Origin of the sequence: Acidaminobacter sp. (assembly GCF_030247605.1) — a bacterium.
Taxonomy (GTDB): domain Bacteria; phylum Bacillota; class Clostridia; order Peptostreptococcales; family Acidaminobacteraceae; genus Acidaminobacter.
On sequence record NZ_JAOTSB010000010.1, the window covers coordinates 1 to 57,671 of the forward strand.

Genomic DNA, 57,671 nt, shown 5'->3' on the forward strand with positions numbered 1-57,671 from the left:
CTCGCACAACCGACGTGCACCTCGCTCCGCCCACAGCCACACTCCGTGTGGCCGCAGGCTGCGCTTCGGTATCGGGCTGCGCCCTATACAAAGAAAAGTGGTCCCACCCTTCAGCGAGCAAGCTCTCTTCCATGGGCTGTTCCTCTGTTCTGTATTTTACTGCCTCGCACAACCGACGTGCACCTCGCTCCGCCCACAGCCACACTCCGTGTGGCCGCAGGCTGCGCTTCGGTATCGGGCTGCGCCCTATACAAAGAAAAGTGGTCCCACCCTTCAGCGAGCAAGCTCTCCGCCGGATGGAACCACTTTTCTTTGTGCACGTCACAAGCTTCACATAATTTCTCCATGCGTCTCATGATCCGTGATTTCACTGATAGCATTCTTGTCGTTAACAAAGACAACAGAAGGCTTAAAAGTCTTCGCTTCCTCTGCGTCAATCCAGCAATAAGCAATTATGATAACATTATCGCCTACATGGACGTGTCTTGCAGCGGCACCATTCAGACAAATGACACCGGAGCCCGCCTCGCCCTCTATGACATAAGTCTCCAGGCGTGCGCCGTTATTGTTATTGACAATTTGAACCCGCTCACCGGGCAAAATACCGGAAGCGTCGAGCAGCAGCTTATCTATGGTGATACTGCCAACATAATTCAGGTTGGCCTCCGTGACCGTTGCCCTGTGAATTTTTGCTTTGAACATATTGAGCATCATCTTAATTCACCTCAATCTGAAGGTTGTCAATCAACCTTGGTTTTCCTACCTTGACCGCCAGTGCAATCAGGATTTTCCCGGACAAGACCTCTAGCGGCGCCAAGGTCATAGCATCCACAATCTCGATATAGTCGATCACAGCAGAAGACACAGTCCCTATGCGATTCGCTATTGCCCTGCGAACAGCCTCAGCACTTCGTTCTCCCGCCCCAATCAAATCCTTGGCCATGAAGAGGCTTTGAGACAGCACCAGCGCGTCCGTCCGTTCAGACTCGGTCAGGTAGACATTTCGGGAGCTGAGCGCAAGTCCATCGGCTTCTCTCACGATTGGGCACGCCACAATTTCAAGATCGAAATTGAGGTCCAGTCCCATGCGACGGATGACCGCGACTTGCTGGGCATCCTTGATTCCAAAATAAGCGCGATCCGGCGCGACTATATTAAACAATTTGCTGACCACCGTCGCGACGCCGCGAAAATGTCCCGGTCTGCTGGCGCCGCAGAGCCTGCCGGTCAATTCGCCCTCCACATCCACGTAGGTGGCATAGCCGGCCGGATACATGTCTTCCGCCTCAGGCGCGAAGATAAAATCCACACCTTCATGGTCCAGCAGCGCCGAATCCCGCTCAAAGTCACGGGGATAGCTGGCCAGATCCTCATTAGGTCCAAATTGTGTCGGATTCACAAAAATGCTGACGACAACGATGTCATTATTCCGGCGCGCCTCCCGCACCAGGGACAAATGACCTTCGTGCAGGTAGCCCATAGTAGGCACCAGCCCTACAGATTTACCTTCTTTTTTCAGCGCTTTCAGCGTTTGCGTCAAGGCGCGGGGGTTTTTAACCACTTCCATGTTGGCATTCCTCCAATTTACAAGGCCCATCAGACCTGGATTTCAACTTGCTTCAACTTTTGAGAACCGCTGCCATCGGCTAAAAGCCTTTGGCTTTGTTAGTAAAGCTTCTCAAGCACTTCGTCGTCAATGCCGAAGGTGTGCTCCGGCCCCGGAAACGCGCCGCTGTTGATCTCGCGGATATAGGTTTCGGCCGCCGCCTCAATCTGCTCGCCGACGCTGGCGAACTGCTTCACAAACTTCGGCGTAAAGGTCTTGAACATCCCGATCATGTCCTGGATGACCAGCACCTGACCGTCGCAGTCCGGGCCGGCGCCAATGCCAATCGTTGGAATTTCAAGCTTTTCACTGATCACCTTCGCCAGCTTCGCCGGGATGCATTCAAGCACAATTGCGCACGCCCCGGCTTCCTGTACCGCCAGCGCGTCCTCAATCAGCTTTTTCGCCTGATCCAGGCTCTTGCCCTGGACCTTGAACCCGCCAAAGACGTTCACCGACTGCGGCGTCAGACCAATATGCGCGACGACCGGAATCTGCGCCCTGACAATAGCCTTGATGGTCTCCGCCATCTCGACGCCGCCCTCGACCTTCACCGCGTCCGTGAGCGCCTCCCGAACAAAGCGCCCGGCATTCCGGACCGCCTCTTCAATTGTGATGTGATACGAGAGAAACGGCATGTCCGCAATGAGAAAGGCATTTTTCGTCCCTCTCCGCACGGCCTTGGTGTGATGGATCATGTCCTCCATGGTCACCTGCAGCGTATTTTCATAGCCCAGCATGGTCATGCCCAGGGAGTCCCCGACCAGCAAGCTGTCTACGCCGGCATCATCCAGCAGTTTGGCCATGCTGTAATCATAGGCCGTCAGCATGGCGATTTTCTCGCCGCGGGCTTTAAACGCTTTGAAATCTCGGACTGTAAATTTTTTATCTTTCATGCTTAGCGTCCTCCTTTGCGAGCAAGGCCTTAAGCTCGGCCGCTGCCCCAGGATCCTTGGTCAGTTTGTATCTCATTGCCAGTGAGAGCGTTGCCCCGGAAAGGGACTTATAGAGCGCCGCCGCTTCAGGCAAGGCTCCGCTGTCCAGGTCTTCTAGGGCCTCCAAGGCCTCCAGCGCCTCCAGATGCTTAGCCACCGTGGCGACATCCCCTCTGGCGACAGGCCCCGTCAGTGCCTTCTCCGCGCCTGAGCGCGCCACATTGTCCACACTACCGTACACCAGCGGCATCAGCCCTCGTCTGGCCTCTTCCTCAGAGAATCCAACCTGTTCAAACAGCTGAATCGCCGCATCCAACACCGTCACGACAAAATTTGAGGCAAATACCGCCCCGACGTGGTACAGCGCTTTGTTTTCCGCCTCAATCCTTACAAAGCTTATGCCGATGGTCGCCAGCCAACCCTCAAAGCCGCCTCCCAGCATCATTTCCACTGTAAACAATGTGTCGCCAAAAGCATTTCTGGCCTGCTCAATTTCAGACACCGACTGCAGCGGATGCAGAGACGCCGTTTCAAAACCGGCAGCCGCAAGCGGTTCAAGGGCCAAGATACTGTGGGCACCGCTCATATGAACGAAGATAGGATGGCGTTGATCCCCAGGATCGGGCCGCGGGATGTTTTCGGCAAGTTTTGACGCCAGCACCGCTGCCAGGGGCTCTATTTGATCGTCCACGACCGTGAGAAAAATGAGCTCCGAGTTCCGGATTAGTTCTAATGGATCCTGGAAAGCTTTGCTGCCCGTAAGCGCAGCGGCTTCGCAGGCAGAGTCGTAAGTTCTGCTGACATAGCCTGTGATGGTCTCACCCCGGTCCTTCAAAAAAAGACCGAAGGACGTTCCAACCTTGCCTGCGCCTATAATTCCGATCCTCATGAGGACTCTCATCCTTTCTTAAAGTCGAAACTGGGGGTCGATAGGCCAAAAGCCGCTGACACCGAGTTTTTTCTTTGAATCATTCTTACCCAAAAACACAAAAATGACCCGCCCCAGAACAGGACGAGCCGCACGCCAAAAAAGGCGATTGAATCACGATGTCTGTCTCTGGCCGCGCTGGCTCTGAGCAGTTTTGAGGTCTTTCCGGCATTTCTGGTCATTCACAAAGGGTATGGCGCACGAGGGCTGCCATCCAAGGAAATTTTATCACAGAAATTTCGAATGTAAAGTTTTTTCTAAGTCGACGTTTACCTCTTAAACGACTGCTGCAAGGACAACTTTCGACTTAAAGCGCGTTTCTTCTGTTCTTCTCAGGGCTGAACCACACGTAAAACCCTATCATGAGCAACGCTGACAGCAGTGCCATACCTGCACCAAAATAAAACGGCGCCTGATTGTCCACGCGGTCATAGAGAAGACCCGCGATCAGACTGGCCGGCAGCAGCGTGATCCCAACCAGACTGTTGTAAAGTCCCAGACCAGTCCCGCGTACGTCTTGTCTGACAAGATCTGAGACCAGCGCCTTTTGTGTCCCATCCGTTAAGGCGCTATACAGTCCATAGAGCGCAAAAAGCATTACGACCGAAGGAAGTTTGACCACCTGGCCAAATCCAAAATAAATCCCCGCATAAAGCAAATAACCGGCAATAATCAAACGCTCTCTGCCGATCCGGTCTGAGAGCATCCCGGCCGGTACCGAAAAGAGCACCGATACGCTGTTAAAGACGAGATAGAGCATTGGGATCCACGCCGCCCGCACACCCAGATCGCCCGCTTTGACGAGAAGCAGAGCATCCGTTGAATTTCCAAGAGTGAATAGGAACACAATTCCCAAAAACGCGTAATAGCGACCCGAAAAATCCCGAAGTTGGATCTTTCCCAGCGTATGCGCTTCCGTCTGCTTTCTCTCCTTGACGAAGACCAGAATAGAGACAACGCCAAAGGCCGCTGGAATTGCGGCGAATATGAAGACTTTACGATAATCCCCTGGAAACAGAAGCAGCACCCCTGCCGCAAGAAGCGGACCAAGGATCGCGCCGCTGTTGTCCATGGCTTTGTGAAAGCCGAAGCCCTTTCCCCTCCCGCCTTCTTCTGTTGAGGCTGCGATCAGACTATCTCTCGGGGCAGTGCGAATGCCCTTGCCAACACGTTCGGCAAAGCGGATGCCAAGCACTTGAACAGGTGAGGCTGCAAAGGCGAAAAGCGGGGATAAGATCGCAGTCAGCAAATAACCCACAAACATAAAGGGTTTGTTTTTTCTGATTTTGTCACTCCACCAGCCTGACAGCGCTTTCAGGACAGACGCAGTGCTCTCTGCGATCCCTTCAATAAGCGACAATTCGGTTTTGGTGGCGCCCAAGGACAGCAAGAACAGCGGCATGACCGCATAGATCATCTTGGTTGTCGTATCCGTAAGAAAGCTGGTGAGTCCAATAAAAAAGATGTTTCTTTCAAGACCAAAGATGCGCTTTTGCTTCGGTGAGGGATTGGGAACCATCGGCCAAACCGCCTTTCTTGAAATGACTTGTGCTGTTAACTGACTATTGCATCCGCTAAACCAATCATGACATAATGGGGTTAACGCAGTGGTGTTTGGAGTCTGCCATGCGGGCCTTCCGGATGTCGATCTGATAACTACAGTTTATCACACTTCGAACCCTGGTACATACTGGCGCAGCGCCTCAAACAAAGCAGCTCAGAAGTTTCAAAAGAGGCGGCGCTAAAACACGAACATATTAAAAAATTTTCTGAGGAGGTGCCCGCTTTGGAACGTTATGAAATTAATGAGTTGCTTCTTTTTGCTTCTTTGGCGGGTCGAGTCCTGCTTGAGAACGGTGCGGAGACCTACCGGGCTGAAAGTACCGTTGAACATATTCTCAGCTCTCGGGGGGTCAGCAATGTACAGGCATTCGTGATTCCTACGGCCATCTTTTTATCGATCGAATATGAGAATGAGCTTTATAGCCACATAGAAAGAAATAAGCGCATCGGGATTGACCTGATGAGAATCACCAGGGTGAATGAGTTAAGCCGGGAGTTCTCAGCCAGCGACATGACAGTTGCCGAAGCTAAGATCAAGCTGAACGACATTAAAAAATCCTCACAGTATAATTTGTGGACCAGACTTTTGTTCGCTGGAGTAGGCAGCAGCTTCTTCACTCTGATGTATAATGGCGGGCTGATCGAGTTTGGAGGCGCTATGATCGCTTCTGTCATCACAACCGCGGTCACGGAGTTCCTTTTCGCCCTCGACGCGAGCCTGTTTATGCGCAATATCTTCGGCGGTGTAGTTGCAGCGGCCGCGTCTATCGCGTTTTCGGTGTTATGCGTCCTTCTGGGGATTCAGGTGGATATGAACATCATAATCATTGGCGCCATCATGACCATGGTTCCGGGTGTCGCCATCACGAACGCCGTCAGAGATTCCATTTCCGGTGACTACGTTTCAGGGATGTCGCGAACCTCCGAGGCCATTGTCATTTCGGTCGCTCTGGTCCTGGGTGTCGCCGTCACGCTGAACGCAGCGAGATTACTGCTTGGGGGGTTGATGCCATGACACTGTTCACCAGCGGTTTGACTTCCTTCCTGGCCACCTTGGGCTTCGCGGTCATCTTCAACATTCCGAGGCGGCATCTCATCACAGCCAGCTTAAACGGGGCGCTGGGCTGGATGCTTTATACGCTCATCATGCAGCTCGGCGGCACCACCATTATCGCAAACTTTGCGGGCGCAGTCACTGTTGGTCTGATTGGTGAACTCCTCGCAAACCATTTCCGGAAACCCGCCACCATCTTCATCATTCCGGGCATCATCCCTTTCGTGCCCGGGTATGGGATTTTCTACACTATGGAGTCGATCATGCTGCAGAATTTCACCGAAGCAGTTTCCAAAGGCTCAGAGTCGTTCATGATTGCGGTCGCTATCGCCAGTGGGCTTATTGTCTCCTCCACATTGGGTAAATATGTCAGAACTTATGCACGCCGGAGAAAAACATCATGAAGCTCCAGAAAAATGTGGCCGGATCACCCGTGGAAACCTTGATCATTAAAGGTTCCCACGGGTTTTATTTTCCGATTTATTACCAGATACTAATATCTATCATTGACTTTTAGCGACTTTTATCCTATATTTAGAGTTGGAAACTGAAATCGTCTACATGTAGGGTCGGCAACCGCTGGTCCTTTTTTTATAAGGAGTGTGATTGTATTGAATCTGCCAACCCTGAAAATTGGGGATCTCGAAGCACGCCTGCCTGTAATTCAGGGCGGTATGGGCATTGGCGTTTCCATGTCCAGACTGGCGGCTGCCGTCGCGAACGCAGGAGGCGTCGGTGTTATTTCCGGTGCGCAGCCCGGGTTCAAAGAGCCTGATTTTTGGACTAACCCTTTGGAAGCTAACCTAAGAGGGATTCGCAACGAAATCAGAAAAGCAAGAGAACTGAGCCCACACGGGATCATCGGCATCAACTTCCTGACAGCAACACGAGAGTATACAGATTTTGTAAAGGAAGCCGTCAAAGAAGGCATTGATCTCGTTATTTCCGGCGCGGGCCTGCCTAAGAACCTCCCTGAGTTTGTTCAGGGCACAAAAACCAAGTTTGCGCCCATTGTCTCCTCCGGCAAAGCCGCAGAGACGCTGCTCAAACTTTGGGACAGACGCTATCAGGTCGTTCCGGACGCCATCATCGTGGAAGGCCCTCTCGCAGGCGGTCACCTCGGCTTCTCCCGGGAAGAACTGGAAGGCACTGCCAAAGACCTCTACACTCTGGTTGATGAAGTAATGGCAGCCGTTAAATCCTTTGCGGACCGTTATCAAAAACCAATTCCGGTCATCGCCGCAGGCGGCATTTTCAGTGGCGCCGACATTAAAAAGGCCTTGGATATTGGCGCTGCCGGCGTTCAGATTTCCACGCGATTCGTCGCCACGGAAGAATGTGACGCAGACGACGCCTTTAAGCAGATGTACTTGGACGCTACTGAAGAAGACGTGGTCATTATTCAGAGCCCCGTAGGACTCCCCGGCCGCGCGATCCGCAACGACATGACACGCAGCCTTGAAGCCGGACGCATTCCTGTCACAGCCTGCACCCGCTGCCTCAGTCACTGCGATCCCGGCACTACGCCATTCTGCATCACCAAAAAACTGATTGAAGCCGTCACAGGCGAAGTCGATAAAGGGCTGGTCTTCGCAGGACACAACGCCTTCATGCTGGATAAGATCTCGACGGTTCAGACCGTCATGGATGAGCTCGTCTCAGAGTATGAAGAGGCTTGTCAGGCATAGCACCCAGTGTCAAACAACAGATAATCCAAACCTCTATGCTAACAAAGAGAAGGAGAAATGGTTCACAATACCATTTTCCTTCTCTTTTTTCATTCGTTTTCTGGTATGATGGTTGAGATAAAACAGCCTGACCTCGTTGGCACCGGCGTCATCTGGGCGTTATACAACTTCCTCGCCCGAAACATCGTCAGAAATTCACTTTCAGCAACACAAAAAGCGTTCTCTTCCCGGCCAACACACCCGCCGAAAAGAGAACGCTTTATTTATTGATTTAATTCTTTCCAGCCGCCCGGGCTACTAAAGTCGTGATACGTAGTCCTCGAACCCAAAGGTCCTGTGAACCCTGATCCCGTCAGTCTCATTGTAAGACGCAATGGACGGCAGGTTGACGCCATTAAACGTGTTGTTCTTGACCATGGTGTAATGCGCCATGTCCATAAAGACCAGCCTGTCTCCAGGTTTCAGCGGCGCATCAAAAGAATAATCCCCAATCACGTCGCCGGACAGGCAGGTATTGCCGCCCAAACGGTACGTGAAAGGCTTCTCCCCCGGTTTACCCGCGCCAATGATATTCGGGCGATACGGCATCTCAAGAACATCCGGCATATGGCACGCTGCCGAAGCATCGAGAATGGCCAAATCCATACCGTTCTTGGTGACGTCCAGCACCGTGGAGACCAGATAGCCCGTATTGAGGGCAATGGCCTCTCCAGGCTCAAGATAAATCTTGAGGTTGTATTTGTTTTTCATAAACAGGATAGACTCCACCAGGGACTCAATGTCGTAGTCCTCGCGGGTGATGTGATGCCCCCCGCCAAAATTGAGCCATTTCATCTGCGACAGGTAAGGCCCGAACTTCTCATCCACAACTGGAATAGTTCTGGCGAGGGCGTCCGAATTTTGCTCGCAAAGCGTATGGAAATGAAGCCCATCAATGCCTTCCAGCATCTCAGGATGGAAATTGTCTAGAGTAATGCCCATCCGGGAGTTTGGCGCGCACGGATTGTAAAGCTCTACTTCAATTTCAGAGTACTCCGGGTTGACGCGAAGACCACATTCAATCTTCTTGCCAGGGTAGGCTTTCACTCTGTCCCGGTATTTCTCCCATTGAACGAAGGAGTTGAAGACCAGATGGTCGCAATACCCCATCAGTTCTTCGAATTCATGTTCAATGAAAGCCGGCGCATAAGCGTGGACTTCCTTGCCCATGTACTCATGGCCAAGGCGCGCTTCATGAAGCGAGCTGGCTGTGATCCCTGCCAAGTATTCCCCGACAACGGGCAGCATGGACGCCATGGAGAAGCCTTTCAGCGCCAGAAGAATTGAAGCGCCAGTGCGCTTTTGCACTGAATCCAGAATCTCCAGATTTCTTCTGAGAAGCCGCTCATCCACCACGTAACACGGACTTGGAACGCTGTTAAAATCAATATTTTTCAATCTCTGCACCTCTGTCAGTCTGTCAAGATCAGTCGAGCAGGACCGGCTCAAAGCTTTCATGCCATGGCAGCCCCTGCTTATTGAGCTCTTCCATGAACGGATCCGGATCGAACTCTTCGACGTTGTAGACGCCCGGCTTCTTCCAAAGCCCTTTCAGAATCATCATGGCACCGATCATGGCAGGAACGCCTGTTGTATAGGAAATGGCCTGTGAGCCGACTTCCTTGTAAGCTTCCTGGTGGTCGCACATGTTGTAGACATAGTACGTACGCGGCTGACCATCTTTGACGCCTTGAATGACGCAGCCGATGTTCGTCTTGCCCTTCGTTCTTGGTCCAAGGGACGCAGGGTCCGGAAGGAGCGCCTTCAGGAATTGAAGCGGCACAATCTCTCTGCCTTCATACATCATAGGCTCAATAGACGTCATGCCGACATTTTCAAGAACCTTGAGGTGAGTCAGGTAGTTTTGTGAGAACGTCATCCAGAAACGGATCTTCTTGATGCCCTTGATATTGAGTGCAAGGGATTCAAGTTCCTCATGATAAAGGAGATAGATGTCCTTTTCCCCAATGCCGTCAAAGTTGTAAACCTTCTTGACGGAGAGCGGCGGCGTCTCGATGAACTCGCCCTTCTCCCAATAACGCCCATTCGCTGTGATTTCGCGGATATTGATCTCCGGATTGAAGTTCGTGGCAAATGGATAGCCGTGGTCTCCGCCGTTTGCATCCAGAATATCAATAGTATGAATCTCGTCAAAGTAATGCTTCTGAGCGTAAGCGCAGAAGACGCCGGAAACGCCCGGATCAAAGCCGCTGCCGAGCAGTGCAGTGATTCCAGCCTTTTCAAAACGCTCTCTGTAAGCCCACTGCCATTTATATTCGAATTTCGCCGTATCGAGCGGCTCATAGTTCGCTGTATCCAGGTAGTCGACGCCCGTAGCGAGACATGCGTCCATGATGGTCAGATCCTGGTACGGCAGTGCAACGTTGATAACAATATCCGGACCGAACTGTTTAATAAGCTCAATCACTTCTTCAGTTTTATCCGCGTCAACTTGAGCCGTCTGGATTTTGGTCTTTCCGCCGTCGAGCTTCTCTTTTAAAGCGTCGCATTTCGACTTCGTTCTGCTTGCTATGCAGATTTCCTCGAATACGTCAGGGTTTTGACAACATTTGTGAACAACGACTTGGGCGACACCACCAGCTCCGATGATAAGGGCCTTGGCCATTTTTCAACCTCCTTTGAATAGTTAATCTTCCGGGACAATTATAGTAAAAACTTCACTATAAGTCGAGTGTTTTTGCTTTTTATTAAACGACTTGAAGTGAAAAAATTTACACCCGACCGCTGCCTATGCCAGAAATCAGCAATAACAGTGACAAAGACGGACGCATAGTTGATTATACCCCGTATAAACCCAATTAAATCGCGAATGCTCAAGTCCCCTCCTGTAAGCGCTCACCGCCAGGGACAGCTCATTGCCCGATACAGCCGTATTTGTGGCTTTCTTACAGAAGGTCAGGGATCAGAAATCCCCGAAGATTCTCATCAGCGCATCCATTCAGACCTTCATGCGTTGGTTGTGATAAGATTAGAGGAAAGATCTCTCGCATTCCCAAAGGAGGCATATCATGTTCACCCTTTTTGACCCCAGCCGCCAAAAACTTCCAATAAAAGTCTGGCTCGAAAATGCCGCAGAATTGGAACCCGTCTGTCTGGAACAGGCCAGAAATCTTTCAAACCTGCCCTTTGCCCACGGCTGGATAGCCCTAATGCCTGATACCCACAGCGGCTATGGCATGCCTATTGGCGGCGTACTGGCAACGCAGGAGGTCATCCTTCCGAATGCGGTCGGCGTCGATATAGGCTGTGGTGTAGTATTTGAACAAACCTCCGTCAAAGTTGCCGAGGTTTTTAAGGACACCGCAGGCACTCGTCTTTTGGAAGTCATCGTCAACGAAATCCTGCGGGCGATCCCTACAGGCTTTGAACATCATAAGCAAAAACAACCTTGTCAGGCTGCGAACCGATTTGAGAAAATCCTCTCAGGTATTAAACTCCAAGTATTTGAGCAGGCTTTAGTTCAGGAGCTGGAGCGGGCATGTTTTCAGGTCGGGACTTTAGGCGGAGGCAACCACTTTATTGAGCTTCAGGAAGATGATGAGGGCTATCTTTGCCTAATGGTTCATTCGGGTTCCAGAAATGTGGGACATACGTTATGTACCCATTTCAACACACTGGCAAAATCCCTGAGCGGCCGCTTGCAGCCGTCGATCCCCTCAAAGTGGGATCTGGCCTATCTCCCTGTTGACAGTCCGGAAGGTCAGGCTTACATCCGCTGGATGCAGTTTGCCCTGGACTTCGCCCACGAAAACCGCGAAGTCATGATGGAACGGGTCAGAAGCATTGTCAGCCAGGCACTGGCAACCCGAATGGAGGGGAATGCTCCGGAGATTCTGGCACACCATCATTGTCATCATAATTACGCCAGTTATGAACGCCATGATGATCAAATGCTCTGGGTTCACCGGAAAGGTGCTATTCGAGTTATGAAGGATGAAACAGGCATAATCCCCGGTGCCATGGGCAGCTTTTCCTATCTGGTGCGCGGAAAAGGAAGCATGGAAAGCTTTAACTCATGTTCTCACGGCGCCGGACGCAAGATGAGCCGTCATGAAGCCAAGAAGCGATATTCTCTACAGGAGACGCTGAAAGATTTAGAGCACCAAAAAGTTGTCCTCGGAAAAATCAAAAAAGGGGATCTCAGCGAAGAGTCCAGACTGGCTTACAAAGACATAACCGTAGTGATCAGCAACGAACTCGATCTGATCGAACCCGTCAAGAGAATGAAAACCCTGGCCGTAATCAAAGGCTAATCTTTTTCAAAAAACACTAAACGCCTTTGTCATGTTAAGTGACAAAGGCGTTTAACTTCTGGGGCCGGATTGGCTCATTTTAGTTTTCCATCTCCTTATAACCGTAGAGACCAGCATAATCGTTGTCGATGTCGTGATCGCATGAGTCACAAACACCAAAACGGTTGACTTTCTTTTCATCTCCACAGCGCTTGCAAGTTTCTACTTTCCATTGATCTTTGCTGATGTACTTCTCCATATTGTTTTCCTCCCTTATTGAATAATTGTATACAATTATTCTCTTTGTGATTATTATATGTGGTAATCTTTCATTTTTCAACCCCTTTTTTAGGCAAAAGCTCAATTTTTCTATGTTTTTTTGCAAATACATAACGTTAAACTTGCATTTTTTATCCTAAAAAGAATCTTGTTTTGCAGGAGATACATTTTATAAAATAAAAAAATGCGCCCCGGTCGACTTTTATTTCGACGAGGGCGCTCAGTTTCTGGGCTCAGGCTGAATCATCTTAGTTTTCCATCTCCTTGTAACCGTAGAGACCAGCATAATCATTATCGATTTCGTGCTCACATGAATCACAAACTCCAAAACGATTGACTTTCTTCTCATCTCCGCAGCGCTTGCAGGTTTCTACTGTCCATTGATCTTTGCTTATATACTTCTCCATAATATTTTCCTCCTAATTATTAATTATGATCTCTTAGTTTTCCATCTCTTTGTAGCCGTAGATCCCTGCATAATCGTTATCTATTTCATGATCGCACGTTTCGCATACACCGAAGCGGTTTACTTTCTTTTCATCTCCACAGCGTTTGCATACTTCCACATTCCATTGATCTTTGCTTAAGTATTTGTCCATAATATCCTCCTTAAGTTTTTTATGTATCGCTTAACCTCTTGTGATTATTATAAGAGATGATCTTTCATTTTGCAATACCTTTTTTCATATCTTTTTATATTTTTTATCTTTTTCTGCAAGTTTTCATTTTGTAACTTTCATTTTATAAAAATAAATGAAATATATTTTTCTATTATCTAAACAAAGATTGCCGACAAGTCATTCTTGATTAAGTTTTATTATTCACAATTATGACTGTTTATACTCACCCTGTTTTCCTGCGTCTCTTAAACCCTTGCATTCACCGGCTTACAAGCCATTCGTCCCTTTATGGCGAACCGCTTCTTTTCGAAATCAAATCAATTCAGACTTGAATCCATTTCCGGATATGAATCCCAACCTGCATATTCCTGCAAACCAAGCTATTTTTTAGCTGACCGTCCTGCAGCCGCTTTATAAATCTCATTAATAAATTCCGAGCTATTAATGAATATTATAGTCACCCAACTTTCATTTTACAACCCCTTTTTTCTCTATTTTAGCCATTTTGTAATGTTTTTTTACAAGTACAAAACCGAAATCCTGCATTTTCATTTCATTTTTGCAAGTTCGCAACCCACGACATATATTTTATAAAATAAAACGCCGCCTTCGAAACCGAAGGCGGCAACTGCATAACTTGTATAGTTATTTAATTCTATCACTTTCAGCCCAATTTCATCGAGTTGCAACAGCGACTATGGCAGGACTCTCTAAGGTGTACTCCGATCCGTCAAAACTGCCAAAGAGTTTGATACTCCTGAATCCAGCCGCTTCGAGGGCGCGAACAAGATCCTTTGAGACAATCGGCAGCAGAATCGTCGAGGCTTCAAGTTTTCCTTCACCTTCAATTTCCAGCCGCCCGTTAAAGACAATACGCGAGTCTTTAATTTCATAAGACCTGTGGAATCGCATGCGGCCTTCCTGGCGGTCAATCAACGGCAGCGAGAGTTCATTGCGATCGAGTACGCGATCATAATTGACCGTTTGAATGACAATAGAGCCCCCGTCATTCAATTTTTCGTAGCAATCCTTCATCAGTTGACCGACCTCGTCCAACGTATCCAGATGAACTATTGTGTTTCCTATAGAATAAATCAAGTCAAAAGCACCGACATTCAGACCCGACAAGCGTCGCATATCATAAACCAACGCTCTGGGAGGCTTATCATCATTTTCCGTTTTCGAGACCAGCTGCTCGACCATAGGCGAGTCGGTGTCAAACGCACAGACATCATATCCAAGTCTTGAGAGGGGAATCGCATAAGTACCCGTTGCACAGCCCACATCCAGCACCCGGCCACGCTCAGGCAGCATGCTTTTTAGGTAAGTTAAATGCTTCTCATTGGTAGGGAAGATCACATCATAATATCGTCCAAGCATCTCATAAAAGTCCACAGGATCACCTCATCCAATTCTTCATCAGGGCGTCAGCCCAGTCGTCGTTCATTACTGCCGTGATTTCAGTCGCGTGTCGTTGACCTTCTTATTATACCCTTCATCGGCTTTTAATAATCTCCCATACCTCTTCACTTGCAAAATCCACAGACCAAAAACCCAGCCCCGGAAGATTGTATTGTTCCATTAAATCAAGCCTCATCCTCAAAGAGGTTTCATCTTCCAGCCAAACTTTAAATTTTGATGAGCCATCGAGATATTCCACTACGTTCTGACCCGTCTTCGGATCATACACCGGCGTTAAATTTTTATCCTTCAGCCAGTCCTCCGACCTCAGGTAACTCAAGGTTGAAGAGCTCACCTTCTTCGAAGTGCCCGCCTCTTCCCAAACACGGGTGTACAGCGGCATGCCCAGGATCAGCTTCTCCCGCGGGATCAGCGCCAGACTTTTTTCAATGCCCGTCACGACCCAGTCGCGGGAAGCCACAGAACCCGCCTTTGAGCTGGACGCCCAGTGTTCGTCGTAAGCCATCAAGAACATATAATCGACCACGCCGGACAGCGCCTCGCGGTCGTAGACCTTGGACCATTGGTCGCTCCCTTCCGGTACAGTGACGTCAACGGAAACCCACTTCCCTACCCGCTTGAGTGCATCAGACAGTTTTTCCACATAGGCCGTGAAATGGTCCTGATCCTTCAGATACATATTTTCAAAGTCAATGTTGATCCCATCCAGCCCGAATGCCACCGAATAGGCTACCACATGCGCAATGGTCCGATCCGTCAAAGCTTCACTCCGCATCATTTCAGACGTCCACGCCGGACTGAAATGATTGGCATACAGTCCCCAGACCTGCCAGCCCGCCTCTTGGGCACTGAGAACATAAGCCATATCTGACAGATTCAGCACAATGCCGTCGACATTCAGGTCGAACCAGGTCGGCATGATCACATTGCCGACACCGGAACCATCGGCCGCATTGAAGTTGAAATTGTGGTCATAGCGGTGTACCTGGTCCCAGGCCGCAACGATTCTTTCAGGCATCGTTCGGTCACCTGGCGGCACCACCTGTGGCAGAACATTCGCCTCCATAACGCTCGCTGCCATAGCGGCATCGACAAGCCCAATTCGTCCGTCCGGATGAAACACACTTAAACGCCCGTCATCAGACTTCACAGCGGTCAGGTACTTGTCCGACGTAAGTTCAAAGGTTTTCACGCCATCCAGAGTCGCAAAGGTTTTCTTCGCCATCTTCACATTTACCACTTCAGCGCGATGAGTCACAATGTTGATAATCCCCGTTTCGAGATTGCGGGTCCAGTACATCCGGAACAGCCGCGACAACGCTTCGAGCTCGACGTAGTTCTGATCTTCCACCGCATAGATTGGAAGACTCAGTGTCTCCAGGGATTTGCCCAGAAAAATGTCCGTCGCCGGATCCCCCGACTTGAACCCGAGCGCGTCAAATTTCATGTAAAGGCGTTCGCCGGAGGGGCTGACATAAGCACCCTCATCCAGCCAGCCCTGCACGATTCTAATATCCAGGAACAGCCGTCCCTCATGCTCCAAGTAGGTCATGCCGCTCGGAATGACTTGATCGTCCACCGTCACAAGGGAACGATAGAACGTCTCCGCATAGCGTCCGGAAAGCTCATTGTATTTGAAATACCAGTAACCCGCTGCCGAGGATGACACCAAGAGCAGCAAGATCATAATCACCATCACCCAACGTTTCATACACCACGCCTCCAACACTTAGCCCATCAGTCCGTAAAACACGGCCCCGAGCAGCCCTGAAATGCCCATCACCCACGTGACTTTGACCTTCAAACGAGTCAACAGCAGAAAAGCTATTACGCCGATGGTCACAGAACGCCAATCCCAGTCCACCGTCATTCCCGTTGAAACCGCCGCGCTGAGAATCAGCGCGATCACAATGGGCCGAAGGGCGCCGAAAACACTTCGAATCAGGCGGTGCTCTCTGTAGGGATAGAGCCGCCCTGCCAGCAGAACCGACAAGGTGATGCAGGCTACGACCACCGAAATGGTTGCGGCCACGGATCCAGGCAGGCCGCCCATTTTATAGCCGACATAAGTCGAGGTATTGATGGCGACCGGCCCCGGTGTGACCTGTGAGATGGATAAAATATTAAGAAATTCACGATCTGTCAGCCAGTGGTGGATTCCGACTACCTCATGCCGGATCACAGGCAGGATGGCGTATCCACCGCCAAAGCTGAAGGCGCCAATTTTTAAAAAAGTCAGCGTCATTTGCAAAATCAGAGGCAGGTTCATTTGCTGTCCCCCCTGTCTTCAACACCCAGGACACCGCCATGGCTTTCGGCAGTGCTTACAACAGCAGGCGCGCTGTCAAAAGGCTGAAATATGCGGTTGAAAAACAGTCCCACAGCTATCCCGCCGGCGATGACGAGAATTGGATGAACGCCGACAACAATCAGCAAAACGGCAGCAAGACCGAATATAACCTTGTTCTGCTTTGTCCACCATACCTTTTTTCCAAGCCGGTAGGCCGAGATCAGGATCATAACCGCTATGGCAGGCATCAGCCCGCTGAAGATCGGTTCGATCTTGTCAGCGATGTTCGCTTTAATCAACAAGTGCGCTATGATCACAATGATCAGAAAAGACGGCAGAATAACGCCCAGGGAGGCCATGAGCGCGCCACGCAGATTTCTGAGTCTGTATCCAATAAAAGCAGCCATATTGACGGCGATTGGACCCGGAAGGCTCTGAGCGACACTGATGATATCCAGAATCTCTTCATCTGTCATCCATGCCTTTTTCCGGACGATTTCCTCCTCGATCAGGGGGATCATGGCATAACCGCCGCCAAAGGTGAATAATCCAATTTTAAAAAATGTCGTCAGCAGCGATTTATACATTTTGACCCTCCGAAAGACACGCTATGAACAATCTTAAATCTTATTGTATCATATCCAACCATCGGCGTGGGCTGGAAGTTGAAACCCAGCGAAGTGGAAATTGGTGTCAGGCACCTTCTTCCATCTATTTTCACCAGCTATTTCCACAATAAACCAAAAACGGATGCCCCGTTAACCAGAGCATCCGTCATATGATTCGTTACCGCGTGACAAAATTTACTTCAAATTCTCAGGATTCAGCACTTCCAAATCCGCTGCAATGAAACGGCCATCTTTGCGAACCAGCTCGCCGTCGAAATACATTTCCCCGCCGCCATATTCAGGGGTTTGAATGCAGACCAAATCCCAGTGAATGGCGGAGGCATTGCCGTTGGAGGCGTCCTCATAAGCCCTGCCCGGTGTAAAGTGGAAGCTGCCCATGATCTTTTCGTCAAACAGCGTATCTTTCATAGGTTTGAGGATATACGGATTGACCCCGATCGCGAATTCTCCCACATAGCGGGCGCCTTCATCCGTATCGAAGACCTGATTGATTTTTTCGGTGTCGTTGGCGGTCGCCTCGACAATTTTCCCGTTTTCAAATCTTAGGACAATGTTTTCATAAGTGAAGCCGTTGTACACCGCAGGACAATTGTAGGATATGACGCCGTTGACTGAGTCTTTTACAGGTGCCGTAAAGACCTCGCCGTCCGGAATGTTATTTTCGCCGGCACATTTGATAACAGGGATTTCGCCTATAGAAAATGACAAATCCGTCCCCTGCCCTGCAATTCTGATCTCACGGGTCTTATCAAGCCGTTCAACCAAAGCATCCATCGCTTTAGACATCTTCCCATAATCGAGATTGCAGACGTCGAAATAAAATGCTTCGAATTGCTCCAGGCTCGTTGAGGCGAGTTGGGCCATTGAGCTGTTCGGATAACGCAGTACGACCCATTTGGTATTATTGACGCGTTCATTGGTCAGATTTGAGAGATATTTTTCCATATAGAGGCGCATTTTCGCACTCGGCACATCTGCCATTTCATTCACGTTGTCCGAGCCGGAGATCCCAATATAGGCATCCATCTGGCGCATTTTATAGAGATCGACCTCTTCCCAAAGTTTGTAGAGCGTTTCGTCGCCCTGCATGACTATCTCACGGGTGAGCACAGGATCCTTGAGTTCCACAAAAGGATGTCCGCCTGCTGCGTAAACCTCTCGAACCAAGGCTCTGACCAAAGGCTTTGGACTTTCTCCTACGCTTTGGATCATCACCTTTTCTCCAGGTTGTACCTTGCAGGAATACTGCACAAGATTTTTGGCCAGTTGATCAATTCTGGGATCCATAATATCCTCCTCATAGTTCATACGTTTAATGCGGACGACCATCGCTTATTTTCGCTTTCATTATATACAAATAATTTATACGTCGCAATAATTTTATACGGCTCTAAATATTGATTTTTTGTAATCTGAGTCTACCCTTCACCCACCAGATTGATCAACGCTTCACGCAGCCCAGCAGCACTTTCCATTCTCGACACTGACTCGATTCGTGTGCACCGGCGCATCACGTCATAGAACCCAGGGCTGAAGCTGTGAGGCTCAAGCGCCGCGATCTCCAAAAACATCCGCCCGAAACTATATAGATCCACCGCAGCATCACAGCTTGCCGGAAACAGCTTTGCTTCAGGCGGAGCATAGCCTTTGGTGCCTTTAATCGCAGTGCGTTCGCCTACCCTGTCTGCATCCGCTTTTAGAGCCGGGCCCTTTTGCCCTCCCGTTACCAATGGCCTGGCTGAGTCGAAATCAATCAGTACAGCGTCTTCAAAGAGGTCAATGATAACGTTCTCAGGTTTGAGATCATGGTGAATAAAACCATAAACCCCATGAAGACGGCTTAGGGTTGTCGCGAGCTGAATCGACCACTTCATGGCATTCAGCACAGCCTTGTGAGGTGTCGCGGACATAAGCATCCTCAGGGTCATGCCCTCAATCCACTCCTCTTCAACCAGGAGTTCCTCCCTGAGATGTCCCGAAACCGACCAATGAAAGACTACCGGCACATTCATACCTCTTGGCGCCCGCATCAAATCCAGCAATTTGAGATAAGCCTCACTCACCGGCTTTTCATACCGTTTAATGCAGCGCTTGCCGCGCCCTTCCAGGCTGCGTACGCAGTATACGCTGCAGCTGCTTCCTTTCGCGATATCTTCCGGGATAGGCGCAGGTTGGTTCACCGGGAAAGAATCCTTATTTTTTTTCAAACAGCGGCACCTCCAATACACAATGCGCGCAGGCCTCGTAACCTTGAAGCTCTGCCTCGTCTTGCAGTATTTCACGACTGGACTTTCTGAGATGAAAGCAGTCTGCTTTATGGTATTTCGATCCGGTGTTGGTGACAAAGACCACCGAAGATTCCTTAACGCCATTTTCACCCTCACCCGGACTGTCATTCGCCCTGTAAATTGAACGCCCCGTCTTTTCAAAGCTGGTCACCACACAGCCAATAATCGGAACCCTGCGGACCCAATAGAGCTTAGCCACAAAATTCCCGTTGTCATCCTCGCGAAGGTAAAGATATTGAATGTCCACTTTGCGATCCTCAACCGCCACCAGGTTGGCGGCCATGGCCAGACTCGTTCCCACTGGCGAATGCAGCGTCGCCGGATCCTGAACTGAAATCTGCAGGCAGGTGTTATGAAACGCCTGCCGCGTAACCTCCACCGCTCTGAGGTGTCCCAAATACTGGGCGAGTCCCAAACCCATCATCAGCAGCAGGGGGATCGCAATGGCGGCTTCAACCGTCAGCACACCTCTGCGGTTAAGTCCGCGGTTAACCCAACAGTCTGACCTCCGGTCACGCCAGCCCTTAATCCAATCCATAGCCATCTTCCCATATCACCCCCGGAAGCCCGCCATCCGGTTCAACATGAATGGCAAACCTCGTCGCCCTGCGACTGAGGTCGATCCCTTCCTCACCATCCCCAATCGAAATCAAGTCCATAACGCGCAGTACATGACTCGTTGTTGCTCTTGCCGCAAGCAGAGCGATTAAGTGGTCCCCATAGTCCGCCATGGTCAGGTCATCTCGCTTCAGCGCGTCATGAGTGGCAGCCGCCGCCTCGTCGCCGCCATCACCAAATCCGGTGCGCCAAGCTTCATCCGTGAAATGCACCCAGGGCAGCGCTTCGCCGTTTAGCAGCCGCTTTAAATCACTCCTGCTCTCTGCCGCGCCCCAGGTCAGAACGAGTGCCGATGAGGTAATCGGAGCCGGAACACCCGTGACAGCATTAACCGCCCCCGCCACAGCTCCGATTAATTCCTGCTTTTCTCTGCAGGCAGAGACGTGGGACATATTACCCGCGAGACGCATTAAAAAAACCTCTGAAAATGCTCTGGCCTTATTGAAGGCCTCTTCATCATAACCATATAGGATATACTCCAGCTCAGCCTTGAAGTATGACGGCTGGGGCGTTGCGATGTAAAAGGCAGCCCGGCTGTCAGCCACCCAATGTCTGAAGTGGCGCGCGACATAGAAAAGGAACGGCACACGGTCTGAAGGCGACAAAGCCGCTCTTGGACCAAGGTAAGCGCGGCTGATCAGCTTAGCCTGTACTTCCGTCTCCAGGGTTTTGTCCTGGGCCTGGGCCTGAGCCTGATCTCGATCCCGGTCATGATCATAAGGATCTTGAGTCCCTCCGGTTTCTACAGTCTTTCCAATTTGCCGGATCCACTGGATCCCTTTAGCTGCGAGTTCTCGATCCTCCTGCGTCGCTTCCGTCAAATCCGCTGCCCCATTGGACTCTTCTGCCTGATCACCGTCAACAGTTTCGGGTCTCTCCTCCCTTGCGCCACTCAAATGCGCCTCAAATAAGGCACCTGAAGCATTTTTCTCCACAGGCCCCTCGTCGCCGTTTCCCAACACCGGAACCGCCGAAAGTCCTCCAGCAAATCTGTTCAGCACCTCATCCGCAACCCCCGCTGCAACCGCCTGCCTGACTGCCTCCATAAAATACGCAGGCTGATCAAGGCTGCGGCGCGGCTCAAATTCCCACGTTCTCTCCGGCCGTTTCCAGCTCAGGTTCGGTCCGGAAGGCCCAGAGAAGTAGGCCGATGGTTCCACAAATTCAAGATCCACCGCCAACAAACTGTAGGCCTCCAATAGACGCCGGTCGTAGGTATGAAGAATCGACTGTCCCGCCAGCTCCAGCGTCCTGAGCATTTCCGCATGCCTCGTCTGTTTAGTCCCAAAGGAAACCAATGCTGCGAAAAGCATGATGAGGGTCATAGTCATCAGCAGCACAAACAATGTCACGGATCCATTATCCCCTAATGAAATAGCTGGAACGCAGCGCTGCCTGATTTGATAGTTCAGACTCACCTTGTGATTTTGTATTTGAGCGTTGTCCATGCCCTTCCCCCATTTATGCTTGGATGATCAGTTAAACCTATCCGAAATCGCCTCACTCCCCCGAATTCATGTCAGGTTGTAGTTGATACATTGAATAGACCAACAGATTCACCGGAAGTCTGAGGTGAAAAGACCGGCCTTTGATAGGCCTCAGCTTCTTCAGCATGCGTTGATCCGGATCCAAAATTGCATTCAGCTTTAAAGTGCGAATGCCTGCTGCGCCTTTCAATTCAAATGACTGACTCATTTCATAGGATCCAGCTGCTTTAAGTCCGTGCTTCATGTCTAACCGCTGCGTTTCCACCTGATGCATTTCTATTGTCCCGTATTGGTGCATGCCTGCCACCATTAGGATCGACTGGAACTCAAAAAGCATCACCATAATAATCAATATTGACAGCATTAGTGCTGCCGGAACAAGGATCGCCGCCTCAACCGTCAGCATCCCCCTTTGCCCGGAAATTCCGGTCAATATTCTTTTATGTAGAGGATTGATAGAATTGGTCATTAATATCACCTGCTTTCGATGCTTTCGATGGGATGACAATGTCATTGCTTCATTTTAATTTTACATTTTATTCCTTTTTTTATGTAATATTAGATTACCACATTTTAACATTTCGTCAAGATCTTTCTGTGAGGAGAATTTTACAGCCTAAATTCACTGCTCCCATTATTGTCCTCGAGGCTCACTCTTCGGAAGGTTTCTTCAGCGTATCAGTTTGAGGAATTCACTGCCGGCTTTCATGCGTGCCTCCGCGTTCAAAAACGCTTTTTTAAGTCTCATGGTCATTATGCTCACGATCTCACTCTCCCATAACCATGACTCTATACAAGCCATCGGCATGGCACTGTTTCGCTTTATGGCGGCATCCCTTGCTGTTGGACTCACGCTTGGCATTTTCTATCAACCCCGCAGCTGGTGTCAAGTCTGCCCAATGGGACACGCGACCAGCATTATTGCCAATTAACAGAAGAAACTGCCGCCTAACCGCATAGCGGAGGTGGGAGGCGGTGTCTGAGAGACCGCTTCCGCCACACAGCAATAAAGGGACTGTTGAAGAATGACTTATCATTCTCCAGCAGTCCCTTTTCTCATTATAATTATTTATCAGTGGGTTCAAAGCTCAAACTACTTACACCGCAATAGCTTCGTTCAACTGTGCAGCAGGCAGAACAGGCAGCGACCTCAGAGAAACAGGTTGACACTGACCCATTTTCAGGGCGCGTATCAAGTCTCTCTCCGAATGCACTGCTGCATCCACTTGCGTCGCATAAGCGCCTACTTCACCGGGCTTGTGGGCATCGCTGCCGCCCGTGACAGGCATACCGAGCTTAGAGGCCGCTTCAACCGCCAGAGCATTGTGCTTCAAAAAAGTCCGCCCGTTGTAGCCTTCAATGGCCGTTAGTCCGGACAGTTCAAAAATAGCATTTCCCAGCCCCCGGCCGTTATCACGAAACGGATGCGCAGCTATAGTCGCTCCGCCGCGCTCATTGACATAATCAATAAGGAACTGAGGATCCAGTTTGTTGTCTCTATCTGCCTGCGGAAGCTCATCCACGCCAAACACAAGGATATCCCCCCGTGACGTTGATACCTCAACACCGACAAAAATCAACAACTCATGGCGGGCACTCAAAAATCTGGCCTGGGAACGCAGCCCCAGAACATCGTGGTCCGTGACCGCAATGCCATCCAGTCCCTGCGCCTTTGCTTCCCGAACGATTTGCTCGAGATCAAGCCGACTGTCCTTACTATGCTTTGATTCATGTATATGCAAGTCGAATTTCATACAATGCTCACCCCTGCTAAAAAGAAAACGTCCGGCACCAATGCCGGACGCCTGTTAACAGTATAACCCGGAACTCGTGATTTCCGGCATTGAAAATTCTTATCCATTCTTATAAACGATTATGATTTTTAATCATGGCCCCCAGCGAAAAGAACAAATGTCCCCGTACAAAGGCGTCCATGTGCAAAAATCAGTTATTCTCCTGGGGGAAGGACACCCGCGACCACAATCAGGATAAACCCTGCGCCAAAGCCAAACGTCAGCAGCGCAAGACGAACATAGCCGGACAACCCCAGTCTGGATGTGACAACTGCAACGAGGATCGTCAGCAGGATCAGGATGAACCCCGCCTTCTTGAAGGCTCTCGGATTCAGCATCAATAAACCGCCTCGCTCCCAATCGCCGCAATATTTTCGTGGACATATTCCCGAAGCCAGCGCACCACATCTATGTTGTCCAGAGGCACGTCATCCCCCAGCATCCGTCTGATCTCTCTGGTGCTGAGCGAAAATTTCTGGTCATCCACGTAATGGGTCAGAATGAGGTCCGTCTTCGGACTTCCGAGAGCTATGGTGACTATGGTGTCCGTCAGGTTGCCCAATGGGACCCGGTCAATGTGGCTGAGCCTGAAGTTTGCGATCAGCTCAGTGCCGACACCCAGCTCAGATTTCAACTCAAAAGAACCGTCACAGCCTTCCGCACTCAGTTTAAACATAGGAATTCCAAGGCCAACCTTGCGTGTGGTTCTCGTCGTATAAAACGGATCGACAACCCGGCGGACCGTTTCCTCATCCATCCCCCGGCCATCGTCTTTAATCTTGATGGTCAGCCGGTCCTCTTTTCTCGCCTCAATAATGACAATCCTGAGGGTTGCCGCTTCTGCGACTATTGAGTTTTGCGCGATATCTAAAATGTGCAGCGAAAGCTCTCGCATAAACGTTACTCCTTTTTCATCAGTGGGATTGACAAGGTGTCGATCAGGCAGTCCAAAGTCCGTTCTCGAAGATCAATGGCGTTCTCTCTCTCTGAAAGGTCAATCAGTTGGTGGGCATCCGAATTCCTCAATATTCTATATGCTGCCAGCTCAGGGTGTGCCTCCAGAAATTGATCCCCTTTCGAGCCTGCTGTGATTTCCAGGGTCGTGAAGGCTTCCCCAGGCGGTATAAAACCGAGGTTGGACAACAGACTGTTGGAGCTGCGGTTCACATGAGCCGGGACGGGCACGCCGCCCAAACGTCTGACATGTGCCACGGCGTCGCTGAGGCTGAGCTGACAGGAAGTGATCAAGGTATGGACCACTTCTCCCACCGGCTCATCCTGATCGTCCATGAGCAGCTGATGTCCGAAGCGCTCAGGGCGATTTGGCAATTTCAGCATGGCACCGTCTACGATTTCAAAAAACGCTTCCAAATCCTCCACCCGCCTAAACAGGCAGAGCACATGAACATCTTCCAGAGTCTGGAGCTCCATAGCCGGCACCAGCAGCATGTCGCGCTTAGCAGCGACTGCCATAGCCGAGCGCACGTTGCCACAGTGGTTGTGATCCGCGATTGCCAAAATGTCGAGGCCTTTGATCATGGCCATGTTGACGACGTTGTTCGGCGTCATCTCTTCTTCACCGCACGGCGACAAGCACGTATGCATGTGCAGGTCATAGTACAGCAGCATTATCTTAGACCGGCTTCGTAAAGCACCTGAAAGATGCCGTAAGCATCCAGGTCCGACCCCACAACCGCGATGTTTTCTTCAACAGCTTTGTCGAGCACTGCCTGATCCATGGTCAATCCATCCGGAAGGATAATGCATGAAAATTCAAGCAAAGAAGCCACTGCGAGGACATTCTGATGCGTCTGGACCGTAATCCACGCATTGCCCGCTTTGCCCTTGGCCATAACCCAGCTGAGCAGATCACTGCAATACAGCCCCGTGATCACTTGGGATTCATCACCCACAGCATAGACCCGAAAACCTTCAATTCTTTCAAGTTCTGAGATTTTCAAAAAAGTCACCTCTCCTCTGACAAATTATATTTTCGCTCGTTGTTCTTCCGGACGACACAATCGGCTAAAGTTGCCCTGCCCATAACAATATCTTCTGCGAGCGCCCGGCAAGTCGGCGCGCCGCATGCGCCGCAGTCAATCCCCGGCAGCATGTGATACAGCGCCTCGATGCGCGACAGCTTCTCGAGGGCGGTTTTGAAGTCCGCGTCCAGCTTCATGACCGGGAGCGGTTCAATCTCCTCGTCCCATTCCAGCATGTCTTCCGTGATCTCACCAAATGCTTCCATGGAGACCTCTTGAGGATATTTTGCCGATAGTCTTCTGATCCTGCCCTTCGCTATAAAGGGATTCTCAGGATTCAGAGGCCCGCCGACACAGCCTGTGACACAAGCGTAACCCTCGAAGAAATCGATATCGTTCAGTTTCCCAAGCTCAAGCTGCTCCAGGACTTTAATGACTTCATCTATGCCGTCGACCGCAAGATAGTCCTCTGCACCCATGGCGTAGCTTTGGCCGCCCACCATCCCCCAGCCAATCCCTTTGCCGCTGCACTTCGAAATCTGCTGAACGACTTCAATATCGTCATACATACGCAGGATTTTCGTATAGATGGCTTCCAGGGAAATGGCGCCGTTGATCTGAGACTTTTCTATGCCGATGGGCTTGCGAATACTCGTAATCTTAGCCGGACATTCGGTCAGGTAAAAGACTCCAATGTCCTCCTGGGCAAGACCCGTCATTTCTTCAATTTTCTTTCTGGCGATCCTCGCGGCAACTTCACTTGGCGATTCCAGCTGGCTGATGTGATCGATCAGGGTTGGAAAACGCATTTGAATCAAGCGTATGACAGCCGGACAATAAACGGAAATCAAAGGCTTGACATGCCCTTCCTCTTCGACGCGCTTTTTCTGAATCTGTGTGATCAAGTCCGCGGCGTAGGCCACGTCAAAGACAAAGTCAAAACCGAGCTGATAGAAACCATTCAGTACCTTGTTCATGTCGTATTCCAATCCAAACTGGCCGTAAATCGAAATGGCCGGTAAGGCGACATTGTATTTGAATTTCTTAAGCATCTCAAGCGAGTCGGATTGCGCACCTTTGGCATGGTAAGGACAGACTTTGATACACATGCCGCAGTCTATACAGCGTTCCGTCATGATCTCCGCTTTGCCGTCGCGCACTCGGATCGCCTGAGTGGGGCATCTGTCGAGACAATACGTGCAGCCATTGCAGTAATCCCGCTCTAGTATGACGGAGTGCAAAAACTTCTCCATAATTACCTCCAGCCCTAAAGTCGAATGACCATTTTAATGCGCGTCGACTCGCCTTTTGCCGACTCAATGACGAACTCGTCGCAGCATTTTTTCATGTTCGGAAGTCCCATTCCGGCGCCAAAACCCATTTCGCGGGCAGACGTTTTCGCTGTGGAATAGCCTGCCGTCATGGCAAGTTCCACATCTTCAATCCCCGGGCCTTTGTCCACGGCCCAGATTTCAATGCGGTCACTCATCAGCATCACCGTGATGACGCCACCCTCTGAGTGGATGACAATGTTGATCTCTGCTTCATAGGTCATAACCGCGATGCGGCGGATGATTTCTTTATCCAGGCCTATCTCACGACACTTTTTTTTGATATCACTCGATGCCGAGCCGGCATGGGCAAAATCTTCTTTCATCACATCGTAATCATAGGCCATTACCGCCGAGGCACGGTCCATTTCCAAGGCTTTGCTCATAGCGTCTCACCTCACTGGTTGATGCGCGCTTGTACTGAGTATGTAGAACTACCGGTTTAAAGAGGCACGCCTTCGAGCCCCTGGCCGTACAATATGCCAGATGTAGCGTATAAAGTGTGCGGTGTTGAGATTAAAACCATGTCATTTTCCTCGGCAAGCTCGACCACTTCCATCGGCGGGCACTTGCCTCTGACGAAAACGATTGCGCTTAAATCGAGCATTTCCGCGGTACGTATGACCTGGTTGTTCGTGAGTCCGGTCAGCAGGACACAGTCCTGTGCGTGTTCCGACACAAAGGCGAGCACGTCGCTCATCAAGTCGGAACTGAAGGCGAAATCGATTTTTTTGTCTGAATATTGTTCTCCGACAATGATCTTGCCGCCCAGCAATTCTACCAATGTTCCGATCTGCATAAGAACCTCCTGGTCGTATGTCCTGAAGCGCTGCTTCAACTGCATTGAAGGCGCTGTCAACTATTCGCCTGCCCATTTCGGGATAAGAAAGTTAACTTTTTAACGATCGGTTTAATTATACCATGATTTATTGCTTTTTTCACGAATTCTAATCCTGTTTCATCAAATTGTCCAACAGATTTTTCACGTCTTCGAAAACAGCTTCGACAGGCCTTGAGGCATCCACCTCAACCATCCGCTCTGAATGCTCTGATAACATAATCCTGTAGCCTTCTCGCACCTTGACGTGAAATTCTGCAGCTTCGAGGTCCAGTCGGTTGATCTCCCGGCCGGAGTCGCCGTAGACGCGCTTCAGGCCCTCTGCCGGGTCTATATCCAGATAGATGGTCATGTCCGGCAGAAAATCCTCTGTGGCAAAGCGATTGAGCTCGTAAACCTCGTCCATGCCAATCCCCCGCACATAGCCCTGGTAGACAACGGAGGAGTCCACGAATCTGTCGAAGAGCACCAGGTCACGCCTGCCCAGTTCCGGCAGCACTTTCTGGGTCAAATGCTGGCGCCTGGCTGCTGCGTAGAGCAGCGCTTCGGTCCGCACGTCCATTTCTGTGTGCTCGATGTCGAGGATGATTTCGCGAATCTTTTCAGCGATTCTGACGCCGCCGGGCTCCCTGGTGATCATGACGTCCAGGCCAGTTTTCGTAAAGTAATCCTGGAGCATGGCGAGGAGCGTCGTCTTCCCGGAGCCCTCGCCGCCTTCAAGGCTGACCGTTTTTGTTTTCTTGGCGTCTGGTTGTGACCCCGGGATCCTCAGGACATCATAATAAAGTCTCTCGACTTCCTGAATGCCCACTTGCTCATACCTGGTGGTCTTTCCATTCAGATCCACAACTTCAAGAATTGGCTCTTTGTCACAGTCTCCCATGCAGCTCGTCTGAACGATTTGTATGTGGTTTATACGGTCCTGTGCCATGAGATCCAACAGCCTGGTCAGGGTCTGTCTTGCGCCTGCCGTAATGCCGCAAGTCGCCATGCCAATCCTGACCAGGATTTTTTTGTCATCCCGGGACTGGTCCAGCGCAGCGGCGCGAATTTTCGTCAATTCATCCAGCGATTTCAATTTATAGCCTCCCCCGTCAAGTGTAGGTGACAGGCACCGAGTTAACTTTGGTGCCTGTCACCAATCTCATTTCAGTGCCTGTCACCAATCTCATTTCAGTGCCTGTCACCAAGTTCATTTCTGTACCAGAGCTTCACACAATTAAGACTCAATTCTCTTCGGTTACTTGAGGCTCTGAAGTGCCATGAAAATAGTCATAAACTTTTTCCGCAGTCCGCCGGTTCATGCCGTCGACCTTGGCCAACTCTTCCACTGAGGCTTCGCGAATTTTATCGATGCTCTTAAAATACTGCATCAGCTTCAGTCGCCGCTTTTCGCCAACGCCTTCAATCTCGTCCAGCAATGACTGTGTCATATTTTTGCTCCGCAGCGTCTTATGATACTCCAGCGCGAATCGGTGCACTTCCTCCTGGATCCCTGCCAGGAAGCGATATAGTTCAGGCTGGGTTCGAATCGCGTAAAACTGGCCGCGGTAATAGAGCTGGTCCGTCCTGTGATAATCATCCTTGACGAGGCCGGCAATCTCAAGCTCCAGCCCAAGGGCGTTCATGACCTCCAGCACGGCGGAGACGTGGCCTTTGCCGCCATCGATCAGGATCAGATCCGGGAATTGGGAGAACTTCGCGTTCGCGCTGCTGCCAGCGCCCCATCGGCGTCCTGCCTTGCCTATATAAGTGGCAGGGGACTCTGCTGCTACAATTGCAGCCGCTGCCGCTTCCTCTCCCACTTCAAAGACATCCTCTTCCCCGGTCAACGCACTTCTATCCAGGCCAACGCCGACCACCGATCCCTCCCAGGTGTCGTCCTCCGCCGCAAGTGCTTCCCCAGCATCCTGAGCCTCAACCAGCGCATCGAAGGCAGCCTGCTCCTCAAGACCCCGCCTGAACCTTCGAAACAAAATTTCCTGCATGGAGCCGTAATCATTCGCGCCCTCAATGGTCTTGACCTTAAAGCGCCTGTAATCCCTGGGCTTCTTCTTGCCATCTTCATAAACCACCATGGAGCCCACAGAAAGCACCCCATAAATATTCGATATATCATAGGCTTCGATCCTGCGGATTCGCCCTTTCAGTCCCAGCATCTCCCGCAGAGCCGTTTCGATCTGATCCGACTTCTCGCGCTCGCGCAGGATCCGTTCCTCAAACTTCTCCAGGTACTCCCTGGCATTTTCGCGCACGAGATCCAGAAGTTTAATCTTGTCGCCCCGCTGCGGCGCCGTCAGCTTAATTTTGAAAGAAGCCTTCTTCGCCAGAAACGCCTCCAGCAACTCAAAGTCCTCCGGCAGCCGTTCCACGACGATCTCCTTTGGGAACTCCGTGACGTTGGCGTAGTACTGAAGAATAAAATCATCCAGAAGCGCGTCCGGATCCTGAAGGTATTCCTCTTCAAAGACATACTCCTCTTTGCCAATCATCTTGCCGCCCCGCACGGTGAAAATCATGATGCAGATTCGGTTTTCCGTCGCGAAGCTGCCAATCACGTCCTGGGAGACGTCGGACTCATAGACCACCTTCTGGCGCTCCATCAGCTGATCGATAGCCATAACCTGATTCCTCAGCGCCGCCGCCTTCTCAAACTCCAGCGCCGCCGCGGCCGTCTTCATCTCCGCTGTCAGCTTCTCCTTCAAAAAATCCGTCTTCCCGCCCAGAAACTTGAGAATCTCCTCAATCATAGCCCGGTACTCCGCTTGATGCACGGTGCCCTGACACGGCCCCAGACACTTCCTGATATGAAAATTCAGGCACGGCCGCTCATCCATTTTTTCAAGCCGACGGTTGCACTTCCGAATCGGATAGATCTCCTGCAGCGCCTCGATCGTCCTTCGCACCGCCTCAGCGCTGGTATAAGGCCCAAAATAGCGCGCCTTGTCCCGGGACAGCTGCCGCGTCATGATCAGCCGCGGAAACGGTTCGTCCACCGTCACTTTAATATAGGGATACTGCTTGTCATCCCTCAGCAAAATATTGAATTTGGGCTTATACTGCTTGATCAGCGTCTGTTCGAGGATCAGCGCCTCCATCTCAGAATCCGTGAGAATGTACTCGAACTCCTCGACCACCGCGACCATGCTGCGCACCTTCGGCGCATGGGAATTCAGCGCCCTGAAATAGGAGGACACCCTCTGCTTCAGCCGCTTCGCCTTGCCCACGTAGATCACATTGCCCCATTTATCCTTCATCAGATAGACGCCGGGCGTCTCCGGTACCTTCTTCACTTGCGCCTTGATGGTTTCCATGCGCGTCATAACCAAACTCCGTTTCGTATTTAAAATGACCATCGGCAAAAATAAAAACAAAAACTGGCTGCCGATGGTTCCACATCCCCAATCCTTCTCATTTCCATAAACAATTCTACCATATTTTCTGTTTTGATTGGTGAAAATCGCCGTACGTTGGGTAATAGGTTAACATTACAATAGGAGGTGTTTTCATGAGTCTTTACGATCTTGCCGTCAAAATGGAAATGGACGGTGAACAGTATTACCTCGAACTCGCCAATAACGCTGTGAACCCGGGAATCAAGGCTGTCTTTGAACTGATGGCAGCAGACGAACACAAGCACTATGAAATCGTCAGCAACATTATATCCGGCAGCGTCCGCTTCATGGAAGGGACCAGTCTGGACACTCTCAAAAGTGTCTTTGCCAAGGCCCTCGAAACCAAAGAATCCCTCGAGATGCCGGAGCACGCCTTTGAAGCTTACATGAAAGCCGCCGACATGGAACGCAGCTCAATCGAATTCTATAAAGACGCCTATGAGCGCACAAATTCCGACCACGAGAAAAAAATTCTGATCGAGCTGCAGGAAGAAGAGAATCGTCATCTCATGATCGTCGAAAACCTCGCCGAATACGTCAGACGGCCTGAAGAATGGGTTGAATCTGCGGAATTTAATCACATGATGGAGTACTAAGTCTATACAAAGCAAAAAGGACAATCCGGAAATCGCGTGACGCGAGGCGAATTCCGGATTGTCCTTTATTTTGTGTTTGAAGCCAAAACGAGGAAATTGGTGTCAGCGGCCTTTGGCCTATTACGGCCTTTGGCCTATTGCGACCTTTGGCCTATCGCGGCCTTTGGCCTATCACGGCCTTTGGCCTATCACGGCCTTTGGCCTATTACCCCTTCTTCTGCACTATCCAACGCGGCGAATCAGCTTCGCCTGCTGCAAATAGGCGCACACGGGCTCTGCCAGATTTTCCGGGAGTCTCAGGCACAAGCGGCCGCCCGTTCCCGCGAGCCTCAAAGTAAGGCGTTCGCCGACCAGCGTGAAGGACTCAAACTCCTCGTATTGATAAATGCCGCTCGTCGTCATGGCCTTGCTCGACATGCCATAGTGCTTTCGAAAGTTCAATCCTCTCACCAGGATGATGTCGTGCTGAAAATCAGCCCTGGCAAAGCGGCTGCTGATCAGAAGCAAAGCTTCTGTTATCACAATCCACGTCACAACGCTGGCCACTATGAGACGCGGCTCAATCCGATCGAGCTGAAACAGCGGAACCATCCCTGTCAAAGCCATGCCCGCGACGGTGAGAATTCGGTCATAAAGCGGCGTTTCGGCGGTTTTAAGGGAAAACCTGAATTTATAAAGATCCGCGACCTGTCGACTAAGCGCTTCATTGATGGTCATATAGACCAGCGGCTGAAAGACCAGAAAAGCAAACAAAGCAAAATTCCAGGCTGTCAGCCTGTCATTTTCAAAGGGCTCAGGCACCAGAATAAAGGAGCCAAGCACGAAAAAGAAAGCAGCGATAAAGCTGAAGGTCGCTAAAAAACTACGGCTCAGTCGTCTCATGAAGTCGTCTTCCTCGCTTTTCTCTTAGGCTTCTCGGGTGCGGGTTCTATTGGAGCTTGGGCTATCGGTGCTGCGTCATTCAATTCCGGCTCCGGTGCCGCTGTTTCTTTATCCGCTGCCGTCTTTTTCTCTTTGACTTTTTTAGCTTTTACCTCTTGTCTGGATTCCTCGAGGGTTGCCACGTCCCACAGGTGTTCCTTTTCCAGGATCGGCCGCAAGTACTGACCGGTATAGGACGATTCACAGCGCGCCACCTGTTCAGGTGTACCAACCGCCACGACCCCGCCGCCTTTGTCTCCGCCGTCCGGACCAAGGTCGATCAGATAGTCCGCAGACTTTATGACATCGATATTGTGCTCAATAATGACCACGGTATTTCCGCCCTGAACCAGACGGTCCAGAACTTTGATCAGATGGTGAACATCAGCGATATGAAGACCCGTCGTCGGCTCGTCCAGGATATAAAGGGTCCTGCCCGTACTGACTTTGCTAAGCTCCGTGGCGAGCTTGACCCTCTGGGCTTCACCCCCGGAGAGCTCAGTCGATGGCTGGCCCAGCTTGATATAGTCCAGACCGACCTCGTGGAGCGCTTTAATCTTGCGCTTGATCTTTGGAATGCTGTCAAAAAAGTCGAGGGCCTCCTCGACGTTCATGTCGAGAATATCGGCTATACTCTTGCCCTTGTATTTGACTTCCAGCGTCTCGCGATTATAACGCTTGCCCTTACAGACATCACACTGAACGTAGACGTCCGGCAGAAAGTGCATTTCAATTTTCAGGATGCCGTCCCCGCGGCAGGCTTCGCAGCGGCCGCCCTTGACATTAAAGCTGAAGCGGCCCTTCTGATAGCCTCGGATTTTTGCCTCTGGCACCCGCGCAAAGAGATCCCGGATCGGATCAAAAACACCTGTATAGGTCGCCGGATTAGAGCGCGGCGTGCGCCCGATTGGCGACTGGTCTATGTCGATGATCTTGTCTATTTCTTCGAGACCCTCGATGCCAAGGTGACGACCAGGCTTGACCCTGGTGCCGTTGATGCGCACCGCGGCACTTTTGAAGAGAATCTCATTGATCAGCGTGCTCTTCCCGGAACCGGAAACCCCGGTGATACAGGTCATGACCCCTCTGGGAATTGCGACGTCTATGTTTTGAAGATTGTTTTCAGCCGCCCCCAAAATCCGGATCCACTGACCATTGGGACTTCTTCGGGCTTTTGGCAGTTCTACCTTCTTACGACCGGAAAGGTACTGGCCGGTGAGGGACGTCTCGCTCACCATCAGCTCAGGCACCTTGCCGGAAAAGATAACTTCGCCGCCATGCACCCCTGCGCCCGGACCCATATCAATGACGTGATCCGCCGCCATAATGGTTTCTTCGTCATGCTCGACTACCAGCAGCGTGTTGCCAAGTTCCGTGAGGTTTCTCAAGGTTTTCAGCAGTTTGCTGTTGTCCTTTTGATGGAGACCAATCGACGGTTCATCCAGAATGTACAGCACCCCAACCAGGCCGGACCCAATCTGGGTCGCAAGGCGAATCCGCTGGGACTCGCCGCCGGATAACGTCCCGGCTGTCCTGGATAAAGTTAAATAGTCCAGACCGACATCCTTAAGAAAGTTGAGCCGGCCGGAAATTTCCCTGACAATCGGCTCAGAAATGGCCGTTTTCATGGTATCCAGCTGTACCCGGTTGAAGAAATCTACCAGATCGCGAACGGCCATCTCCGTCATTTGATGAATGTTGACCCCGCCAAAGTGAACGGCCAGAACTTCGTCCTTGAGCCGTGCGCCATGGCATTTTTCACAGGGCTCAAGACTCATGAATTCGCTGAACCACTCCCGCATATTGTCGGACTGGCTCTCGTTATAACGGCGCTGAATGTTGGGAATGATGCCCTCAAAAGTCGCCTGGTATTTCTTGTAGCCCCCAAAGCGGCTGTCGAAATAGATCTCAAATTCCTGAGTCCCCGAGCCATACAGGATGGCTTTCAGGGTTTCCGGCTTCAGCTGATCAATGGGTGTTTCGTCTGAGTCTCCAAAATGATCCAGGATCGCCTTGATCATCTGCGGGAAAAAGGTCTCCTGTCCGCTGTTCGCCACCGGGGCCACCGCGCCGTCCTTAATGGACAGATGCCGGTTTGGAATAATCAGGTCAGGGTCAATTTTTTGCAGGTACCCAATGCCCTTGCAGTGGTCGCAAGCCCCGTAAGGCGCATTGAAGGAGAACATGCGGGGCTCCATTTCCGTAATGCCGAGCCCGTGCTCCGGGCAGGCAAACTGCGTATTGAAGACGAGATCCTCGCCCTCCAGGATATTGACCACCACCAGGTCTCCCGTCAGCTTGAGGGCTGTTTCCACGGAATCTGACAGCCTTTGCTGTATGCCCTCACGCACAATCAGCCGGTCTATGACCACTTCAATCAAGTGTTTTTGAGTCTTGTTCAATATGATGTCCTCAGAAGCCTCCCTGATCTCGCCGTCAATCCGCAGCCGGACAAAGCCTTCTTTGCGGACGGACTCGAGCTCCTTTTTGTGCTCGCCCTTCTTGCCGCGAACGACAGGCGCCAGCACCTGGACCTTAGTCCCTTCGGGCAGTCCCATGACGCGGTCGACTATCTGGTCCACCGTCTGCTGTGAAATTTCGATCCCGCAGACCGGGCAATGAGGCGTTCCGGCCCTGGCGTACAGCAGTCTCAGGTAATCATAGATTTCCGTTACTGTGCCAACTGTAGAACGGGGGTTTCGGCTCGTGGTCTTCTGATCTATGGAAATCGCCGGCGACAAGCCGCTGATGGACTCCACGTTGGGTTTTTCCATTTGGCCGAGAAACTGCCGGGCATACGCAGACAAACTCTCCACATAGCGCCGCTGGCCCTCTGCGTAGATGGTGTCAAAAGCCAGAGAGGACTTTCCTGAGCCGCTCAGCCCGGTGATGACGACCAGTTCGTCCCGGGGTATGTCTATATCGATGTTTTTCAGGTTGTGCTCCTTGGCACCCCTGATTTCAAGTTGATTCTTGCTCACCTGTGTCACCTCAATTTTTTCTTAAGCGCAAGAATTCGATCCCGCAGCACAGCCGCCTTCTCAAATTCCAAATTGGCCGAAGCCACATACATTTCGTTTTCCAGGTCCTCGATCATCCGCTCGAGATCCGCGGAGTCCAGCACCAATGCCGCGATTTCCGGATCCAGGCCCTCCTCGGCAACCTCGGTCGCTTCAATGATCGACCGAATGGATTTCACAATGCCCTTTGGCGTAATGTTGTGCTCCAGGTTGTAGGCATGCTGAATCTCTCTCCTGCGGTTGGTTTCGTCAATAGCCTTCTGCATGGATGCCGTGAAGACATCCGCGTACATGATTACCCGACCGTCAATATTTCTCGCCGCTCTGCCGATAGTCTGGATCAGCGACGTCTCAGACCGCAGGAACCCTTCCTTGTCCGCGTCCAATATGGCGATCAGAGAGACCTCCGGCAGATCCAGGCCCTCTCTGAGGAGGTTGATCCCGATCAGCACATCAAATTCCCCCACCCTGAGTCCGCGAATGATCTTATTCCGATCCAGCGTCTCAACCTCGGAGTGCATGTATCTGACTTTGATATCCATCTTTTTAAAGTAATCCGTCAGGTCCTCTGCCATTTTTTTCGTCAGCGTCGTCACCAGGACCCGCTCCTTGCGGGCGACGCGCACCAGAATTTCAGAGTACAGATCGTCGATCTGGCCTTTGACCGGCCGCACTTCAATATGGGGATCCAAAAGCCCCGTCGGACGTATGATCTGCTGGACCACCTGTCCGCTTCTGTTCAGTTCGTAGGCCGATGGTGTCGCGCTGACATAAAGGATCTTGTCCAGCACTTTCTCAAACTCGTCGAAGCTGAGTGGCCGGTTGTCCAGAGCGGACGGCAGACGAAAGCCGTAATCCACCAGCGTGTGCTTCCTCGACTGGTCCCCGCCGTACATGCCGCGTACCTGGGGCAGGGTTACATGGGATTCGTCTATGACCATCAGAAAATCATCCGGAAAATAGTCAATCAAGGTAAAGGGGCGGCTGCCGGGTGGCCTGCCGGACAAGATCCTCGAATAGTTTTCAATGCCCTGGCAAAATCCCATCTCCCGAAGCATCTCAATGTCGTACCGCGTACGCTGTTCAATACGCTGAGCTTCCAGGAATTTGCCCTCATCCTTGTAGAATTTGAGCCGGTCTTCCAGCTCCTGCTCAATGACGCTGATGGCCGCTTCAATTTTTTCTTTGCTCGTCACATAGTGGGACCTTGGAAAAATAGAGATGTGCTTTCTATAGCCCAAGATCTCGCCTGTCAGGACGTTGACCTCAGCGATCCTCTCAATTTCGTCCCCGAATAGTTCCACCCGGATCGCGCTTTCTTCCGAGGCGGCAGGAAAGATTTCAACGACGTCGCCCCTCACCCTGAAGGTGCCACGGGTAAAGGCAATGTCATTTCTGACATATTGGATTTCGACCAGCTTAGACAAAATTTCTTCACGGGTTTTGACCATTCCGGGACGCAGCGACAGCACCATGCTGTTGTAATCAATAGGGTCACCCAAGCCGTAGATACAGGACACCGACGCAACGATGATCACATCCTCGCGTTCAAACAACGACGCCGTTGCCGAGTGCCGCAGCTTGTCGATTTCGTCATTGATCGATGAGTCCTTTTCAATAAAAGTATCGCTGTGCACCACATAGGCTTCCGGCTGATAGTAATCATAGTAACTGACAAAGTACTCGACAGCATTATTCGGGAAAAACTCCCGAAACTCACTGCACAGCTGAGCTGCCAGTGTCTTATTGTGGGCCAGAACCAGCGTTGGCTTCTGGATCTTCTCGATCAGATTGGCCACGGTAAAAGTCTTGCCCGAGCCGGTTACGCCAAGCAAAACCTGCGCCTTCATTCCGGATGCGTAGCCGCTCACCAGCTTCTCTATTGCCGCAGGCTGATCCCCTGTAGGCTTGAATTCTGATACGACCTGAAAGGTCATGCGATCACCTCTATTCCCCAAACGTTTGTTCCCTATTCATTATACTCTCCTAATCTATACCCCGTCAATCGATGTAAGCAACGCGGACAAGTTTCAAATCAGTGACGCGGACAAGTTTCAATTTGGTACCAGAGCTTGCGATAACGTTTCTCAATACAATCACCTTGATCGTTACTTAAAACAGAAAAAACCCCGGCGCATGCCGGGGTCACATTCTCTAATAGTACATTCCGTAAATAACTGCTCAATAATAAACGAATTATAAGCCTGAATATTGCCAGCAGGTTTTACATTCTTTTGCACAGAAATTTCAAGCACGATATACTAAATCACAATGCCCTTTTCCTCAAGCCTGCGATCCACATGACGCCTGTAATAATTTCTTATGACCGCCGCCGTCGGCACCGCCAGGAACATCCCCAGAAGCCCAAACAGGCCGCCGCCCAGCAAAATCGCCAAGATGATCATGAACGGCTTGACCCCCACTGAATCCCCGAGAATCTTCGGTCCCAGAATGTACCCGTCAAACTGCTGCAGCACAAAAATGAACAGCAGCACCCACAAAGACTGGATCGGGCTGTAGAACAGCGTAATCAGGACCGCCGGCACCGCGCCAATAAATGGTCCAAAATAAGGAATCATGTTCGTCACCCCAACGATCAGCGCAAGCAGAATCGGGTAGCGAATGTCCATGAACACAAAGCCAAAATAGGCAATGATGCCAATAATCAGCGAATCTATAATCTTTCCAATAATAAACTTCGTGAACATCTGGTCACTTTCTGAAACCAATCCGCACAACCCATCTGCCGTCTCCCGGTCAAAGTGCGCATAAGCGGATTTCTTGATGCTGGAAATAAACTTTTCTTTATCCTTCAGCATGTAAATTGAAAGAATCAAGCCAATGGCGAACTTAAAAATGCTGTTGGCAAATCCAAGCACGCCAAAGAACATGGCACTGATTGCCGTGTCCAGATTTTCGCTGATGGTGCCCAGCATATTGTCGAGGCTCCAGCGCTCCAGAAATTTCTCAAGATCAAAAACTTCAAAGCTTTCAATCCGGGCGGAGGCATTCAGCAGAAAATTCCTAAGGGACTCAAGATAAGTCGGTCCATTGTCAATGATGTCTCTTATACTGGCGGCAATGCTCGGCACAATGCCCGTCATCGCCAGATACACCAGCCAGATGGCAAAAGCATAGGTCGCAACTAAACTCAGTGTCCTCGGCAGGCGCAGATATTTCTCCAGAATTTTCATCAGCGGATTCAGAATATAAGCGATGCCAAAGCCCCACACAAACGGCATTAAAAGTCCGACAAGCAGTTTTACGAACGACCAGACGCTGACATAATTCTCAATCACTTTAAAAAGGACCAAGGCAATAAACAGAACTGGCAACCACTCAAGATGCATGACGCGAAGCAAATGTTTTTTCAATTCGAGGCCCCCTGAACCGACGCATTGCCAGACTCTTGAATTGATGCCTTAATAACTTCAACCGCTTTGTCCAGCTGGACATCCAATGTTTCATCCTCTGAAGGTTCAACGATGAGATCCGGAGTGATGCCCACGCTGTGAATGTTGGTGCCATCCGGTGTAAAATATTGGGACGTCGTCAGTTTGAACGCCGTATTGTCGCGAAGTTCGATCACCGACTGGACCAGGCCTTTGCCAAAAGTCTGCGTACCAATAACCACACCTGCCTCTTCATCCTGAACCGCCCCCGTCAATATTTCTGATGCGCTTGCGGAGCCGCCGTCGACGAGCACGACCAGAGGTAAGTCGACCTTATTCTTGTCGGATCTGTAGTACGTTTTTTCACCCGCGCGATCCTCCATGTAAACAATCACTTGTTCCCCCAGCAGGTAGTCCGCGATCTGGGTGCATTCCGTGAGAGATCCGCCTGGATTTCCCCGCAGGTCAAGAATCAAACCCGTAATATTTTGCCGCTGCAGATCGGAGAGTTCGGCTTTGAATTCCTCATAAGCATCCTCATCAAAGGAAGTCAGTCTCAAATAGCCGATCTGATCCTCGAGAATGTCCGTCTTCACGACCTGTACTTTAATTTGTTCTCGGACTATTTCAAATTCCAGGATTTCAGAGACGCCGATCCTGCGAATGGTCAGCTTGACCGCCTCGCCCGGTTTGCCGCGAATCATGCTGACCGCTTCTTCATACATATCCATGTCCACATCTGTGTCATCCACAGTCAGTATGATGTCACCGGATTTGAGCCCCGCCTTCTCGGCAGGCGTGTCCTCGATTGGTGAAACAACTTCTATATAGCCGTTCTCATTCGGACTGACCACGACGCCAATCCCGCCGTATTCGCCTGTCGTCGATATATTGAAGCTCTCATAATCCGACGCATTCATATAAATAGAGTAGGGATCTTCCAGGGATGAAAACAGCCCCTTCAGCAAACCATCCTCAAAATCCACGTCTGCGACATCCTTATAAAAATACTGATCAATGTAACCCTTCAGTTCTTCAACTTTGCTGTAGCGCTGATCCAGCGCCTGGTAGTATTCAAGGTCCGCTTTTGGCAAAATGACCTTGTCCCCAATACGAAGCTGAAACAGGTTGCTCACAAAAAAGGTCCCCACCGCGCTGAGAATCATCATTAACAAACAAAGCAGTGCTGCGTTGCGTTTTTTCAATTGACCACATCCTATGGTTGACTGTTGTTCAAATCTTCACAGGGCTACTTGGACACCCACGGTACCGGATTAACGTATTTCCCGTTCTGCCGCACTTCAAAATGCAAGTGCGCGCCAGTTGAAACGCCAGTAGTTCCAACCTTCGCCACGGTTTGACCCTTGGTGACCTTGGTCCCGGACTTCACAACCAGGGAGGAGCAGTGCGCATAGAGGGTTACAATGCCGCCGCCGTGATCGATCATAATAACTTTGCCATACCCGCCAAACCAATCCGAGTAGATGACCGTCCCATCCAAAGCCGCGACAATTTTGGCCCCGGAAGGTGCCGCAATATCAATGCCCGTATGCATCTTATAAGTCTTGTAAACCGGATGCAGCCGGTTGCCAAAAGGCGACGTGATCCGCGTATACCCCGGCGTTGGGAACATCATCTTGCCGCCGACATACTTCTCATTGGTTTTAAGGCTGGCGATCAAACTGGTAATTTTCTTGGCGTCCTCGTTTAGCCGGTCTTCCTGGGCTTCCAGCGCCTTGATGTCCTTCTTCAAATTCTTCTGTTCGGCATCCAGGCTAACCAGATCGCTGGAGAGTTTGACCTGCTTGCTGGACAAATTGGTTTTCAAGGATACCAGTGATGCTTTCTGTTCCTCGAGAGATTTCTTTTTCTCCTCGACCAAATCCCGCTGCTGCTGCATGTATTCTAGCAGCGTTGTGTCATGCTCATAAATTTTCTGAAGCATATCCATACGGCTCAGCATGTCTTCAAAATTGAACGAACCCAGCAGCACCTCGAGATACCCCACATGGCCGGTTTTATACATGACGCGCAGGCGCTGGTTCAGTGTGTCCTTCTTTTCGACGATCTTCGATTCCGCGTTCGCCAGCTCCATCAAAGTGGTATTCAGAGTGCCTTCCGTCATCTCGATCTGTTCTGCAATGCTCTCCATCTCAGCTTCGACCGAGCGAATGCTGTCCTCGATGCTGCCTATCTTCTTCACCACTGACTTCTGGTTGCTGGTCAGTTTTCGCTGCTGTTCATCAATTCTCTTCATGTCAGACTGAAGCTTTTTAAGCTGCTCCTGATACTTCTTCAGATCCTGGCTGCTTGCCCAGCTCTCCGAGCCCACCGTGCCAACTGCTCCAAATACCAGCGCCACGGCAACCAGGACGGCGATCCACTTCTTCAAAGGGTGACCTCCTTTCAGCGAGAGGATTTTGTGGCCGATGGTCACTTTAACTCACCATCGGCAAAAAAATCCTTTCAGCTCCCATTAAACATCCAGATATTTCTTCATAGACAAAATACTGCCCAATATGCCAATCCCTGAGCCGATCACAACAAACAAAATCAAAATATCTCTCATGACCGATTCAATGCTGACCAGATAAGCGGCAATCAGCACATAGAACTGGCTGCTCAAAATGGTATGCAGATACTGATAAAGCGCATAAATGATGCCCGCAGAAATCAGCGCGCCAATCAGTCCCAGGACGGTTCCCTCCACAAGAAACGGCCACCTGACAAACCAGTTTGTCGCCCCGACGTATTTCATGATGTTGATCTCACGGCGCCGGGCGTTGACTGCCAGCTTAACCGTATTATTGATGATGAACGTACTGAGCGCCACCAGCGTGAACATGACCGCCAGCCCCACCGTTCGAATCATATCCGCGATATTCATCATTCGCTCAATAATTTCCTGGTAGTATTTGACCTCTTCAACGCCCTCTAACTTCTCAACATTCCGCACCACATAATTTGCGAAACCAATATCATTCAGCGTGATGATAAAGCTGTCCGGAAGCGGATTCGACTCGAGACCGTCCAGCAGATAGCCATTTTCCTGCCACTGCTCCTTCATCTTCTCCATGGCGTCTTCCTTGGTCTCATAAGTGACCTCTCTCACGCCTTCCAGTGCAAAGATGTCCTGGCCGATGGTTTCAATCCTGGACGTTTCCAGCCCGTCGACAAGATAGACCTGAACGGTATCGAACTGCTCCTTCGCGCCCTGCGCAAGGGAATTGATGTTGACGATCAGAATAAAAATTATCCCAAGGATCAGAAGTGTCGCGGCCACCGAAGTTAAGGACGCCAGACTCATCATCCGGTTTCTCCACAAGTTTTTCATACTTTCTTTAAGTGTGTAGCGTATCGACCTAATCTTCACAGCCGTAGCAACCTCCCAACTCATCCCTGACGATCACGCCATTGTTAAGCGCTATAACGCGCTGCTGCATGACATCAACGATATTCTTGTCGTGAGTTGCCATGAGGATGGTCGTTCCCCTCTGGTTGATCTGCCTGAGAAGCTTCATGATTTCCCAGGAGGTGTCCGGGTCCAGGTTCCCCGTAGGTTCATCCGCTATCAGTATCGGCGGATTGTTGATCATAGCCCGCGCGATGGAAACACGCTGCTGCTCACCGCCGGACAGCTGATGCGGGTATAACTTGTGCTTGTCCGCCAGCCCCACAATGCTGAGAACCATAGGCACCTGCCTTCGGATATCACGATCTTTAGCCTCTATGATCTCCATGGCAAAGGCGACATTCTCGTATACCGTCTTGTTGGGCAGCAGCCTGAAATCCTGAAACACCACGCCGAGCTGGCGCCTCAGAAAAGGCACCTTCCTCCGGTGCATATTGGAGACTTTTTGCCCGCAAACGTAAATTTTACCGGCGGTCGCGTCATATTCCTTTAGCAATAACTTGATAAATGTCGATTTACCGGCACCTGATGGACCTACGACGAAAATAAACTCTCCCTTTCGGACATCCAGATCAATGTCCTTCAGCGCCTCGTGCCCATTATCAAAACGGACCGTGACACCTTCCAGGCGAATCTGCGGAAGATCTTCCGGCAAGCGATCCGCAAAATGCATGGTTCATCACTCCTCATAGACTCGTAGACGCCACTGGCATTACGTTCAGCGCTCTCATTCACTTTTACATCACTACTATTCTATCTTAATCACAGACATAAGAAAAGCGAACATTCAAAAAAACCATATGAAGCCGAGGTTACAGTTCAATGACACCCTCTTTATGAAAGAGAAAAAAAGTCAACCCTTGCCAATTCACCCGGGAATGCCTATGATGGAGTTAGGTCATTCAATTATACGAGGAGGATTACCATGGATAAACAAACACTGCGCGCGGATATTCTTGCGCGACGAGGCAGTCTTTCTGAAGAAGAGCTTGACGCCAAGAGCGCTCAAATACTCGATCAGCTGATTCACACGCCACTGCTGGACAACGCCAAAACTGTCATGATCTTCATGGATTTCAAAGATGAAGTCCGCACCGCAGGCATAATTGAGCACTTGTGGAAAACCGGCAAAACACCGGTGGTGCCTAGAGTCAACAAAAAGGCGGACCGTTTGGATTTGTATTCAATCAAATCCTTCGACGATTTGGTCCGATCCTCTTTCGGAATTCTTGAGCCCCCAAAAGATCGACTGCCGGACATCGAACCCATAGATCTGGATCTTATCTTGTCCCCGGGTGTCGTTTTTGATGTCATGGGCAACCGGATCGGGTACGGGGCAGGTTATTACGACAAGCTTCTCCCACACGTTCGCACGGAATGTGTTGTCTGCGGCATAGCGTATGATCTGCAGATTGTCCCCAACGGTCTAATCCCTGTTGAACCCCACGACATTCCGCTGGATTATCTGATCACCGAACACAGGATTATTAGGACGCCGAACGCGGATTTGAAAGGCAAATAGAAATGCAAAACAGCCGAAGAAATGGATTAAATACACCCATTTCCTCGGCTGTTTATTTTTGATATCAGCGTTCAAATGCCACGTTCAGGACTTCCAACCTCAATTGACCTGATTTTACTTTAAAGACTTGTCCTCTTCGTCTTCTTCGTCCTCATCTTCCACAGGCTCTTCAATGGGCAGCTGACCAGGAATCGGTCCGGGGTCACCTTCTCCATCTTCATTAATGTCGTCCTTTCCGCTCCCGCTTCCGTTGCCATTGCCATTAACCGGATCACTGTCTTTCCCATTTCCAGCGCCTTCTTTTTCCTCATCCTCAGCTTTAATGGCCTTGGATACCCGAAGGGCTTCAAGTTCCGCCGGCGAAGGCTTGATCAGCTCCTGCAGCTTCCGGTTGACGCGGTCATACACGGAATCCTTGGTGTATGAGCCATCCGGATACATAGTGCCAGCTTGAATGCCCGTCAGGATTTCAATACCTTCATCGATGTTATGAACAGAATAGATATGGAATGTCCCGGCTTTTACCGCATCAATGATTTCTTCTGACAGCATCAGATTTTTTACATTCTGGTGAGGGATGATGACGCCCTGTTCACCATTTAAGCCTTTCAGCTTACACACTTTGAAGTAACCGTGAATTTTCTCGTTAACCCCGCCAATAGGTTGAATTTCCCCGCGCTGGTTGACAGAACCTGTAACGGCTACGGACTGCCGTATAGGAATCTCAGACAAACTGGACAGCAGGGCATACAATTCCGTACTGGAGGCAGAGTCGCCGTCAATGCCCGAATACAGCTGCTCAAAGACTATACTGGCTGTCAGGGCCAAAGGCTTATCCTGAGCGAACTTATGACCCAGGTAGCCCGATATGATCATAACCCCTTTGTCATGGATCGCGCCGCTGGTCCGCGCCTCGCGTTCAATATTGATGATCCCCGCTCTCCCGCGATAAGTTGAAACTGTGATCTTGGTCGGCTTCCCGAACTGATACTGCCCGGAGCCGGTGACCGCCAAACCATTGATCTCGCCAATCTTTTCACCGGAGACATCCAGGAGATAGTCCCCGTTCTCAAACATTTCAAGGACCTTTTCTTCAATTTTATTGTTGCGCTTCTCAATCATTTCCAGCGCAATGTCGACGTGCTTTGACTCGACGATCTCTGCGCCGTCCTCATCTGCCCAACTGTCTGCCTCATAAATTAAGTCTACCAGTTTGTTCAGATGTGAGCTCAGCTTGTTCTGATCATCCGCCAGCCTCGAGCTCTGCTCAATGACCCGTCCTACCGCGCACCTGCTGAAATGCCTTAGTCCGTCTTCATGACAATGCTTAGCGATAAACCGCGCGATTTTGTCAATATTGTCCTCATTTCGGTCCATTTCAATATCAAAATCTGCCATAACCTTAAACAGTTTTCGAAATTCCTCATCATAATAATACAGCAGCTGGTAGGTATACTGATCCCCAATGAGTATGATCTTGACATCCAGCGGTATTGGCTGAGGTTTCAATGTTGTTGAGACAATGGCGCCCATTTGACTACCCAGGGACTCAATGGTGATCTCATCATCCAGAAGCGCTCTCATCAGACCCTTCCAGGCGTATGGCATTGTCAAAATGTCCTTGGCCAGAACGATCAGGTACCCCCCATTCGCTTCGTGCAGCAAGCCCGGTTTGATCATGGTAAAGTCCGTCTTTAATACCCCGAGCTCGTTCTTATATTCAATGCCCCCAAGCAAGTTGTAGTACGTCGGATTCGATGCAAAGACAACCGGAGCGTGCTCCTTACCGTCATTGTTCACAAACTGGTTGATGGCATATCGGTCAAAAAAGGACTCGCTGCTCCTTGGCATAAGTGCCGCCAGAGGGCCCGTTGCCTGTTCCTCGCCGCCATCATTTTTGAATCTTTCCAAATTCTCCACAATATCATCAATCAAAAAATTCAAATACTGCACAATGGCATCGTTGTCGCGATATTTGTCAAACATCTCAGACAGGTGAAAAGTCGCGATCCCTCTCCCTGTCTTGGCGTCGAGGTCCAGCATTTTCTGACGGAACTGCTCTTCCGCGCCTCTCAAACGGTTGAAGAGGTCTGAGGTTTCAATGCTCAGCCTTGCGGACTCGGATTTCAGTTTCTCGAAATCCTCTTCTGTCAGATTTCTATACTCTTCCTCAGTCATAGGCTCATTATTTTTTAACGGGATGCTGATCAGCCCCCGTTCATTTTGCGCAAAGCGAAAACCATATTTCTCTCCGATCTCATTGAGTTCATCAATGATGACCTGAGTATTCTCAGAGTACTCCTGAAGCAATCCCGCGCGGTCATTCTCATAATCTTTTCCAGAAAAAGCGTTAGAGATTTCCTTCTTGAGAAAACTGATTATAAACCCCATGCTCTTAATGAATTCTTTTCCTTCACCCGGCGGCAGACCAATGGCGATTGGCGTCCGTGCCACTTTGAAGTTGTTGACATACAGCCAGTCCTTTGGCGGTGTTCGAAGTTTTGCAGCCGCGTCGGAGAGATGGCGAACAAGGCTGTTCCTCCCGGTGCCCCAGCTTCCTCCCACATAAATGTTATAGCCTTTTCTCTTCATTTTGAGTCCAAATTTAACGGCTTCCACAGCACGGTCCTGACCCATTATAGCTTTTAACGGTTCAAGCTCCTCCGTCGTCTCAAAAGGCAGACAATTCAAATCACAGGCTCTGGTCAATTGATGCGGTTCCAATTCGTATTTTCTCATCACTTGTTCCTCCTCCCTTGACATGGTCGTTTATACCCTGCAAAAAAAGACTATAACCTCGAAAATAAATGAAAAAAGAAGTTGGCTCACCGGAGATCGATTTTTTACGTCCCGGCTGCACCAACTTCCCCGTATTCATTTAACTTCTATTTCAAAAAATCTTTGAATTTGTCGCCGAACAGATCCCCAAGCGTCGAAGTCGCGCTTGGCGCCTCTTCCTCTTCTTCAACATAAGCGGTATATGCATCCTCATCATTGTCCTGAGCGGCTTTAATGCTCAGCGAAATGCGCTGCTGCTCTGCGTCAATGCCAAGTATTTTAACTTTGACCTCTTGTCCAACGGACAGAACATCAGAAGGTTTTTCCACTCTAGCGTCTGAAATCTGAGAAACGTGAACCAGACCTTCAAGTCCATCCGCGAGCTCCACAAAAGCGCCGAATGGCTGAAGTCTTCTAATAACTCCTGTTACGATCTCATCCACATGATAATGCTCATTGACTGAGCTCCACGGATTATTTACATAATCTGCTAATCGAAGCGAAATTCTGTGCTTTTCCGGATCGACATTAAGGACAGTAACTTTGACTCTGTCTCCAACGGACACAACTTCAGAGGCACTCTTAACGCGCTTCCAGGAAAGCTCGCTCAAATGCACGAGGCCGTCCACGCCGCCAATATCAACGAAGGCACCAAAGTCCGCAAGACGTCTGACAACACCCTCTACCGTTTCTCCAGGTTGAAGTGTCTTGTAGATGTCTTCTTCTTTGAGCGCACGCTGAGCTTCGAGGTACTTTCTGCCCGAAACCACAAAGTCTTTCTTGTTTCTTACTTCAATAGCTACGACATCCATGGTCTCACCGACCACTTGATTCAGATCTTCGACGCGTTCCAGGCGAACCTGTGATGCCGGCATGAAGAATCGAACACCTTTAAATTTGCCGACGACGCCGCCCTTCACCACTTCGGTGACCTTTACATGAAGCGGAAGTCCGCTTTCGAGGGACTGGTTGATTTCTTCCCAGACATCGAGCGCCACCGCGCGTTTTCTTGAAAGGACGACATTGCCTTGCCCGTCGTCTTCCTTAAGTACAACGAACTGCATTTTGGTGCCGACCTGGACGCTCTCAATGGACGAACCATCTTCAAAATCCATTTCACTCTTTGGCATCACGCCGTCTGTCATAAGCTCCAGATTGACGACCAGTTCTTCTCCATTGTTGGACATGACTGTGCCCTCAACGCAATCACCCTGGTTCAGACGCGTCATCGATTTATCGATATCGCCCATGAGCTCTTCCATTGTCATCTCATTTTCCGTCATCAGTTCCACCCCTTGTATCATTCAGAATACTCTTATTATACAGGACTTACCCGAATCGGTCAAACGCCCCCGCCGACGTGCAGTCATTTTATTCCATTTTCAAAGCAAAAAGAAAGTGCCGCATTGATGCCGGATTACCCGACACCCTTTGCGGCACCTGACTTGTTGTTTCTTCCATACAATGCTTATTAATTTATCAACCTCAAATTAAAGACTGTCGGCAGGCGGTACCAGGTCCGCTTCTTCCCAGTCTTCTATGGAGTCTGAGATGGACTTGCCGGGAGGGATGATTGGTAGAACATTGATGTTGGTATTCAGTTCAACGACAATCAAATTGGCTGCCGAATCTAAAGCAGCAGCATCCACGGCCTCCGAAAATGCCTCAGGCGTATATACCACTTTTCCCTTTAATCCAAATGCACTGGCCAGTTTCTCAAAATCAATGATGTCCTTAATGTCCGTTTCGCTGTAAACCCCGCTCTGGAACATTTTCTGCCATTGTCGGACCATGCCGAGGGCATTGTTTTTGAAGAGAATGATGTCCACTTTTATGCCATGCTCTGCCAGGGACGCCAGCTCGTTCATGTTCATCCTGAAGCTGCCGTCACCGGTGATCAGATAAACTTTTTTGTGAGGGCAGGCAACTTTAGCGCCTATCGCGGCACCCAGACCGAAGCCCATTGTGCCGAGTCCGCCTGAGGTCACCCAGTTTCTGATGCCCTGAAACTCGAGATACTGGGCTGCCCACATTTGATGCTGACCGACATCTGTCGCAAAGAGCGTATTTTCATCCATGCGCTCATTCAGTGCGCCAAATACGGTTTGAGGCGTCAAAGCGTATTTATTCTTGAATACCGGTTTTTCGTAATTCGAGATTTCCTTCAGCCAGGTTTCATGACGTCGCACGCCCAGTCGTTCTGCGATCTGGCGGATCATGGTTTTGACATCTCCGACCAGCGACAGTGCCACAGGAATATTTTTATCAATTTCAGTCTTGTCGACATCCAGATGAATTATTTTTGCCTGCTGCGCAAACTTGGACGGATCTCCGATCACCCGGTCGCTGAATCTCGCGCCTATGGTCAGGATCACATCTGCTTCATTCATCATCCGGTTGGCGATCTTAGAACCGTGCATACCGGCAAGGCCAAAGGAAAGCAGATGGTTTCTGGGGAAATTTCCAAGGCCCATCAACGTATTGAGCACAGGGGCATCGAGGGATTCCGCCAGCAATTTTAACTCCGGCTCACTGCCGGACAATCTGACACCTCCGCCGGCATAGATCAGCGGACGCTGGGCTTTTTCGAACAATGCGGCAACCTGATCAAGCTGAGCTTCATCCAGGCCGTGCAGTGTTTCATGAGTCTTGCGAAGCTCTCTGGACATTTCCGGTGTCCACTCCGAAAGGAAGAAATCTTTCGGAATATCGACGAGCACCGGACCGGGTCTGCCCGAAACCGCAATTTCCATGGCTTCAATTAAAGTCGGAATCAAATCCTTCATGGAGCGCACCAGCACATTGTGCTTGGTGATGGACATGGTAATACCGGTGATGTCGATCTCCTGGAAGGAATCCAGCCCCAGCAGTCCGCTTGGTACCTGACCTGCGAGAACGACCAACGGAATGGAATCGATAAATGCCGTGGCAATGCCCGTGACGGTATTTGTCGCGCCCGGTCCTGAAGTCACAAAACAGACACCCACATTTCCGGTGGCTCTTGCATAACCATCGGCCGCATGCACGACATGCTGCTCGTGGGTGAGGCGGATATGATGAATTTGATCCTGATATTTATACAGCTCGTGATAGAGCGGTATGACGGCGCCGCCGGGGTAACCGAAGACCGTTCCCACGCCAGCGTCAATGAGAGTTTTGATTATAGCTTCCGCGCCATTCACAAGCGGTTCCTCCTAACGGCAAATCGCGCCCTTGGATGCAGAGGTGACGCTTGCCCTGTATTTTTTGAGATATCCGGTGACCGGTTTTTCCGGAGCAGACCAGTTTGCCTTGCGCGCCTCCCAAACTTCAGGCTCGACGTCGACATTCAAGGTGCCTTTGTCGAGGTCAAAGGAGATGGTATCGCCTTCAGCGACAAAAGCGATTGGACCGCCTTCGTAGGCTTCAGGTGAAATGTGGCCAATAGCGCCGCCACGGGTTGCGCCCGAGAAGCGGCCATCCGTCAGCAATGCCACATGCTCGTCCAGGCCGAGCCCGCTGAGGGTCGAGGTAGGCGCCAGCATTTCGCGCATGCCCGGGCCGCCCTTTGGACCTTCATAGCGGATGACGATTATATCGCCTTTTTCAATCTTGCCTGAAAGCAGTGCCGCTGTAGCGTTTTCCTCGGATTCGAAAACTCTGGCACGCCCTTCAAATTTTCTCATTTTTGGAGAGACTGCCGATTGTTTCACAACTGCGCCTTCCGGCGCAATATTGCCAAACAGGATTTTTATGCCGCCCTGCTCAGAATAAGGAGCATCTGTTTTAGCGATGACCTTCCCATCCGGCAATTTGGCTCTTGCGACTCTCGTTTCAAAGGTCCCGTCCACCGTTTGCTGGGTTAGATCAAAACGGCCAATTGCCCCAAGGGCTTTGATCACCGTGCTGATGCCGCCGGCATCGTGAAGGTCTTCGATATGGTAAGGGCCTGCAGGGCTTAATCTGCAGAGGTTTGGTGTTGTTTTGCTGATCTCGTCCACACGCCGGAGATCAAGAATGAAATCAAATTCAGCCGCTATTGCAGTCAAGTGGAGAATAGTGTTGCTGGAGCCGCCAAGGGCCATATCGACTGCAAGGGCATTTTCAAAGGCTTGCGGTGTCATGATCTGGCTCGGAGTCTTATTCTCCTGGAACAGGTTCATGACTGCTGCGCCAGCCATCTTCGCAAGTCGCGTGCGATCTGCGTAGACTGCCGGAATAGTGCCGTTTCCAGAGAGTCCCATGCCCAGAGCCTCTGTAAGGCAGTTCATGGAGTTCGCGGTGAACATACCCGAGCAAGAGCCGCAAGTCGGGCAGGCGCTGTTTTCGAGATCATCGATCTCCTCGTCGCTCATGCTCCCTTGGGAGTGTCGGCCAACACCTTCGAAAACGGTCGTCAAGTCAGTTACTTTGTCTTTAGTCTTGCCGGCAAGCATCGCGCCGCCGCTGACGATGACAGTTGGGATGTCCAGTCTGGCTGCAGCCATCAGGGCCGCAGGTACCGTCTTGTCGCAGTTTGGAATGATGACGAGAGCATCAAAGGCGTGGGCGATCACCATGGTTTCAATGGAGTCAGCAATCAGTTCACGGCTTGGAAGGCTGTATCTCATGCCTCTGTGTCCCATGGCTATGCCGTCGCATACAGCGATGAAAGGCGCAGCAATAGGCATGCCGCCGTTCATCAGAACGCCTTCTTTGACTGCCAGGACCAGCTTGTCGAGGTGTGTATGTCCAGGAACGATTTCGTTATGGCCATGAAGAATGCCGACGAGCGGACGCTCGATCTGCTCGTTGGTGAGGCCAAGGGCTTTGAGAAGAGAGCGGTGTGGCGCTCTCTCCACACCGCTCTTCATAGCGGAGCTCTTCACTTTATTTCACCTCCGACTGTCTGATCCACGACATCATAGAACGCAGATTCTTGCCTGTTTCGACAATCGGGTGCTCAAGTTCAGCAGCTTTAATTTTATTGAAAATCGGACGGCCTTTTTCGTTTTCTTCGATCCATGCTTTAGCGAATTGGCCGCTTTGGATTTCAGCAAGAACTTTCTTCATTTCAGCGCGAGCTGCATCGTTAATGATGCGCTTGCCAATCATGTAATCGCCATACTCAGCCGTGTCGCTGACGCTGAAACGCATATTTTCAAAGCCGCCCTCATAAAGAAGGTCAACGATGAGCTTGAGTTCATGGAGACACTCGAAGTATGCAATTTCCTTTTGATAACCGGCTTCTACGAGTGTGTCAAATCCAGCTTTGACGAGCTCAGTCGCGCCGCCGCAAAGAACTGCCTGCTCACCAAAGAGGTCTGTTTCAGTTTCTTCTTTGAAAGTCGTCTCAAGAACGCCTGCTCTTGCAGCGCCAATGCCGGCCGCATAAGCAAGGGCTTTGTCGAGGGCTTTGCCGGTTGCATTCTGGTAAACTGCAACAAGCGCAGGAACGCCGCGACCTTCTTCGTAGACTCTTCTGACCAGGTGGCCAGGTCCTTTAGGTGCGATCATGAAAACATCAACATCAGCAGGTGGTACAATTTGTCCAAAGTGGATGCTGAAGCCGTGAGCGAAAACGAGAGATTTCCCGGCTGTGATGTGCTGCGCAATATGCTCGTCATAAACCTTCTTCTGGCGCTCGTCAGGAACGAGAATCATGACAACGTTTGCGACACGTGCTGCTTCTGAAACACTGACAGCTTTGAGCCCATCTGACTCAGCGCGCTTGACGGACGGGCTGCCTTCATAGAGACCAACCACGACATCAAATCCGCTCTCTTTTAGGTTCATGGCGTGAGCGCGGCCTTGGCTGCCATAGCCAATGACGGCGACTGTTTGACCTGCGAGTGCTTCTTTGGAAATTTCGTTTTCGTAATACATCTTTGCCATTTTAATATATCCTCCTTTTTATCGAACCCAGCGGACGTCATGGACGCCATAGAGTTTTCTGACATGTTCCAGCGCACGGTCTGTTGTTTGGTCCGGCGCATCGAGTGTGATCCAAAGAGCACCTTCGTGCTCTTCCATTTCGACGCCGACGACGTCGAACTCTCTTCTTCTCAATGTACTAAGGACGCGAATGAGTCCATCTACACCATGATCGACTTTGGCATGAAGTTTCTTCGTCATTTTAATAACCTCCTGTCTTATTTTCGTCGGCGTGTTCCGGGTATAAAAAAAGACCCTCCACCACCACGAGCTCAATCAGCTCGTAGAGATGGGGGATTCCCCATGGTACCACTCTACTTTACGGTTTTAAACCGCCTCTTCGAATCGGCGCACGACGTCGCGAATTCCAGTCTTTTAACGGGGACAGCCGTACCGGTCTACTGTTAGTTCGAGCCGGAAGCTCCGGAGCGATGTTCCACCGGCGACCCTTACCCGTCTCACACCAAGTGACGGACTCTCTGAAAGGATCTTGCCGCTGAAGCTCTCCTTCAACGCTCTTATCAGGTATTAAATGGATTATACTGAATGAACAATTGATTGTCAACACAAGAAAGACGACTTTTTTACAGAATCGTCATAATTTTTTATAAAATTAGCAAAAAAGTGTGTGAAGATCGCGATAGGCTTAAGGCCGTTGACACCTTCTTCCAAAAAATGATTGCAGCGCCAGGGAAGCAATGCGGTTTCATGTCCCGTTTTCCTCTTCAATTGAGAAGGCGGTGTCGGAGAAGGCGGTGTCAGACGCCTTCCACTTTTCTAAGTGAAAAAGGAGAGAAACGGATTTATTCATCCGCTCCTCTCCTTTTTAATGACTTTATCCGTCCTTACAACTACTTCAAATTTTTCAAAACGACCTCAACGATATGGTCTGAAGTGAGGCCATACTTTTTCATGAGCGCCTCCGGTGTCCCAGATTCCCCAAAGGTATCCATAATGCCAAGCCGAACCACTTTGACCGGGCAGCCTTCAGCTGTCACCTCAGCGACAGCGGATCCAAGCCCGCCAATGATGCTGTGCTCCTCTGCCGTTACAATCAATTGAGTCTCAGCCGCTGCTTTCAGGATCGCCTCAGAATCGACTGGCTTCAGGGTGTGCACATCAATCACCCGGACTGTGATGTTCTTCTCGGCCAAAATTTCCGCAGCCTTCATGGCTTCGTTGACCATAATGCCCGTCGCAATCAAAGCAACGTCGAACCCGTCACGCAGCGTCATTGCCTTGCCAATCTCAAAAGTCGTATCCGCCGGGTAGAGCATTGGCACCGCTGCACGCCCGAGTCGTACATAAACCGGACCCTTGACCTCCAAACTGGCTTCTATCAGTGCCTTTGCAGAAACACCGTCCGATGGTTGGATCACCGTCATATTCGGCAGTGCCCGCATCAGTGCGAGATCTTCAATAGCTTGATGTGACGCCCCGTCTTCGCCGACAGTAATCCCGGCGTGGGTCGCGCAGATGCGCACGTTCAAATTTGGATAACAAATAGAATTGCGAATGATCTCAAAAGCACGTCCCGCCGCAAACATGGCAAACGTACTTGCGAACGGCTTCAGACCGGCGGCCGCCATTCCGGCAGCGACACCCATCATATTCTGCTCCGCTATGCCCATGTCAAAAAAACGGTCCGGAAACTTCTTGGCAAAAACATCTGTTTTTGTAGATTTTGAAAGATCCGCGTCCAGCGCGACAATCTCAGGGTATTTTTCGCCGAGCTCTGCCAAAATTTCTCCATAAGCTTCACGTGTCGCCATTTTTTTCTGTGCTGAAGGATTAGACATGATCAGCACCTCCTAACTCTTCAATTGCGCGTGCTCTTTCCTCTGCGGATGGCGCTTTGCCGTGCCAGCCGACCTGGTTTTCCATAAAAGAGACACCTTTGCCCTTAACCGTCTTCGCCAGAATGACCGTAGGGGCGTTCCCGCAAGTCTTCGCCTCAGCAAAGACGCGCTTCAGATCATCAAAATCGTGGCCGTCAGCGGTCAGCACATTCCATCCAAAACTCTTGAATTTCTGATCCACAGGCGAAACAGCCATGACTTCGTCGTTGGTGCCATCAATTTGAAGGCCGTTGAAATCAAGAATAGCTACGAGGTTGGAAAGTTTATAGTGGGCTCCGGCCATTGCTGCCTCCCAAATCAATCCTTCATTGAGCTCCCCGTCTCCAAGCAGCGCGTAAACGCGGCTCTTGGAACCGGTGACTCTTGTGGACAATGCCATGCCAACGGCAGTTGAAAAACCTTGTCCGAGGGAGCCTGTAGACATTTCGACGCCTGGGATATTCTTCATGTCAGGATGCCCTTGGAGTTTTGAGCCAAGCTGTCTCAGCGTGATGAGTTCTTCAGGATTAAAATAGCCCCGTCTAGCCAGCGCAGCATAGAGAACAGGTGCCGCGTGTCCCTTGGAAAGGACAAACAGATCCCTGTCCGCAAGCTTCGGCTCAGCGGGATCGATTTTCATTTCATCAAAATAGAGCGTCGTCAGGATCTCAACGGCAGATAAAGATCCGCCGGGGTGACCCGATTTGGCGGCATGCGTCATCTCAATTATATCCCTGCGGATCTGACGCGCAGTCGTTTCAAGTGCAATGTTGCGGTGCGACACTTCAGTACCTCCTGTTTTTCAGTTATTGTGTAAATACTATCAGTTGCTGGCGTGTTTATCCGGAGAAGCCGAAACTGAAGCTTCTGAGTTCCCGCCATTGATGCCATCTTCTGCTTTTGGCGCATAATCTTTGCTGAAATCTCTGCTCAACAGAACTTTGAACATGAACTTTGGAAGCGCCATCATCCGGCCAACCCGGCTCGGATTTTTTAACAGACGGTAAAGCCATTCCAAATTGGCCTTTTGGAAAAAGACCGGAGCCCGCTTGGCCGTTCCCGCCCAGACATCCACACTGCCGCCGACGCCCATAGCGACTTTGACATTGAGGATTTTTCTGTGCTTGTAGATCCATTTCTCCTGTTTAGGCGCACCCATGGCAACGAAGAGAATGTCCGGCTTGAGCTCATTAATTCGATCGATGATTTTCAATTCATTCTCCGGCTTAAAATAGCCATCCTGGTATCCCTTTGACTCAATACTCGGGTACACCTTCAGGATCGCCTCCATAGCGCGCTCAGCCACCCCGGGTTTCCCGCCCAGTATGTAGATGGAACGCTTCGTGGTATGACAGTACTTAAGAATACGCTCCATGAGGTCAATCCCTGTCACGCGTTCATCCAATCCAAGGTTATGAAGCTTGGAGGCATAGACCAGGCCTATCCCATCCGGTACAACGAGGTCTGCCTCGCGCAGAATTGATCTCAGCGCCTTATCCTGCTGTGCCATCATGACAATTTCAGTATTGGGCGTAAAAATCATAGACATGGTATGACTGTCCATCAAATGTAAAAACCGGTTATAGGCTTCCACCGGATTGACCTTGTCCACGCGCACCCCAAGAATCTTGATCGATTCACTAGCCATTCTCTTAATTCCCTCCCAGCAATTTCACAAGTTCGCGCTCGTTAATGTCAAGCCTGGACTTCAGGTCCTCAACAGCTGAGATGAGAGTCGCGCGATCTGTTTCTGTGTTTTCAAGCTTTTCCAAGATGCCTCGGGTCAACTGCTCAGGTTCAAAATCTTTCACTGCGCCAAAGGTCGACTGCCCTATTGCTTTCATAAAATAGTCAATTTTAGGATCGTAGGATAATGCAATCAGAGGCGTCCCCGCTACTGCAGAAAATATCAATGCATGGAGCCTGACCCCGACCAGCAGATCCATGGTATGAATCACGCTCAGTATTTCCTGGATGGAATGACGCTCCACCAAGGCATGGATCCGTCCTCCAAACTTCGCCTCCAGGCGCTGAATCACTTCCAGATCCTCTGAAAAATGAAAAGGCAGCAATATTACAGCACATTGTTTTTCCAACAGGGTTTCTACAACACTGCAAAGGGCATTAAAAGCGTGCTGATCCCTGAAATCTTTCGATCTCAAAGCAAAGGCGACGCGCTTCACAGGAGACTGCAAATCGAGACCGGCTTTTTCAAGAATAGTCTCTCCAATACCTGTGCCCGGACAATCCATGTCAATGACGGGATCCGCCGTGACAAAAAGACGATCAGGCCGTATCCCCATTTGAATCAAATCCGTCTTTGAGTTTTCTTCCCTCACAGTGATGACATCCGCTCGATTCAAAATCCATTTTGTCAGAAAGCGATTCAATGGCTTCTGGATCGGACCTATCCCCTGACTATAGACCATGACGCGTTTTCCAAGCAAGCTGGCAGCCAGGAGAATCATAAGATAGTAATGGATGCTCAGTCTGCCTGTAACATCCTGGATCAGGCTCCCGCCGCCACTGATCAGGGTATCACATTTCAAGACGGCATTGAACACCTTCAAAGGATGTGCACGTTTCACAGCTTTTATGCCGTATAAAGTCTGAGTCCGCTCCGGGTTTGCAGACAAGACCGTAATCTGTGCCTCAGGCACCGCATTTTGGATTCTTTTCAGCATAGTATCCAGAATAGCCTCATCACCAATATTTCCAAATCCATAATAACCTGAAATCAGAAGATTATGCCTGGTCATTGTCACGGCCCCTTTGCCACTTTGCATACAACCCTTCCACCAGCCACTTGTCCAGAATCAGAAGAATGACCACTGCCACAACGCCAAGTACGACGCCAAAGCCAAGGGCATAAAGTTCTCTTACTGTGGACAGATAGAGCGGCGACCGCAGATGCGAAAACGTATTGACTACGGAGGAGTAGCCAAGGGACGCGATGAGAACAAGCGGCAAAATCAGAGCTTTGCGTTTCTTGGCTGCCATTGCAGCCACCATCATCACCGCAGGAAATGCCATGAGGAATTCCTTCGTTCTAGGCCGTGCCAGAAGCATTTGTTCCAATGTATTTCTGAAAATCATTTCGAGGGTTGACGGCTGAAGGTCTGTTTCATGGCCGGATCGCGCAATATAAACATAGGCGACGACTGCCGCTGCGCCAAGTATGGCCACATGCTTCATTTTAATGCTGGCATCCAGAAGCCTTAGCAAATCCTTCCAATAAACGGTCCCGCTCTTTTCAACTGCT

The 57,671-nt window shown here is 50.4% G+C and carries 55 protein-coding genes and 1 other annotated feature (1 of these 56 running past the window's edge); of the genes, 6 read left to right on the forward strand and 49 right to left on the reverse strand.

What is annotated here, in order from left to right; all coding sequences use genetic code 11:
• Nucleotides 1-330 precede the first annotated feature (330 nt).
• The 5 genes from panD to OEL90_RS06490 all read right to left on the reverse strand — a co-directional run bounded on the left by panD (nucleotide 331) and on the right by OEL90_RS06490 (nucleotide 4,988).
• Nucleotides 331-714, reverse strand: a complete 384-nt coding sequence (panD, locus tag OEL90_RS06470; RefSeq protein WP_300687604.1) for an aspartate 1-decarboxylase — start codon at nucleotides 712-714, stop codon at nucleotides 331-333.
• 1 nt (nucleotide 715) lies between these two features.
• On the reverse strand, nucleotides 716-1,567 hold the full coding sequence (gene panC / locus OEL90_RS06475) for a pantoate--beta-alanine ligase (RefSeq protein ID WP_300687605.1): 852 nt from the start codon (nucleotides 1,565-1,567) through the stop codon (nucleotides 716-718).
• A gap of 98 nt (nucleotides 1,568-1,665) precedes the next feature.
• On the reverse strand, nucleotides 1,666-2,502 hold the full coding sequence (gene panB / locus OEL90_RS06480) for a 3-methyl-2-oxobutanoate hydroxymethyltransferase (protein WP_291403820.1): 837 nt from the start codon (nucleotides 2,500-2,502) through the stop codon (nucleotides 1,666-1,668).
• The gene (locus OEL90_RS06485) at nucleotides 2,492-3,430 is read right to left on the reverse strand and encodes a Rossmann-like and DUF2520 domain-containing protein (protein WP_291403822.1); all 939 of its coding nucleotides are present in this window, start codon (nucleotides 3,428-3,430) and stop codon (nucleotides 2,492-2,494) included. The genes panB and OEL90_RS06485 overlap by 11 nt, the downstream gene beginning before the upstream one ends.
• 346 nt (nucleotides 3,431-3,776) lie before the next feature.
• Nucleotides 3,777-4,988, reverse strand: a complete 1,212-nt coding sequence (locus OEL90_RS06490; protein ID WP_300687606.1) for an MFS transporter — start codon at nucleotides 4,986-4,988, stop codon at nucleotides 3,777-3,779.
• A gap of 267 nt (nucleotides 4,989-5,255) precedes the next feature.
• Here OEL90_RS06490 and OEL90_RS06495 point away from each other — a divergent pair, with 267 nt between their 5' ends.
• The 3 genes from OEL90_RS06495 to OEL90_RS06505 all read left to right on the forward strand — a co-directional run bounded on the left by OEL90_RS06495 (nucleotide 5,256) and on the right by OEL90_RS06505 (nucleotide 7,774).
• Complete coding sequence (locus tag OEL90_RS06495) at nucleotides 5,256-6,047, forward strand: threonine/serine exporter family protein (RefSeq protein WP_291403825.1); 792 nt, start codon at nucleotides 5,256-5,258, stop codon at nucleotides 6,045-6,047.
• Nucleotides 6,044-6,490 carry a threonine/serine exporter family protein gene (locus tag OEL90_RS06500; RefSeq protein WP_291403827.1) on the forward strand — a complete coding sequence of 149 codons (447 nt, stop codon included), beginning with the start codon at nucleotides 6,044-6,046 and terminating at the stop codon, nucleotides 6,488-6,490. The genes OEL90_RS06495 and OEL90_RS06500 overlap by 4 nt, the downstream gene beginning before the upstream one ends.
• Nucleotides 6,491-6,697: 207 nt before the next feature.
• On the forward strand, nucleotides 6,698-7,774 hold the full coding sequence (locus OEL90_RS06505; RefSeq protein ID WP_300687609.1) for an NAD(P)H-dependent flavin oxidoreductase: 1,077 nt from the start codon (nucleotides 6,698-6,700) through the stop codon (nucleotides 7,772-7,774).
• A gap of 297 nt (nucleotides 7,775-8,071) precedes the next feature.
• Here OEL90_RS06505 and nspC read toward each other — a convergent pair whose 3' ends face one another.
• Complete coding sequence (gene nspC, locus OEL90_RS06510; protein ID WP_300687611.1) at nucleotides 8,072-9,271, reverse strand: carboxynorspermidine decarboxylase; 1,200 nt, start codon at nucleotides 9,269-9,271, stop codon at nucleotides 8,072-8,074.
• Entirely contained in the window at nucleotides 9,240-10,439 is a 1,200-nt protein-coding gene (locus OEL90_RS06515) for a saccharopine dehydrogenase family protein (RefSeq protein WP_291403835.1), read from the reverse strand. The genes nspC and OEL90_RS06515 overlap by 32 nt, the downstream gene beginning before the upstream one ends.
• A gap of 403 nt (nucleotides 10,440-10,842) precedes the next feature.
• Here OEL90_RS06515 and OEL90_RS06520 point away from each other — a divergent pair, with 403 nt between their 5' ends.
• Nucleotides 10,843-12,087 (forward strand): RtcB family protein, encoded by a 1,245-nt coding sequence (locus OEL90_RS06520; protein WP_300687613.1) that lies wholly within the window; start codon nucleotides 10,843-10,845, stop codon nucleotides 12,085-12,087.
• A gap of 79 nt (nucleotides 12,088-12,166) precedes the next feature.
• On the opposite strand, the gene OEL90_RS06525 is transcribed toward OEL90_RS06520, so the two are convergent.
• The 23 genes from OEL90_RS06525 to uvrC form a co-directional block, all read right to left on the reverse strand.
• A complete protein-coding gene (locus tag OEL90_RS06525; RefSeq protein ID WP_291403838.1) occupies nucleotides 12,167-12,325 on the reverse strand; it encodes a hypothetical protein in 159 nt (52 codons plus the stop codon).
• A 268-nt stretch (nucleotides 12,326-12,593) separates the two neighbouring features.
• On the reverse strand, nucleotides 12,594-12,752 hold the full coding sequence (locus tag OEL90_RS06530; protein WP_291403840.1) for a hypothetical protein: 159 nt from the start codon (nucleotides 12,750-12,752) through the stop codon (nucleotides 12,594-12,596).
• 33 nt (nucleotides 12,753-12,785) lie between these two features.
• Nucleotides 12,786-12,944, reverse strand: a complete 159-nt coding sequence (locus tag OEL90_RS06535; RefSeq protein ID WP_291403842.1) for a hypothetical protein — start codon at nucleotides 12,942-12,944, stop codon at nucleotides 12,786-12,788.
• 696 nt (nucleotides 12,945-13,640) lie between these two features.
• Entirely contained in the window at nucleotides 13,641-14,360 is a 720-nt protein-coding gene (locus OEL90_RS06540) for a class I SAM-dependent methyltransferase (protein WP_291403844.1), read from the reverse strand.
• A gap of 100 nt (nucleotides 14,361-14,460) precedes the next feature.
• Entirely contained in the window at nucleotides 14,461-16,098 is a 1,638-nt protein-coding gene (locus OEL90_RS06545; RefSeq protein WP_291403846.1) for a glycosyl hydrolase family 18 protein, read from the reverse strand.
• Between the two features lie 18 nt (nucleotides 16,099-16,116).
• Nucleotides 16,117-16,656: a chromate transporter gene (locus OEL90_RS06550; RefSeq protein ID WP_291403847.1), complete on the reverse strand. Its 540-nt coding sequence runs from the start codon at nucleotides 16,654-16,656 to the stop codon at nucleotides 16,117-16,119.
• Entirely contained in the window at nucleotides 16,653-17,264 is a 612-nt protein-coding gene (locus OEL90_RS06555) for a chromate transporter (RefSeq protein ID WP_300687617.1), read from the reverse strand. Before OEL90_RS06555 ends, OEL90_RS06550 begins: the two co-directional genes overlap by 4 nt.
• Before the next feature lie 216 nt (nucleotides 17,265-17,480).
• Nucleotides 17,481-18,593: an aminopeptidase gene (locus OEL90_RS06560; RefSeq protein ID WP_307730893.1), complete on the reverse strand. Its 1,113-nt coding sequence runs from the start codon at nucleotides 18,591-18,593 to the stop codon at nucleotides 17,481-17,483.
• Between the two features lie 131 nt (nucleotides 18,594-18,724).
• On the reverse strand, nucleotides 18,725-19,513 hold the full coding sequence (locus OEL90_RS06565) for a protein kinase domain-containing protein (protein WP_291403851.1): 789 nt from the start codon (nucleotides 19,511-19,513) through the stop codon (nucleotides 18,725-18,727).
• Nucleotides 19,500-20,132 (reverse strand): hypothetical protein, encoded by a 633-nt coding sequence (locus OEL90_RS06570; RefSeq protein ID WP_291403853.1) that lies wholly within the window; start codon nucleotides 20,130-20,132, stop codon nucleotides 19,500-19,502. The genes OEL90_RS06565 and OEL90_RS06570 overlap by 14 nt, the downstream gene beginning before the upstream one ends.
• Nucleotides 20,119-21,660 (reverse strand): DUF5702 domain-containing protein, encoded by a 1,542-nt coding sequence (locus OEL90_RS06575; RefSeq protein WP_291403855.1) that lies wholly within the window; start codon nucleotides 21,658-21,660, stop codon nucleotides 20,119-20,121. The genes OEL90_RS06570 and OEL90_RS06575 overlap by 14 nt, the downstream gene beginning before the upstream one ends.
• A gap of 52 nt (nucleotides 21,661-21,712) precedes the next feature.
• The gene (locus tag OEL90_RS06580; RefSeq protein WP_291403858.1) at nucleotides 21,713-22,168 is read right to left on the reverse strand and encodes a hypothetical protein; all 456 of its coding nucleotides are present in this window, start codon (nucleotides 22,166-22,168) and stop codon (nucleotides 21,713-21,715) included.
• A gap of 201 nt (nucleotides 22,169-22,369) precedes the next feature.
• The gene (locus tag OEL90_RS06585) at nucleotides 22,370-22,561 is read right to left on the reverse strand and encodes a hypothetical protein (protein WP_291403859.1); all 192 of its coding nucleotides are present in this window, start codon (nucleotides 22,559-22,561) and stop codon (nucleotides 22,370-22,372) included.
• A gap of 235 nt (nucleotides 22,562-22,796) precedes the next feature.
• Complete coding sequence (locus OEL90_RS06590; RefSeq protein WP_291403861.1) at nucleotides 22,797-23,453, reverse strand: PHP domain-containing protein; 657 nt, start codon at nucleotides 23,451-23,453, stop codon at nucleotides 22,797-22,799.
• A 194-nt stretch (nucleotides 23,454-23,647) separates the two neighbouring features.
• On the reverse strand, nucleotides 23,648-23,830 hold the full coding sequence (locus OEL90_RS06595; RefSeq protein WP_291403863.1) for a hypothetical protein: 183 nt from the start codon (nucleotides 23,828-23,830) through the stop codon (nucleotides 23,648-23,650).
• The gene (locus tag OEL90_RS06600) at nucleotides 23,830-24,387 is read right to left on the reverse strand and encodes an ATP-binding protein (RefSeq protein ID WP_291403865.1); all 558 of its coding nucleotides are present in this window, start codon (nucleotides 24,385-24,387) and stop codon (nucleotides 23,830-23,832) included. The genes OEL90_RS06595 and OEL90_RS06600 overlap by 1 nt, the downstream gene beginning before the upstream one ends.
• Before the next feature lie 5 nt (nucleotides 24,388-24,392).
• Entirely contained in the window at nucleotides 24,393-25,121 is a 729-nt protein-coding gene (locus tag OEL90_RS06605; protein ID WP_291403867.1) for a phosphoesterase, read from the reverse strand.
• Entirely contained in the window at nucleotides 25,121-25,453 is a 333-nt protein-coding gene (locus OEL90_RS06610) for an AraC family transcriptional regulator (RefSeq protein WP_291403869.1), read from the reverse strand. The genes OEL90_RS06605 and OEL90_RS06610 overlap by 1 nt, the downstream gene beginning before the upstream one ends.
• 5 nt (nucleotides 25,454-25,458) lie before the next feature.
• Entirely contained in the window at nucleotides 25,459-26,727 is a 1,269-nt protein-coding gene (locus tag OEL90_RS06615; RefSeq protein WP_291403871.1) for a [Fe-Fe] hydrogenase large subunit C-terminal domain-containing protein, read from the reverse strand.
• A gap of 14 nt (nucleotides 26,728-26,741) precedes the next feature.
• Complete coding sequence (locus tag OEL90_RS06620) at nucleotides 26,742-27,191, reverse strand: ATP-binding protein (protein ID WP_291403873.1); 450 nt, start codon at nucleotides 27,189-27,191, stop codon at nucleotides 26,742-26,744.
• Between the two features lie 56 nt (nucleotides 27,192-27,247).
• A complete protein-coding gene (locus tag OEL90_RS06625; RefSeq protein WP_291403875.1) occupies nucleotides 27,248-27,604 on the reverse strand; it encodes a DRTGG domain-containing protein in 357 nt (118 codons plus the stop codon).
• 148 nt (nucleotides 27,605-27,752) lie between these two features.
• Nucleotides 27,753-28,721: a dTMP kinase gene (gene tmk, locus OEL90_RS06630; protein WP_307730894.1), complete on the reverse strand. Its 969-nt coding sequence runs from the start codon at nucleotides 28,719-28,721 to the stop codon at nucleotides 27,753-27,755.
• Between the two features lie 148 nt (nucleotides 28,722-28,869).
• Nucleotides 28,870-30,966 (reverse strand): excinuclease ABC subunit UvrC, encoded by a 2,097-nt coding sequence (gene uvrC, locus OEL90_RS06635; protein WP_291403877.1) that lies wholly within the window; start codon nucleotides 30,964-30,966, stop codon nucleotides 28,870-28,872.
• Nucleotides 30,967-31,151: 185 nt separating this feature from the next.
• Here uvrC and OEL90_RS06640 point away from each other — a divergent pair, with 185 nt between their 5' ends.
• Nucleotides 31,152-31,634 (forward strand): ferritin-like domain-containing protein, encoded by a 483-nt coding sequence (locus OEL90_RS06640; protein WP_291403879.1) that lies wholly within the window; start codon nucleotides 31,152-31,154, stop codon nucleotides 31,632-31,634.
• Nucleotides 31,635-31,856: 222 nt separating this feature from the next.
• Here OEL90_RS06640 and OEL90_RS06645 read toward each other — a convergent pair whose 3' ends face one another.
• The 8 genes from OEL90_RS06645 to ftsE form a co-directional block, all read right to left on the reverse strand.
• Nucleotides 31,857-32,516, reverse strand: a complete 660-nt coding sequence (locus tag OEL90_RS06645) for a hypothetical protein (protein WP_291403881.1) — start codon at nucleotides 32,514-32,516, stop codon at nucleotides 31,857-31,859.
• Complete coding sequence (gene uvrA, locus OEL90_RS06650) at nucleotides 32,513-35,536, reverse strand: excinuclease ABC subunit UvrA (protein WP_291403882.1); 3,024 nt, start codon at nucleotides 35,534-35,536, stop codon at nucleotides 32,513-32,515. Before uvrA ends, OEL90_RS06645 begins: the two co-directional genes overlap by 4 nt.
• Nucleotides 35,537-35,541: 5 nt before the next feature.
• Complete coding sequence (uvrB, locus tag OEL90_RS06655; protein WP_291403884.1) at nucleotides 35,542-37,512, reverse strand: excinuclease ABC subunit UvrB; 1,971 nt, start codon at nucleotides 37,510-37,512, stop codon at nucleotides 35,542-35,544.
• 324 nt (nucleotides 37,513-37,836) lie between these two features.
• The gene (locus OEL90_RS06660; protein ID WP_291403886.1) at nucleotides 37,837-38,949 is read right to left on the reverse strand and encodes an AI-2E family transporter; all 1,113 of its coding nucleotides are present in this window, start codon (nucleotides 38,947-38,949) and stop codon (nucleotides 37,837-37,839) included.
• Nucleotides 38,946-40,172 (reverse strand): S41 family peptidase, encoded by a 1,227-nt coding sequence (locus OEL90_RS06665; protein ID WP_291403889.1) that lies wholly within the window; start codon nucleotides 40,170-40,172, stop codon nucleotides 38,946-38,948. Before OEL90_RS06665 ends, OEL90_RS06660 begins: the two co-directional genes overlap by 4 nt.
• 44 nt (nucleotides 40,173-40,216) lie before the next feature.
• Nucleotides 40,217-41,359, reverse strand: coding sequence for a murein hydrolase activator EnvC family protein (locus tag OEL90_RS06670; protein WP_291403891.1), 1,143 nt, complete (start codon nucleotides 41,357-41,359; stop codon nucleotides 40,217-40,219).
• Nucleotides 41,360-41,443: 84 nt separating this feature from the next.
• Nucleotides 41,444-42,340, reverse strand: a complete 897-nt coding sequence (gene ftsX / locus OEL90_RS06675; protein WP_291403893.1) for a permease-like cell division protein FtsX — start codon at nucleotides 42,338-42,340, stop codon at nucleotides 41,444-41,446.
• Nucleotides 42,330-43,052, reverse strand: a complete 723-nt coding sequence (gene ftsE / locus OEL90_RS06680) for a cell division ATP-binding protein FtsE (RefSeq protein ID WP_291403894.1) — start codon at nucleotides 43,050-43,052, stop codon at nucleotides 42,330-42,332. Before ftsE ends, ftsX begins: the two co-directional genes overlap by 11 nt.
• A 252-nt stretch (nucleotides 43,053-43,304) precedes the next feature.
• On the opposite strand from ftsE, the gene OEL90_RS06685 reads away from it, so the two are divergent.
• Entirely contained in the window at nucleotides 43,305-43,901 is a 597-nt protein-coding gene (locus OEL90_RS06685) for a 5-formyltetrahydrofolate cyclo-ligase (protein ID WP_291403897.1), read from the forward strand.
• Between the two features lie 114 nt (nucleotides 43,902-44,015).
• On the opposite strand, the gene OEL90_RS06690 is transcribed toward OEL90_RS06685, so the two are convergent.
• The 11 genes from OEL90_RS06690 to OEL90_RS06740 all read right to left on the reverse strand — a co-directional run.
• Complete coding sequence (locus OEL90_RS06690; RefSeq protein ID WP_291403899.1) at nucleotides 44,016-46,640, reverse strand: Lon protease family protein; 2,625 nt, start codon at nucleotides 46,638-46,640, stop codon at nucleotides 44,016-44,018.
• A 146-nt stretch (nucleotides 46,641-46,786) separates the two neighbouring features.
• On the reverse strand, nucleotides 46,787-47,962 hold the full coding sequence (rpsA, locus tag OEL90_RS06695) for a 30S ribosomal protein S1 (RefSeq protein WP_291403901.1): 1,176 nt from the start codon (nucleotides 47,960-47,962) through the stop codon (nucleotides 46,787-46,789).
• Between the two features lie 207 nt (nucleotides 47,963-48,169).
• Nucleotides 48,170-49,861, reverse strand: coding sequence for a biosynthetic-type acetolactate synthase large subunit (gene ilvB, locus OEL90_RS06700; protein ID WP_291403902.1), 1,692 nt, complete (start codon nucleotides 49,859-49,861; stop codon nucleotides 48,170-48,172).
• Nucleotides 49,862-49,873: 12 nt separating this feature from the next.
• A complete protein-coding gene (ilvD, locus tag OEL90_RS06705; protein ID WP_291403904.1) occupies nucleotides 49,874-51,526 on the reverse strand; it encodes a dihydroxy-acid dehydratase in 1,653 nt (550 codons plus the stop codon).
• A 1-nt stretch (nucleotide 51,527) separates the two neighbouring features.
• Nucleotides 51,528-52,532, reverse strand: coding sequence for a ketol-acid reductoisomerase (gene ilvC / locus OEL90_RS06710; RefSeq protein ID WP_291403906.1), 1,005 nt, complete (start codon nucleotides 52,530-52,532; stop codon nucleotides 51,528-51,530).
• Between the two features lie 18 nt (nucleotides 52,533-52,550).
• Nucleotides 52,551-52,772, reverse strand: coding sequence for an ACT domain-containing protein (locus OEL90_RS06715; RefSeq protein WP_291403908.1), 222 nt, complete (start codon nucleotides 52,770-52,772; stop codon nucleotides 52,551-52,553).
• An 81-nt stretch (nucleotides 52,773-52,853) separates the two neighbouring features.
• Nucleotides 52,854-53,093 (reverse strand) — a binding site (T-box leader).
• 329 nt (nucleotides 53,094-53,422) lie between these two features.
• A complete protein-coding gene (locus tag OEL90_RS06720) occupies nucleotides 53,423-54,370 on the reverse strand; it encodes a transketolase family protein (protein WP_291403910.1) in 948 nt (315 codons plus the stop codon).
• Entirely contained in the window at nucleotides 54,363-55,193 is an 831-nt protein-coding gene (locus OEL90_RS06725) for a transketolase (protein ID WP_291403912.1), read from the reverse strand. The genes OEL90_RS06720 and OEL90_RS06725 overlap by 8 nt, the downstream gene beginning before the upstream one ends.
• A gap of 39 nt (nucleotides 55,194-55,232) precedes the next feature.
• Complete coding sequence (locus OEL90_RS06730) at nucleotides 55,233-56,057, reverse strand: WecB/TagA/CpsF family glycosyltransferase (RefSeq protein ID WP_291403914.1); 825 nt, start codon at nucleotides 56,055-56,057, stop codon at nucleotides 55,233-55,235.
• A 4-nt stretch (nucleotides 56,058-56,061) separates the two neighbouring features.
• On the reverse strand, nucleotides 56,062-57,168 hold the full coding sequence (gene csaB, locus OEL90_RS06735) for a polysaccharide pyruvyl transferase CsaB (RefSeq protein WP_291403916.1): 1,107 nt from the start codon (nucleotides 57,166-57,168) through the stop codon (nucleotides 56,062-56,064).
• Nucleotides 57,155-57,671 carry the 3' portion of a DUF5693 family protein gene (locus OEL90_RS06740; RefSeq protein ID WP_291403918.1) on the reverse strand. 1,688 nt of this gene lie beyond the right edge of the window, so only the last 517 of its 2,205 coding nucleotides appear in the window; its start codon lies beyond the right edge, outside the window; its stop codon occupies nucleotides 57,155-57,157. Before OEL90_RS06740 ends, csaB begins: the two co-directional genes overlap by 14 nt.

Coding starts and splice junctions, on each gene's coding strand:
- OEL90_RS06515 (WP_291403835.1), bottom strand. CDS start 10,439: ATGGCCAAGGCCCTTATCATCGGAGCTGGTGGTGTCGCCCAAGTCGTT.
- OEL90_RS06605 (WP_291403867.1), bottom strand. CDS start 25,121: ATGCTGCTGTACTATGACCTGCACATGCATACGTGCTTGTCGCCGTGC.
- OEL90_RS06545 (WP_291403846.1), bottom strand. CDS start 16,098: ATGAAACGTTGGGTGATGGTGATTATGATCTTGCTGCTCTTGGTGTCA.
- uvrB (WP_291403884.1), bottom strand. CDS start 37,512: ATGACCTTTCAGGTCGTATCAGAATTCAAGCCTACAGGGGATCAGCCT.
- OEL90_RS06620 (WP_291403873.1), bottom strand. CDS start 27,191: ATGAGCAAAGCCTTGGAAATGGACCGTGCCTCGGCGGTAATGGCCTAT.
- OEL90_RS06530 (WP_291403840.1), bottom strand. CDS start 12,752: ATGGAGAAGTATATAAGCAAAGATCAATGGACAGTAGAAACCTGCAAG.
- OEL90_RS06535 (WP_291403842.1), bottom strand. CDS start 12,944: ATGGACAAATACTTAAGCAAAGATCAATGGAATGTGGAAGTATGCAAA.
- OEL90_RS06500 (WP_291403827.1), top strand. CDS start 6,044: ATGACACTGTTCACCAGCGGTTTGACTTCCTTCCTGGCCACCTTGGGC.
- OEL90_RS06690 (WP_291403899.1), bottom strand. CDS start 46,640: ATGAGAAAATACGAATTGGAACCGCATCAATTGACCAGAGCCTGTGAT.
- OEL90_RS06485 (WP_291403822.1), bottom strand. CDS start 3,430: ATGAGGATCGGAATTATAGGCGCAGGCAAGGTTGGAACGTCCTTCGGT.
- OEL90_RS06720 (WP_291403910.1), bottom strand. CDS start 54,370: ATGTCTAATCCTTCAGCACAGAAAAAAATGGCGACACGTGAAGCTTAT.
- OEL90_RS06575 (WP_291403855.1), bottom strand. CDS start 21,660: ATGGACAACGCTCAAATACAAAATCACAAGGTGAGTCTGAACTATCAA.
- ilvC (WP_291403906.1), bottom strand. CDS start 52,532: ATGGCAAAGATGTATTACGAAAACGAAATTTCCAAAGAAGCACTCGCA.
- panC (WP_300687605.1), bottom strand. CDS start 1,567: ATGGAAGTGGTTAAAAACCCCCGCGCCTTGACGCAAACGCTGAAAGCG.
- OEL90_RS06555 (WP_300687617.1), bottom strand. CDS start 17,264: ATGTATAAATCGCTGCTGACGACATTTTTTAAAATTGGATTATTCACC.
- OEL90_RS06525 (WP_291403838.1), bottom strand. CDS start 12,325: ATGGAGAAGTACATCAGCAAAGATCAATGGAAAGTAGAAACTTGCAAG.
- ftsE (WP_291403894.1), bottom strand. CDS start 43,052: ATGCATTTTGCGGATCGCTTGCCGGAAGATCTTCCGCAGATTCGCCTG.
- OEL90_RS06580 (WP_291403858.1), bottom strand. CDS start 22,168: ATGACCAATTCTATCAATCCTCTACATAAAAGAATATTGACCGGAATT.
- OEL90_RS06730 (WP_291403914.1), bottom strand. CDS start 56,057: ATGGCTAGTGAATCGATCAAGATTCTTGGGGTGCGCGTGGACAAGGTC.
- OEL90_RS06560 (WP_307730893.1), bottom strand. CDS start 18,593: ATGGATCCCAGAATTGATCAACTGGCCAAAAATCTTGTGCAGTATTCC.
- OEL90_RS06550 (WP_291403847.1), bottom strand. CDS start 16,656: ATGAACCTGCCTCTGATTTTGCAAATGACGCTGACTTTTTTAAAAATT.
- OEL90_RS06640 (WP_291403879.1), top strand. CDS start 31,152: ATGAGTCTTTACGATCTTGCCGTCAAAATGGAAATGGACGGTGAACAG.
- OEL90_RS06520 (WP_300687613.1), top strand. CDS start 10,843: ATGTTCACCCTTTTTGACCCCAGCCGCCAAAAACTTCCAATAAAAGTC.
- nspC (WP_300687611.1), bottom strand. CDS start 9,271: ATGAAAGCTTTGAGCCGGTCCTGCTCGACTGATCTTGACAGACTGACA.
- OEL90_RS06645 (WP_291403881.1), bottom strand. CDS start 32,516: ATGAGACGACTGAGCCGTAGTTTTTTAGCGACCTTCAGCTTTATCGCT.
- OEL90_RS06585 (WP_291403859.1), bottom strand. CDS start 22,561: ATGCCAAGCGTGAGTCCAACAGCAAGGGATGCCGCCATAAAGCGAAAC.
- csaB (WP_291403916.1), bottom strand. CDS start 57,168: ATGACCAGGCATAATCTTCTGATTTCAGGTTATTATGGATTTGGAAAT.
- OEL90_RS06490 (WP_300687606.1), bottom strand. CDS start 4,988: ATGGTTCCCAATCCCTCACCGAAGCAAAAGCGCATCTTTGGTCTTGAA.
- OEL90_RS06685 (WP_291403897.1), top strand. CDS start 43,305: ATGGATAAACAAACACTGCGCGCGGATATTCTTGCGCGACGAGGCAGT.
- uvrC (WP_291403877.1), bottom strand. CDS start 30,966: ATGACGCGCATGGAAACCATCAAGGCGCAAGTGAAGAAGGTACCGGAG.
- panB (WP_291403820.1), bottom strand. CDS start 2,502: ATGAAAGATAAAAAATTTACAGTCCGAGATTTCAAAGCGTTTAAAGCC.
- OEL90_RS06595 (WP_291403863.1), bottom strand. CDS start 23,830: ATGCTGAATCCGAGAGCCTTCAAGAAGGCGGGGTTCATCCTGATCCTG.
- OEL90_RS06715 (WP_291403908.1), bottom strand. CDS start 52,772: ATGACGAAGAAACTTCATGCCAAAGTCGATCATGGTGTAGATGGACTC.
- OEL90_RS06615 (WP_291403871.1), bottom strand. CDS start 26,727: ATGGAGAAGTTTTTGCACTCCGTCATACTAGAGCGGGATTACTGCAAT.
- OEL90_RS06600 (WP_291403865.1), bottom strand. CDS start 24,387: ATGCGAGAGCTTTCGCTGCACATTTTAGATATCGCGCAAAACTCAATA.
- OEL90_RS06625 (WP_291403875.1), bottom strand. CDS start 27,604: ATGCAGATCGGAACATTGGTAGAATTGCTGGGCGGCAAGATCATTGTC.
- OEL90_RS06590 (WP_291403861.1), bottom strand. CDS start 23,453: ATGAAATTCGACTTGCATATACATGAATCAAAGCATAGTAAGGACAGT.
- panD (WP_300687604.1), bottom strand. CDS start 714: ATGATGCTCAATATGTTCAAAGCAAAAATTCACAGGGCAACGGTCACG.
- OEL90_RS06570 (WP_291403853.1), bottom strand. CDS start 20,132: ATGGATTGGATTAAGGGCTGGCGTGACCGGAGGTCAGACTGTTGGGTT.
- rpsA (WP_291403901.1), bottom strand. CDS start 47,962: ATGACGGAAAATGAGATGACAATGGAAGAGCTCATGGGCGATATCGAT.